The sequence below is a fragment of the Micromonospora sp. ZG13 genome, assembly GCF_059359355.1.
Genome location: NZ_JCADBQ010000011.1, coordinates 114,399 through 170,555 on the forward strand (window position 1 = coordinate 114,399; position 56,157 = coordinate 170,555).

The 56,157-nt window shown below is 71.3% G+C and carries 55 protein-coding genes, 2 tRNA genes, 1 other RNA gene and 1 pseudogene (2 of these 59 running past the window's edge); 23 read left to right on the top strand and 36 right to left on the bottom strand.

From position 1 onward, the window contains the following. The 6 genes from AC5L34_RS21690 to AC5L34_RS21715 all read right to left on the bottom strand — a co-directional run. Window positions 1-332, bottom strand: the 5' portion of a protein-coding gene (locus AC5L34_RS21690; protein WP_494826700.1) for an ABC transporter ATP-binding protein. It extends 841 nt beyond the left edge of the window; 332 of the gene's 1,173 nt are visible here — the first part of the coding sequence; its start codon is at window positions 330-332; its stop codon lies beyond the left edge, outside the window. A 63-nt stretch (window positions 333-395) separates the two neighbouring features. Next, window positions 396-1,352, bottom strand: a complete 957-nt coding sequence (locus AC5L34_RS21695) for an ABC transporter permease (RefSeq protein ID WP_441176859.1) — start codon at window positions 1,350-1,352, stop codon at window positions 396-398. Then, window positions 1,349-2,353, bottom strand: a complete 1,005-nt coding sequence (locus tag AC5L34_RS21700) for an ABC transporter permease (RefSeq protein ID WP_441176858.1) — start codon at window positions 2,351-2,353, stop codon at window positions 1,349-1,351. Before AC5L34_RS21700 ends, AC5L34_RS21695 begins: the two co-directional genes overlap by 4 nt. A gap of 78 nt (window positions 2,354-2,431) precedes the next feature. After that, a complete protein-coding gene (locus tag AC5L34_RS21705; protein WP_441176857.1) occupies window positions 2,432-4,096 on the bottom strand; it encodes an ABC transporter substrate-binding protein in 1,665 nt (554 codons plus the stop codon). 318 nt (window positions 4,097-4,414) lie between these two features. Further along, on the bottom strand, window positions 4,415-5,008 hold the full coding sequence (gene recR / locus AC5L34_RS21710) for a recombination mediator RecR (protein WP_089003014.1): 594 nt from the start codon (window positions 5,006-5,008) through the stop codon (window positions 4,415-4,417). A 7-nt stretch (window positions 5,009-5,015) separates the two neighbouring features. Beyond that, window positions 5,016-5,324 carry a YbaB/EbfC family nucleoid-associated protein gene (locus AC5L34_RS21715; protein WP_441176934.1) on the bottom strand — a complete coding sequence of 103 codons (309 nt, stop codon included), beginning with the start codon at window positions 5,322-5,324 and terminating at the stop codon, window positions 5,016-5,018. A gap of 159 nt (window positions 5,325-5,483) precedes the next feature. On the opposite strand from AC5L34_RS21715, the gene AC5L34_RS21720 reads away from it, so the two are divergent. Further along, window positions 5,484-6,557, top strand: coding sequence for a DUF2332 domain-containing protein (locus AC5L34_RS21720; protein ID WP_494826703.1), 1,074 nt, complete (start codon window positions 5,484-5,486; stop codon window positions 6,555-6,557). A gap of 157 nt (window positions 6,558-6,714) precedes the next feature. On the opposite strand, the gene AC5L34_RS21725 is transcribed toward AC5L34_RS21720, so the two are convergent. Beyond that, window positions 6,715-9,564, bottom strand: a complete 2,850-nt coding sequence (locus AC5L34_RS21725) for a DNA polymerase III subunit gamma and tau (protein WP_494826705.1) — start codon at window positions 9,562-9,564, stop codon at window positions 6,715-6,717. Window positions 9,565-9,671: 107 nt separating this feature from the next. Then, window positions 9,672-9,761: signal recognition particle sRNA small type (gene ffs, locus AC5L34_RS21730), an RNA gene on the bottom strand. A gap of 82 nt (window positions 9,762-9,843) precedes the next feature. Between ffs and AC5L34_RS21735 the strand changes: the two genes are divergently transcribed. After that, window positions 9,844-9,928, top strand: a tRNA-Ser gene (locus AC5L34_RS21735). 1,227 nt (window positions 9,929-11,155) lie between these two features. On the opposite strand, the gene AC5L34_RS21740 is transcribed toward AC5L34_RS21735, so the two are convergent. The 14 genes from AC5L34_RS21740 to AC5L34_RS21805 all read right to left on the bottom strand — a co-directional run bounded on the left by AC5L34_RS21740 (window position 11,156) and on the right by AC5L34_RS21805 (window position 21,959). Next, window positions 11,156-12,367 (bottom strand): tyrosine-type recombinase/integrase, encoded by a 1,212-nt coding sequence (locus tag AC5L34_RS21740; protein WP_494826707.1) that lies wholly within the window; start codon window positions 12,365-12,367, stop codon window positions 11,156-11,158. A 16-nt stretch (window positions 12,368-12,383) separates the two neighbouring features. Continuing rightward, on the bottom strand, window positions 12,384-12,593 hold the full coding sequence (locus AC5L34_RS21745; protein ID WP_494826709.1) for a helix-turn-helix domain-containing protein: 210 nt from the start codon (window positions 12,591-12,593) through the stop codon (window positions 12,384-12,386). 487 nt (window positions 12,594-13,080) lie between these two features. Further along, window positions 13,081-14,640: a hypothetical protein gene (locus AC5L34_RS21750; RefSeq protein ID WP_494826711.1), complete on the bottom strand. Its 1,560-nt coding sequence runs from the start codon at window positions 14,638-14,640 to the stop codon at window positions 13,081-13,083. Next, window positions 14,637-15,596 (bottom strand): bifunctional DNA primase/polymerase, encoded by a 960-nt coding sequence (locus tag AC5L34_RS21755; protein WP_494826712.1) that lies wholly within the window; start codon window positions 15,594-15,596, stop codon window positions 14,637-14,639. The genes AC5L34_RS21750 and AC5L34_RS21755 overlap by 4 nt, the downstream gene beginning before the upstream one ends. A 197-nt stretch (window positions 15,597-15,793) precedes the next feature. Continuing rightward, a complete protein-coding gene (locus AC5L34_RS21760; RefSeq protein WP_494826714.1) occupies window positions 15,794-16,084 on the bottom strand; it encodes a hypothetical protein in 291 nt (96 codons plus the stop codon). After that, complete coding sequence (locus AC5L34_RS21765; protein ID WP_494826715.1) at window positions 16,081-16,320, bottom strand: hypothetical protein; 240 nt, start codon at window positions 16,318-16,320, stop codon at window positions 16,081-16,083. The genes AC5L34_RS21760 and AC5L34_RS21765 overlap by 4 nt, the downstream gene beginning before the upstream one ends. 147 nt (window positions 16,321-16,467) lie before the next feature. After that, window positions 16,468-18,639, bottom strand: coding sequence for a P-loop NTPase family protein (locus AC5L34_RS21770; RefSeq protein ID WP_494826717.1), 2,172 nt, complete (start codon window positions 18,637-18,639; stop codon window positions 16,468-16,470). Window positions 18,640-18,734: 95 nt separating this feature from the next. Next, complete coding sequence (locus tag AC5L34_RS21775) at window positions 18,735-18,932, bottom strand: hypothetical protein (protein WP_494826719.1); 198 nt, start codon at window positions 18,930-18,932, stop codon at window positions 18,735-18,737. A gap of 89 nt (window positions 18,933-19,021) precedes the next feature. Then, entirely contained in the window at window positions 19,022-19,192 is a 171-nt protein-coding gene (locus AC5L34_RS21780) for a hypothetical protein (protein ID WP_357084521.1), read from the bottom strand. Between the two features lie 29 nt (window positions 19,193-19,221). After that, on the bottom strand, window positions 19,222-19,689 hold the full coding sequence (locus AC5L34_RS21785) for a DUF3307 domain-containing protein (protein WP_494826722.1): 468 nt from the start codon (window positions 19,687-19,689) through the stop codon (window positions 19,222-19,224). Between the two features lie 89 nt (window positions 19,690-19,778). Then, window positions 19,779-20,666: an ABC transporter permease gene (locus AC5L34_RS21790; protein ID WP_494826724.1), complete on the bottom strand. Its 888-nt coding sequence runs from the start codon at window positions 20,664-20,666 to the stop codon at window positions 19,779-19,781. Continuing rightward, complete coding sequence (locus AC5L34_RS21795) at window positions 20,663-21,337, bottom strand: NUDIX domain-containing protein (protein ID WP_494826726.1); 675 nt, start codon at window positions 21,335-21,337, stop codon at window positions 20,663-20,665. The genes AC5L34_RS21790 and AC5L34_RS21795 overlap by 4 nt, the downstream gene beginning before the upstream one ends. After that, complete coding sequence (locus AC5L34_RS21800; RefSeq protein ID WP_494826728.1) at window positions 21,334-21,708, bottom strand: RRQRL motif-containing zinc-binding protein; 375 nt, start codon at window positions 21,706-21,708, stop codon at window positions 21,334-21,336. The genes AC5L34_RS21795 and AC5L34_RS21800 overlap by 4 nt, the downstream gene beginning before the upstream one ends. Beyond that, on the bottom strand, window positions 21,708-21,959 hold the full coding sequence (locus AC5L34_RS21805) for a DUF6284 family protein (protein ID WP_494826730.1): 252 nt from the start codon (window positions 21,957-21,959) through the stop codon (window positions 21,708-21,710). Before AC5L34_RS21805 ends, AC5L34_RS21800 begins: the two co-directional genes overlap by 1 nt. Window positions 21,960-22,316: 357 nt before the next feature. Between AC5L34_RS21805 and AC5L34_RS21810 the strand changes: the two genes are divergently transcribed. The 3 genes from AC5L34_RS21810 (at window position 22,317) to AC5L34_RS21820 (ending at window position 24,394) form a co-directional block, all read left to right on the top strand. Next, window positions 22,317-22,541 carry a helix-turn-helix transcriptional regulator gene (locus tag AC5L34_RS21810; protein WP_494826732.1) on the top strand — a complete coding sequence of 75 codons (225 nt, stop codon included), beginning with the start codon at window positions 22,317-22,319 and terminating at the stop codon, window positions 22,539-22,541. Between the two features lie 127 nt (window positions 22,542-22,668). Next, the gene (locus tag AC5L34_RS21815) at window positions 22,669-23,835 is read left to right on the top strand and encodes a hypothetical protein (RefSeq protein WP_494826734.1); all 1,167 of its coding nucleotides are present in this window, start codon (window positions 22,669-22,671) and stop codon (window positions 23,833-23,835) included. Window positions 23,836-23,839: 4 nt separating this feature from the next. Continuing rightward, window positions 23,840-24,394 carry a cysteine hydrolase family protein gene (locus AC5L34_RS21820; protein WP_494826735.1) on the top strand — a complete coding sequence of 185 codons (555 nt, stop codon included), beginning with the start codon at window positions 23,840-23,842 and terminating at the stop codon, window positions 24,392-24,394. Between the two features lie 12 nt (window positions 24,395-24,406). On the opposite strand, the gene AC5L34_RS21825 is transcribed toward AC5L34_RS21820, so the two are convergent. Continuing rightward, a complete protein-coding gene (locus AC5L34_RS21825; RefSeq protein WP_494826737.1) occupies window positions 24,407-25,309 on the bottom strand; it encodes a DNA adenine methylase in 903 nt (300 codons plus the stop codon). A 6-nt stretch (window positions 25,310-25,315) separates the two neighbouring features. Next, window positions 25,316-26,758: a ParB N-terminal domain-containing protein gene (locus AC5L34_RS21830; protein ID WP_494826739.1), complete on the bottom strand. Its 1,443-nt coding sequence runs from the start codon at window positions 26,756-26,758 to the stop codon at window positions 25,316-25,318. 491 nt (window positions 26,759-27,249) lie between these two features. Between AC5L34_RS21830 and AC5L34_RS21835 the strand changes: the two genes are divergently transcribed. From AC5L34_RS21835 to AC5L34_RS21845, 3 genes are all read left to right on the top strand, one after another. Beyond that, window positions 27,250-27,441 carry a hypothetical protein gene (locus tag AC5L34_RS21835; protein ID WP_441176854.1) on the top strand — a complete coding sequence of 64 codons (192 nt, stop codon included), beginning with the start codon at window positions 27,250-27,252 and terminating at the stop codon, window positions 27,439-27,441. A gap of 10 nt (window positions 27,442-27,451) precedes the next feature. Continuing rightward, window positions 27,452-27,883, top strand: a complete 432-nt coding sequence (locus AC5L34_RS21840) for a hypothetical protein (RefSeq protein ID WP_441176853.1) — start codon at window positions 27,452-27,454, stop codon at window positions 27,881-27,883. A gap of 156 nt (window positions 27,884-28,039) precedes the next feature. Further along, window positions 28,040-28,840, top strand: coding sequence for a sulfite exporter TauE/SafE family protein (locus AC5L34_RS21845; protein ID WP_494826742.1), 801 nt, complete (start codon window positions 28,040-28,042; stop codon window positions 28,838-28,840). 11 nt (window positions 28,841-28,851) lie between these two features. Here AC5L34_RS21845 and AC5L34_RS21850 read toward each other — a convergent pair whose 3' ends face one another. Further along, a complete protein-coding gene (locus AC5L34_RS21850) occupies window positions 28,852-29,100 on the bottom strand; it encodes a flavin reductase (protein WP_363625561.1) in 249 nt (82 codons plus the stop codon). A gap of 745 nt (window positions 29,101-29,845) precedes the next feature. Here AC5L34_RS21850 and AC5L34_RS21855 point away from each other — a divergent pair. The 7 genes from AC5L34_RS21855 to AC5L34_RS21885 all read left to right on the top strand — a co-directional run bounded on the left by AC5L34_RS21855 (window position 29,846) and on the right by AC5L34_RS21885 (window position 34,021). After that, entirely contained in the window at window positions 29,846-30,613 is a 768-nt protein-coding gene (locus tag AC5L34_RS21855) for a Scr1 family TA system antitoxin-like transcriptional regulator (protein ID WP_441176850.1), read from the top strand. Further along, entirely contained in the window at window positions 30,604-30,795 is a 192-nt protein-coding gene (locus AC5L34_RS21860; RefSeq protein ID WP_089003008.1) for a DUF397 domain-containing protein, read from the top strand. The genes AC5L34_RS21855 and AC5L34_RS21860 overlap by 10 nt, the downstream gene beginning before the upstream one ends. A 248-nt stretch (window positions 30,796-31,043) precedes the next feature. Continuing rightward, a complete protein-coding gene (locus AC5L34_RS21865) occupies window positions 31,044-31,658 on the top strand; it encodes a hypothetical protein (RefSeq protein WP_441176849.1) in 615 nt (204 codons plus the stop codon). A gap of 32 nt (window positions 31,659-31,690) precedes the next feature. After that, window positions 31,691-32,185, top strand: a complete 495-nt coding sequence (locus tag AC5L34_RS21870) for a polysaccharide deacetylase family protein (RefSeq protein ID WP_441176848.1) — start codon at window positions 31,691-31,693, stop codon at window positions 32,183-32,185. Between the two features lie 53 nt (window positions 32,186-32,238). Further along, complete coding sequence (locus AC5L34_RS21875; RefSeq protein ID WP_494826743.1) at window positions 32,239-32,790, top strand: DUF5872 domain-containing protein; 552 nt, start codon at window positions 32,239-32,241, stop codon at window positions 32,788-32,790. A gap of 183 nt (window positions 32,791-32,973) precedes the next feature. Beyond that, window positions 32,974-33,486 (top strand): SigE family RNA polymerase sigma factor, encoded by a 513-nt coding sequence (locus AC5L34_RS21880; RefSeq protein WP_357722348.1) that lies wholly within the window; start codon window positions 32,974-32,976, stop codon window positions 33,484-33,486. Further along, window positions 33,467-34,021: a DUF4362 domain-containing protein gene (locus AC5L34_RS21885; RefSeq protein WP_494826744.1), complete on the top strand. Its 555-nt coding sequence runs from the start codon at window positions 33,467-33,469 to the stop codon at window positions 34,019-34,021. Before AC5L34_RS21880 ends, AC5L34_RS21885 begins: the two co-directional genes overlap by 20 nt. Window positions 34,022-34,195: 174 nt before the next feature. Here AC5L34_RS21885 and AC5L34_RS21890 read toward each other — a convergent pair. Next, window positions 34,196-34,282, bottom strand: a tRNA-Ser gene (locus tag AC5L34_RS21890). A 75-nt stretch (window positions 34,283-34,357) separates the two neighbouring features. Here AC5L34_RS21890 and deoD point away from each other — a divergent pair. From deoD to AC5L34_RS21905, 3 genes are all read left to right on the top strand, one after another. Continuing rightward, window positions 34,358-35,065, top strand: coding sequence for a purine-nucleoside phosphorylase (gene deoD, locus AC5L34_RS21895; RefSeq protein ID WP_089003001.1), 708 nt, complete (start codon window positions 34,358-34,360; stop codon window positions 35,063-35,065). Window positions 35,066-35,176: 111 nt separating this feature from the next. Continuing rightward, window positions 35,177-35,845 carry a TetR/AcrR family transcriptional regulator gene (locus tag AC5L34_RS21900; protein ID WP_101413132.1) on the top strand — a complete coding sequence of 223 codons (669 nt, stop codon included), beginning with the start codon at window positions 35,177-35,179 and terminating at the stop codon, window positions 35,843-35,845. Next, window positions 35,842-36,309, top strand: a complete 468-nt coding sequence (locus AC5L34_RS21905) for an acyl-CoA thioesterase (RefSeq protein WP_357722326.1) — start codon at window positions 35,842-35,844, stop codon at window positions 36,307-36,309. Before AC5L34_RS21900 ends, AC5L34_RS21905 begins: the two co-directional genes overlap by 4 nt. Window positions 36,310-36,312: 3 nt before the next feature. On the opposite strand, the gene AC5L34_RS21910 is transcribed toward AC5L34_RS21905, so the two are convergent. The 4 genes from AC5L34_RS21910 to AC5L34_RS21925 form a co-directional block, all read right to left on the bottom strand. Further along, window positions 36,313-36,792 carry a nucleoside deaminase gene (locus AC5L34_RS21910; RefSeq protein ID WP_441176933.1) on the bottom strand — a complete coding sequence of 160 codons (480 nt, stop codon included), beginning with the start codon at window positions 36,790-36,792 and terminating at the stop codon, window positions 36,313-36,315. 136 nt (window positions 36,793-36,928) lie between these two features. Beyond that, window positions 36,929-37,453: a tRNA adenosine deaminase-associated protein gene (locus AC5L34_RS21915; protein WP_363625583.1), complete on the bottom strand. Its 525-nt coding sequence runs from the start codon at window positions 37,451-37,453 to the stop codon at window positions 36,929-36,931. Window positions 37,454-37,575: 122 nt separating this feature from the next. Beyond that, complete coding sequence (locus AC5L34_RS21920) at window positions 37,576-37,743, bottom strand: hypothetical protein (RefSeq protein ID WP_172896616.1); 168 nt, start codon at window positions 37,741-37,743, stop codon at window positions 37,576-37,578. Between the two features lie 141 nt (window positions 37,744-37,884). Further along, the gene (locus AC5L34_RS21925) at window positions 37,885-38,277 is read right to left on the bottom strand and encodes a hypothetical protein (protein ID WP_374208892.1); all 393 of its coding nucleotides are present in this window, start codon (window positions 38,275-38,277) and stop codon (window positions 37,885-37,887) included. Window positions 38,278-38,337: 60 nt separating this feature from the next. Between AC5L34_RS21925 and AC5L34_RS21930 the strand changes: the two genes are divergently transcribed. From AC5L34_RS21930 to AC5L34_RS21940, 3 genes are all read left to right on the top strand, one after another. Next, the gene (locus tag AC5L34_RS21930) at window positions 38,338-39,099 is read left to right on the top strand and encodes a M23 family metallopeptidase (RefSeq protein ID WP_494826746.1); all 762 of its coding nucleotides are present in this window, start codon (window positions 38,338-38,340) and stop codon (window positions 39,097-39,099) included. Between the two features lie 171 nt (window positions 39,100-39,270). Next, window positions 39,271-42,207, top strand: a complete 2,937-nt coding sequence (locus tag AC5L34_RS21935) for a glycosyl hydrolase (protein WP_494826747.1) — start codon at window positions 39,271-39,273, stop codon at window positions 42,205-42,207. 64 nt (window positions 42,208-42,271) lie between these two features. Then, on the top strand, window positions 42,272-43,348 hold the full coding sequence (locus tag AC5L34_RS21940; RefSeq protein ID WP_494826749.1) for a PHP domain-containing protein: 1,077 nt from the start codon (window positions 42,272-42,274) through the stop codon (window positions 43,346-43,348). Here AC5L34_RS21940 and AC5L34_RS21945 read toward each other — a convergent pair. Then, window positions 43,333-44,337: a DMT family transporter gene (locus AC5L34_RS21945; RefSeq protein ID WP_494826751.1), complete on the bottom strand. Its 1,005-nt coding sequence runs from the start codon at window positions 44,335-44,337 to the stop codon at window positions 43,333-43,335. The two genes, AC5L34_RS21940 and AC5L34_RS21945, sit on opposite strands and share 16 nt — an antisense overlap. On the opposite strand from AC5L34_RS21945, the gene AC5L34_RS21950 reads away from it, so the two are divergent. Next, window positions 44,321-44,968, top strand: a complete 648-nt coding sequence (locus tag AC5L34_RS21950) for a Uma2 family endonuclease (protein ID WP_494826753.1) — start codon at window positions 44,321-44,323, stop codon at window positions 44,966-44,968. The two genes, AC5L34_RS21945 and AC5L34_RS21950, sit on opposite strands and share 17 nt — an antisense overlap. Window positions 44,969-44,977: 9 nt before the next feature. Next, window positions 44,978-46,648 carry a DUF885 domain-containing protein gene (locus tag AC5L34_RS21955; protein ID WP_363905347.1) on the top strand — a complete coding sequence of 557 codons (1,671 nt, stop codon included), beginning with the start codon at window positions 44,978-44,980 and terminating at the stop codon, window positions 46,646-46,648. A gap of 58 nt (window positions 46,649-46,706) precedes the next feature. On the opposite strand, the pseudogene AC5L34_RS21960 reads toward AC5L34_RS21955, so the two are convergent. From AC5L34_RS21960 to AC5L34_RS21980, 5 genes and pseudogenes are all read right to left on the bottom strand, one after another. Beyond that, window positions 46,707-47,540: pseudogene (locus AC5L34_RS21960) on the bottom strand (DUF6114 domain-containing protein); the annotation flags it as partial. A gap of 769 nt (window positions 47,541-48,309) precedes the next feature. Beyond that, window positions 48,310-49,329: a cell envelope lipid trafficking protein PgfA gene (gene pgfA, locus AC5L34_RS21965; RefSeq protein ID WP_494826755.1), complete on the bottom strand. Its 1,020-nt coding sequence runs from the start codon at window positions 49,327-49,329 to the stop codon at window positions 48,310-48,312. A gap of 67 nt (window positions 49,330-49,396) precedes the next feature. Beyond that, window positions 49,397-50,218 carry a class I SAM-dependent methyltransferase gene (locus AC5L34_RS21970; protein WP_494826756.1) on the bottom strand — a complete coding sequence of 274 codons (822 nt, stop codon included), beginning with the start codon at window positions 50,216-50,218 and terminating at the stop codon, window positions 49,397-49,399. Further along, entirely contained in the window at window positions 50,218-54,561 is a 4,344-nt protein-coding gene (locus tag AC5L34_RS21975) for an alpha-(1->3)-arabinofuranosyltransferase domain-containing protein (protein WP_494826758.1), read from the bottom strand. The genes AC5L34_RS21970 and AC5L34_RS21975 overlap by 1 nt, the downstream gene beginning before the upstream one ends. Then, on the bottom strand, window positions 54,558-56,157 hold the 3' portion of the coding sequence (locus tag AC5L34_RS21980; protein ID WP_250102479.1) for a substrate-binding and VWA domain-containing protein. The gene runs 68 nt beyond the window's last position; the window shows 1,600 of its 1,668 coding nt (coding positions 69-1,668); its start codon lies off the right edge, out of view; the stop codon is at window positions 54,558-54,560. Before AC5L34_RS21980 ends, AC5L34_RS21975 begins: the two co-directional genes overlap by 4 nt.

Below are 56,157 nucleotides of genomic sequence, written 5' to 3' on the forward strand. Positions count from 1 at the left end.
CCGATGGGGATCACCGGGTTCAGGGACGAGAGCGGGTCCTGGAAGATCATCGCGACGTCCCGGCCACGGATGTCCCGCCGGGACCGGTCGTCGAGCTGGAGCAGGTCCGTGCCGTCGAAGACCGCCTTGCCGCCGACGCGCAGGCCCGGCTGCTTGGGCAGCAGACCCATGATCGCCAGCGAGGTGACGCTCTTGCCGCAGCCGGACTCGCCGACCAGGCCGACCACCTCGCCGGCGTCGACGGAGAAGGAGACCCCGTCGACGGCGTGCACGGTGCGCTGACCGCGCCGGGCGAAGGTGACGGAGAGATCTTCGACATCAAGCAGAGCCATGTCGGGCCCGCCTTTCGTTCGCGACTGCGGGGCTCGTCAGCGCACTCCTCGCGCTCACCGGCCCTACTTCCGCAGCTTCGGGTCGAGTGCCTCGCGCATCGCCTCGCCGAGCAGGGTGAAGCCCAGCGCGGTGACGATGATGGCGAGGGCGGGCAGGATCGCCAGCCGGGGCGCGGAGTCGAGGTACTGCTGCGCGTCGGCGAGCATCACACCCCACTCGGGGATGGAGGCGTCGTTGTTGCCGAGGCCGAGGAAGGAGAGCGCCGCAGCTTCGATGATCGCGGTGGCCAGGGTGAGGGTGGCCTGCACGATGACCGGGGCGAGCGAGTTCGGCACCACGTGGGTCAGCGCGATCTTCGGCTTCTTGACGCCCAGCGAGACGGCGGCCAGGACGTAGTCGCTGTTCGCCTGGGAGATCATCGAGCCGCGCAGCAGCCGGGCGAAGACCGGCACCGACACCACGCCGACCGCGATCATGACCGTGGTCAGCCCGGCGCCGAGCAGGGCCGCGATGCTGATCGCCAGCAGCAGGCTCGGCATGGCCAGCAGCATGTCGACGAACCGCATCAGCACGTTGTCGACCGCCCGGCCCCACCGGCCGCCGAGGCCGGCGGCGGCACCGGCGATCCCGCCGATCAGCGAGCCGACCGCGAGGCCGATCAGGGTGGAGACCACGCCGACCAGCAGGGTCTGCCGGGCGCCGACGATCATGCGGCTGAACTCGTCGCGACCGATGTGGTCGACGCCGAACCAGTTCTCGCCCCGGAATCCGGGGAATTCGCCGAGGCGGATCTCGCTCTTCCAGAGCTGGGCGTCGGGCGCGTACGGGACGAAGAACGGCCCGAGGATGGCGACCAGCAGGAACAGGCTGAGGATCACCGCGCCGACGATCGCCGCCGGGTTGCGCCGCAGCCGGCGGAACGCCTCCTTCCAGAGGCTGACGCCGCGCTCGTCCTCCCGGGCCGCCAGCTCGGCGAGCCGGTCGATCTTTTCCTTCTTCTTGCCGCTGGTGATCGTCATCGGACCCTCACCCTCGGGTCGATCAGGCTGTAGGAGAGGTCGACCAGGAGGTTCACCAGCACGTACACCACCGCGATGATCAGGATGAAGCCCATCAGGACCGGATAGTCACGCTGGCTGATCGCCTCGTAGATGAAGGCTCCGATGCCGCTGAAGGCGAAGACGGTCTCGGTCAGCACCGCGCCGGAGAGCAGGCCGCCGGTGAGCAGGCCGATCGAGGTGACCACCGGCAGCATGGAGTTGCGCAGCACGTGCCGGCGCCGGACCGTGCTCTCGGTGAGTCCCTTCGCCTCGGCGGTGCGTACGAAGTCCTCGTTGAGGACCTCCAGCACGCTGGCCCGGGTGATCCGGACGATGATCGCCAGGGGGATGCTGGCCAGCGCGACGCCCGGCAGCACCAGGTGCCAGAGCGCGTCGGCGGCGGCGTCCCACTCCCGGGTCATCAGACCGTCGAGGACGAAGAAGTTGGTGACCCGCGTCGCCCCGAGCGTCGGGTCCTGCCGGCCGCTCGCCGGGAACCAGCCGAGGTTCTCCGCGAAGATCGCCTTGAGCACGTACGCGAGGAAGAAGACCGGGATGCAGATGCCGATCAGGGAGCCGCCCACGGAGAGGTGGTCCAGCATCCGGCCGCGGCGGCGGGCCGCCAGGTAGCCCAGCGGGATGCCGACGCCGACCGCGATCAGCATCGCCGTGATGGAGAGCTCGACCGTGCCGGGGAACCGCTCGACGAACTCGGTGACGACGGTGCGCTTGGTGGAGGTCGAGGTGCCCAGATCCAGGCGGATCAGCCGCCGCACGAACCGGCCGTACTGCACCAGGATCGGCTCGTCGAGGCCCATGTTGCGCCGGATCTGGGCGCGCATCTCGGGCGTCCCACGCTCACCGAGGATGGCGGTCTCGGGACCGCCGGGCAGTCGGCGGAGCCAGATGAACAGCAGGAGGGAGAGCCCGAACAGCGTGGGTATCAGCTGGAGCAGGCGTCTGACGATGAACCGGAACACGGCGGCCTCGAAAGGGGTACGGAGGGTCGTGGGCGGGCGCTGCCGAAACAGCGCCCGCCCACGACTCGGAGCGTCAGATCAGGACTTGAACTCGGCGGTGGAGAACCGCTCGTCGGTGAGCGGGCTCGCCTTGACCCCGGTCACGTCCTTGCCGAACACGATCGCCGGCGGCGAGTGCGACACCGGAACACCGGGCAGGAAGTCCATGATGGCCTTGTTCAGGGCCTTGTACTTCTCGGTCCGGGCCGCCGCGTCGACGGTGGTGTCAGCGTCCTTGAACTGGGCGAAGAGGGCGGGGTTGGTGAAGCCCCACTCGGCCTTCGGCCGGTCGAAGAAGGTGCCGATGAAGTTGTAGGCGTCGCCGTAGTCACCGCTCCAACCCAGGAAGTGCAGGTCGTGCTTGTTACCCGAGGTGGTGGCGTTCAGGTAGTCCGGGCTCCACTTCAGCGGGATGGCCTGGACGGTGATGCCGACCGCCTTGAGGTCCGCCGAGAGCAGCTCGAAGATGTCCTTCGGGTTCGGCATGTACGGCCGAGTGACCTCGGTCGGGTAGTGGAACCGCAGGGTCAGGTTCGTCGCACCGGCCTCGGCCAGGAGCTGCTTGGCCTTCTCCGGGTTGTAGTCGTACTTGGTGACCTCGCCGTTCCAGCCGTCGACGGTGTCCGGCATGAAGTTCTCGGCGACCTTGGCGCCCGGGGGCAGCTTCGAGTCGACGAGAGCCTGCCGGTTCAGCGCGTGCGCGATGGCCTGGCGGACCTTCACGTCGGCGAGCTTCGGGTTCCCCTTCTGGTTGATGCCCAGGTAGAGGACGTTGAACGCCGGGCGGGTCAGGACGTTGAAGCCCTCACCCTTCAGCGGCTCGACGTCGGCCGGGCCGACCAGGTCGTAGCCCTGGATGTCGCCGGAGCGCAGCGCCTGCTTGCGCGCGTTCTCGTCCGAGATCGTCTTGTAGATCAGGGTCTTCAGCTTGGCCTTGGTGCCGGCGTAGTCCTCGTTGCGCTCCATGGTCAGCGTCTTGTTCGCGACGTCCCACGACTTGAACTTGAACGGACCGGTGCCGGTCGGGTGCGCGGTCGCGTAGGCCGGGTACTTGATGTCCTCGGCGGTGCCGCCCACGTTGCTGGCGTCGTACTTCTCCAGCGCGGTCGGGCTGTGCATCGAGAACGACGGCAGCATCAGTGCGGCCGGGATCTTGCTGGAGACCCGGGTGAAGGCCAGGTCGACCGTGGTGGCGTCCTTGGCGGTGCAGGACTTGAAGAGGCTCGGCGGCAGCTCCGGGCTCTCGTTCTTGGCGAAGCCGCCCATGACGTCCTGCCAGTAGGCGGTCACGTCCGGGCTCTGCATGAGGCCCTTGGCGTTGTACCAGCGGTCGAAGTTCTTGCAGACCGCCTCGGCGTTGAATTCGGTGCCGTCGTGGAACTTCACGCCGGAGCGCAGCTTGAAGGTCCAGGTGGTGCCCGCGGCGTCCGGGGTCCAGGACTCGGCCAGGCCGGGGGTGACCTTGGTGCCACCCTCCTCCGGACGGACCAGCGTCTCGAAGACCTGACGCGCCACGCGCAGCGACTCACCGTCGCTGGCGAAGCTCGGGTCGAGCACCTTCGGGTCTCCGGCTACGCCGAAGACGAGGGTGTCCTTCTTGCTACCGCCGGAACTGTCATCGCGGTCGCTCTCGGCGCAGCCTGCTACCGCGAGGGCCGCGACCGCGACGGCCGCGAGCGCGACCTTCGGCCTGGATGCACGCATGGGTGCTTCACCTCGTCCTTGGGGTTACGGACAATCGTGGTGACAGGGGTCACCGATCGCCGTGACCTTAGCCGTCGTTCGGACCGACGGGAAACCTACGCGGAACCGGTTGGTACCGGATCGTGTCTTAACCGATGCGGCCCGCCGCAGGGGCCGTTCCGGACCGCCATCATAGGGGCGCAATGCCCGGTTTGACCGATGCAGATTTGTTACATCGATCGTCGCCTGCATCGCCCTCATGTCAGAACCCACAGTGGACGCGCGGGCACCGTACGACGATGGCCGGCACCGCGATCCGGTGCCGGCCATGACAGGAACTCAGACGGCGCGACGGCCCTCGAAGGCCCGACCGAGCGTGATCTCGTCGGCGTACTCCAGGTCGCCGCCGACCGGCAGGCCGCTCGCCAACCGGGTCACCGAGATGCCCATCGGCTTGACCATCAACGCCAGGTACGTCGCGGTCGCCTCGCCCTCGGTGTTCGGGTCCGTGGCCAGGATCAGCTCCCGCACCGTGCCGTCACTGAGCCGGGCCATAAGCTCGCGGATGCGCAGATTGTCCGGCCCGATCCCCTCCAGCGGATTGATCGCTCCGCCGAGCACGTGGTAACGGCCCCGGAACTCGCCGGTGCGCTCGATCGCCACCACGTCCTTGGGCTCCTCGACCACGCAGAGCACCTCGTCGGTGCGGCGCGGGTCCCGGCAGATCCGGCACCGGTCGGACTCGGCCACGTTGTAGCAGCTGGTGCAGAACCGCACCAGCTCCTTGACCTTGCGCAACGCCCCGGCCAGCCGGTTGACGTCGGCCGGGTCGGCGGACAGGACGTGGAACGCGATCCGCTGTGCGCTCTTCGGGCCCACGCCCGGCAGCCGCCCCAACTCGTCGATCAGGTCCTGGATGGCGCCCTCGTACATCTGCCGCTCAGAAACCGGGCAGGCCGAGGCCGCCCATGCCGCCGGTGACCGGACCCATCTTCTGCTCGGTCAGCTGCCGCGCCGCCTCGGCCGCGTTGTGCATGGCCGCGACCACCAGGTCCTCCAGGGTCTCCACGTCCTCCGGGTCGACCGCCTTCGGGTCGATCTTGATCGACTTCAGCTCGCCGGTGCCGGCGACGGTCGCGGTCACCAGGCCACCGCCGGCGGTGCCGGTCAGCTCCGCCTCGGCCAGCTCGGCCTGCGCCTTGGCGATCTGCTGCTGCATCTTCTGCGCCTGCTTCAGCATCTGCTGCATGTTCGGCTGTCCACCTGGGCGCACGGATGGCTCCTTCTCGCACTCGTCTGCTCGGCCGCCGCTCAGCCTATCGGCTGTGAGCAGCCTCGCCCCGCCCGGTGCTTCCCCCGCGGCGGGTCCGGGCGCACGATCACGGGACCGACCGGACGGAGGTGGTGGATGTCCCGGGAACAGGCCGCGGCGGCCATCGAACGGCAGGCGCGGGCCTGCGCGGCCATGGACGCCGGGCTCTACGCCGACCTGCTGACGCGCGCCGCCGCAGACGTCCGGGCCGGCGGTCCGTGCGCCACCGCCATCACGGGGTACGAGGACGCGCCCGCCGACGACGTCGTGTCGCTGCGCCTGCTCGGCGGCGTGCACGCGCTGGTGCTCTCCGGCCGGGCGCCGGAGCTGGCCCGGTTCTATCCCAGCGCCGGCGGGGCGTACCGGCCGGCGGACGCCCCCGCCTGCTGGACCGCGTTCCGGACGGTCGTCGAGGCCGAGCACGACACGCTGCGCGGCTGGCTGCGCCGCCCGCCCCAGACCAACGAGGTGGGCCGGGCCAACCTGCTGCTCGCCGGGCTGCTGCACGCCGTGCACGAGGCGGGCGGGCTGCCGGTACGCCTGGTCGAGCTGGGCGCCAGCGGTGGGCTGAACCTGCGCGCCGACGAGTTCCGCGTCGAGGCCGCCGGCTTCGCCTGGGGCCCGGCCGACTCCCCGGTGCGCCTGCCGGACGCCTGGCGGGGCGGAGCGCCCGACTGGCTGCGGGAGGCGGCCGGCACGTACCCCGAGCTGACCGTCGTGGAGCGCATCGGCTGCGACCTCACCCCGCTCGACCCGGGCGACCCCGACGACGCGCTCGCGCTGCGGGCGTACGTCTGGCCGCAGCACACCGCCCGCGCGGCCCGGCTGACCGGCGCGCTGGAGCTGGCCCGGCGGCTGCCGGCGCGGGTCGTCGCGGCGGGGGCGGCCGACTTCCTCGCCGGCATCACCCCGCGTCCCGGCACGCTGACCGTCGTGTGGCACTCGGTGATGCGGCAGTACGTGCCGGCCGAGGAGTGGGCGCGGGTCACCACCGAACTGGACCGGCTGGCCGCCGCCGGCAGCGCCGACGCGCCGGTGGCCCACCTGTCCTTCGAGCCCCACCCCCGGGAGGCCCGCAACGACTTCCAGCTGCGCGCCCGGCTCGGCAGTGGGCCGGAACGACTGCTGGCGGAGGCACACCCCCACGGCCTCCCGGCCTGGCCCACCTGACGACCCACCGAGCCGTGCCCACCGCGCCCGGTACGCCATCGCTGGAGATCTTGGTACCTGAGCGCCCCTGGAGGGGCCGTTCCGTACCAAGATCTGCCGCGATTCGCTTTTACGGGGCCGGGGAGGCGTGCCCCCGGCTGCGGCAGCGGCGGGTCGGCTAGCGGGCGTCGACCTCGTCGATCTTTTCGGCGCCGAACGCCTCGCGGAGCAGCCGTACCGCCTGTTCCTCGCTGGACTCGCGCGCGGTCTTCTCGTCGATGACCTCGTCCAGCGGCTCGTCGCCCGGGTCGAAGCCCTCGAAGTTCGGGGCCGCCGGCGCGGCGCCGCCGGGGCGTCCCGTGCCGCCGCGCAGCGGGCCGTCGAAGTCCGGGTCGTACGGCGGCTCACCGGCCCAGTCGGCGTCCGCGGTCTTCCGGGCAGCCTGCCCGGTACGCGGACCACGTCCCGCCGCAGCCGCCCGTGCCGCCGCGATCGCGCTGCTCACCGGGGGGCCGGCGGGCGCGGCCTGCTGCGGAGCCGCAGAGGGGGCGGCCGGCTTCGGTACGGCCGACACCGCACCAGCCGTCGGTGCGGAAGCCGATGCGCTGCCCGTCGCCGCGCCGGCCGTCGAGGTGGCGGTGGGCGTGCCGCCCGGCCGAGCCGGTTCCGGCCAGTCGTCCGCGCCTCCGGCCGCGCCACCCGGGCGGGCCGGCTCGGGCCAGTCCTCGGCCTCGTCGGCGGCGGGAGCACCGCCAGGCCCCGACGCACCAGCGCCGGAGGCGGGCCGGGTCACCTGCCCCTGGCCGCCCGCATCTGCACGCGGACCGCTGGCGCCACCGGACCCGCCGGCCGCACCACCGGGGCCACCCGTGCCGGCCGAACCGTTCAGACCACCTGGACCGCTCGGACCGTTCGTGCCCGCCCGTCCGCTCGGACCGCCCTGATCTCCTGGGCCGCTCGAACCGGCCGAACCGTTCAGACCACCTGGACCGCTCGGACCGCCCTGATCTCCTGGGCCGCTCGAACCGGCTGAGCCGCTCGGACCGCCTGGACCGCTCGGACCGTTCGTGCCGGCCGGACCGCCCGAGCCGACATGGCCGCCCGTGCCGGCTGGGCTGTCCGCGCCGACTGGGCCGTCCGCGCCGGCTGGGCCGCCCGGCATGCCGCTGCCGGACGGGCCGGCAGCGGCTCGGTCCTGGTGAACAGGGGCCGCCGACGGCGGGGACGCCGGGCGGGCCGGGGCGGCGGAACGGGACGAGCCACCGGGCGACGCGCCGCCCCGCTCGCCGGCCACCTCGCAGCGGATCTGCCAGCGGCCGCCGAACTCCTCGTACAGCACCTCGGCCAGCACCGACGTGTGGTTGCCCATCATCTGCGCGAGCACCGGCGACTTGACGGTCAGCACCAGGGTGTCGCCGTCCACGTCGCGGACCACCGCGTCGCGCATCAGCGCAGCCGCCGGCTTCTTGATCCGGTTGACCTTCGCGACGATGTCCGGCCAGACCCGGCGCACCGCGACGGCGTCCAGGGGGCCGGCCGGAGCCGCGCCGGGGCGGGGCGGGGCGGGGGTTGCCGGGTCGGGCATCACCGCCGAGGCCGGCACCGGGCGGCGGGCGGGAGCATCGGCGGGCGCGCCCACCGGCTCCGTGGCGCCCGGGGCTGCCTGCGCCGTACGGGAACCGGTGGCGGCCAGAGCCGCGGCGCGGGCGGCCGCGGCCCCGGACGGGGCACCGGCAGCCGCCGGCGGGCCGGCGGGCGACGGGTCGGGCGCGGCGGCAGCCGCGGTCGGGGCGGGAGTGTCGGGGCGTACGGGAGGAGGAGCGGCGACCGGCGCGGGACCGGCGGCGGCCGGCGGCGCGTCGGTGCCGGCGAGGGTGAGCCGGCGCTCCATGCGTTCGAGGCGCTGGAGCAGGCCGCCGGTGCTGTCGTCGGCGCCGGGCAGCAGCATCCGGGCGCAGATCAGCTCCAGCAGCAGCCGGGGCGCGGTGGTGCCGCGCATCTCCACCAGACCGTTGTGCACGATGTCGGCGCAGCGGGACAGCGTCGCCGGACCGAGCCGCTGGGCCTGGGCGGCCATCCGCTCGATCTGGTCGGCCGGGCCGTCGATCAGGCCCTTGGCGGCGGCGTCGGGCACCTGCTGGAGCACGATCAGGTCACGCAGCCGCTCCAGCAGGTCGGAGGCGAACCGGCGCGCGTCGTGCCCGGCCTCGGCGACCCGGTCGACGGTCGCGTACGCCGTCGCGCCGTCGCCGGCGGCCAGCGCGTCGCACATCTCGTCGATGAGGGCGGCGTCGGTGACGCCGAGCAGGGCGGCGGCCCGGGAGTAGGTGACCCCCTCCGCCCCGGCCCCGGCGATGAGCTGGTCGAGCACGGAGAGGCTGTCCCGGGCGCTGCCGCCGCCGGCGCGCACCACCAGCGGGAAGACCGCCGGCTCGACGGCGACGCCCTCGGCCTCGCAGAGCTGCTCCAGGTAGGGCCGGAGCACCTTCGGCGGGATCAGCCGGAACGGGTAGTGGTGGGTCCGCGACTTGATCGTGCCGAGGACCTTCTCCGGCTCGGTGGTCGCGAAGATGAACTTGACGTACTCCGGCGGCTCCTCGACCAGCTTGAGCAGGGCGTTGAAGCCGGCCGACGAGACCATGTGCGCCTCGTCGATGACGTAGATCTTGAAGCGGCTCTTGGCCGGCGCGAAGATCGCCTTCTCGCGCAGCTCGCGGGCGTCGTCGACGCCGCCGTGGCTGGCCGCGTCGATCTCCAGTACGTCGATCGAGCCGCCGTCGGTGGCCAGCTCGCGGCACGACTCGCACTGCCCGCACGGCTCCGGGGTGGGCCCCTGCTCACAGTTGAGCGAGCGGGCCAGGATCCGGGCGCTGGAGGTCTTGCCGCAGCCGCGTGGGCCGGAGAAGAGGTAGGCATGGTTGAGCCGCCCGCTGCGCAGCGCCTGCGACAGCGGCTCGGTGACGTGCTCCTGCCCGATGACCTCGGCGAAGGTGCGCGGCCGGTACTTGCGGTAGAGCGCCAGTGCCACTCGTCCCGCCTCCTCTCGACCGAGCCATTCTGCGCCGGTCGGGCGCGGGTGACCACCCACCACCCCGTGACCTGACCCGCAGGGACGTTACCGGGACCCGGAGACAAAAAGGCCTCCCGTGCACCCGGCAGAGCCCGCTTATCCTTGCTGCCTTCCGGCCCTGGGGAGGTTCACGAGATACCGCCGCACGGGAGGTACCGCCAACCCTACCCGACGCCGCGTCGATCTTCAGGGGGTGGTGGGGTGGCCCACCCGCCGGGGACCTGTATCCTCGTCTGCGGAGGATTCGCCTAGAGGCCTAGGGCGCACGCTTGGAAAGCGTGTTGGGTTAACACCCTCACGAGTTCGAATCTCGTATCCTCCGCTCGCTGAGCAGCACGAACGCGAGGGCCGGCCCCATCGGGGACCGGCCCTCTGTCGCCTCGACGGCCGTCCCGTCTCAGTTGTCGTCTCAGTAGCCTCGCGACGCCTCCCGCCACCCCTCCCGTCTGGCTGCTGCCTCGGCCAAGCCCTCAGCAGGTCCGGTCGCGCGGCAGGCCAGATCATCCTCCGGGGGTCGATGCCAGCGTTCTGGCACCGGGGCGAACTTCCCCCTTGTCAGCGACAAGCCGATTACTTGTCCTTGACAAGAGCGGCATCCGAGGATGCTGCACTATTTCCCTTAGCTCCAGACCCTGTCGCACTCTGTGTCCGACTTAAGGGTGACGATATGTGCTTAAGATGGCAACGGCGCCCGAGTTGCACCTCGGGCGCCGTTATGCTCCCCCACCCGCACTCAAACAGAAGAAGGAGCCTCCGTGAGGATACTCCCCCCCAACCGGCCGATGGAACCCCTCACCGGCAAGACACCTTCCGGGCGACGAACCCTCTCCGTTCGATTCTTCGCCATTAGCGTTGTATGTCTTGCAGGGGCCGCAGCGGTTCAGCACCGAACCGGGGACATGTTCCTTACCACCGTCGCCGCACCCGTTCTACATGGCTTCCTAAGTCATTGGATAGCTGAGTAGAGCACGAGCAAGACAGAGGCACTCGTGACTAATCACTGGATCATCAAGGCTGAGTTCGAGAGCACACCGTCCATCCTCGCGAGGCTAAAGGCCGAGGGGTCCGGACTGGGACTGAGCCTTGTGGAGGTAGATCGCAGGTCAGGACCAACGCTACTCATAAGGAAGCAGGTCAAGTGCACAGACCACTTGGCCGCCCTGAGGGCAGCTCTGGAACTACTCAGGAAGATTGCGACGGGTAGCGGGTCGAAAGACCGAGTAACCTCCGTGACCACACATCCTGCAGAACTGCCTCAAGCCATCCCGCCAGTGATGACGCTTGCCGAAGTTGGAACTATGCTCGGAGTTTCGCGCCAACGGGCTCGACAACTCGCGGCGCGCCCAGACTTCCCTCGTCCACTTACCCGCACCCCGAATGGACCAATATATGCCGTTTCAGACGTGACTAGCTACTACGAGCTACGTGAACGCAGGAAAGGTGGCGACAATTTCGGCGATGTTCCGCCACCGGAGCTATCGACCGAACAATTCAAACATATATAGCAATACAATCAGTTGGGGCCGGCAACTGCCGGCCCCAACTCGCATCACTCCTTCTCTTTACCCCAGAGCAGTCCTCCGATCTGCTGGGCTATATCCCGACGTACCTGGTCGGTCATGTGCTGGTACCGGACGGCCATCGCCGAGTTGGACCAGCCCATGATGCCCATCACCGCGCGACCAGAGACGCCCAGGACCAGGAGCACGGTGGCGGCAGTGTGCCGAGCGTCGTGCAGCCGGCCGTCCCGCACTCCGGCAAGCTTGAGCAGCCGTTTCCACTCGTCGTAGTCGGTCGCCTGGTGGATGGCCTCGCCGGTCGGTGAGGCGAACACCCAGCCCTCGTCGCGCCAGAGCTGGGCGGCAGTTTCGCGCTCGGTGTCCTGTTCCTTCCGGTGCTGTCGGAGCAGCTCGACCAGGGCATCTGGCAGGCCGATGGAGCGACGACCGGCGCGCGATTTGGTGTCCGCCGCTACCGGACGTTCGTTCACCCGGTCGGGGCACTGGCCGGGCAACTTCTGCTCACACTTTCCGTCGCACCCGTGCCGCCATCTCGGCCGCAGAAGCGCACGGCGCACGGTAAGCGCACCGTTGTCCAGATCCACGTCCGGCCATTTCAGGCCGAGCGCTTCGCCCTGGCGCAGTCCAAGGGCGAGCGCTACGGCCCACCGGGCGCTGTTCCGCCGTGATGCCGCCGCGCGAAGGATCGCCTGCACCTCGGGGACGGAGTACGGCTGTACCTCGGAATCCGGGAGGCGGGGCGGCTTGGCCAGCGCGGCAGGATTCCGCGAAAGGTGCCCGCGCCGCACCGCCTCGCCGAGCGCCGTGCGGATCGTCCGGTGTGCTTGATGAGCGGTGCCGGCCGCGCTGCCGTTGGCCATCATCCGCACATAGAGCTTCTCCAGGTGCTCCGGCTCTAGGCGGTCGAGGCGGTGGGCGCCGACACCAGGAATAAGGTGCTTGCGGACCGCCACCCGGTAGCCGTCGAGGGTGTTCGTACGAACGACCGGACCGGCGATGTTCTCTACCCAGTGCGTTAGCCACTTTTCGACCGTCCAGCGCTGCCCCGGCTTTCGAACCGTGCCGTTGTCTCGCTCCCGTTCGAGCGCGCGAACCTTACGGATCACCTCGGCCTCGGTCTTCGCTTGGACGTGCCGCCGGTCCGGCTTGCCGTTGTCCTGCACGCCAACCGTGACGCGACCGTGCCAGTAGCCGTCACCGCCCTTGTAGATGCTGGATGCGCCGTTTGGCTTGCGTCCCATTGGTCAGTTCCTTTCGTCAGGCGGCGCGGTCGAGGGGCGTCGGTTCGGCAAGCAGGTTGCGCACGTACTCGTCCAAGCAGAAGGTGGGCACCCGGCGGAGTCGGCCGATGGTGACGGTGCGAATCTGTCCGGCCTTGATAAGGGCGTACATGGTGGTGCGGCCGATGCCGAGTCGTTGGGCGGCTTCCTCGATGGTCAGGACGACGCGGTTTTCTGACGTGGACACGACTTCTCCCCGTAGTTCCGTTGTGCTGAGAGCGCCGGTGGCGGGCGTTCTCGGCGTGCGAAGGTTCAGTTGGTGGGTGGAGCGAGCAAATCGGTGGAGGCCGGCAGGACGGCCCGTTGAGAACGCCGGAGACCCAAGATCTGTGCAGTGCCGGTGTTAAGGGATGCGCCGGAGTGTCTGTGTGGCTCTCAGCCGGCCGCCCTACGTGTGTCGGGCGGCGGGTGGTTGGTGTGTTGCTGTGTGGGAGGGCTGAACCATCTCCGCATCTCCGCATCTCCGCAAACATGGCTGTGAGCTGGGCGAATGCTTGCGGAGATGCGGAGTGCTGTTGAGGGGTCATCTCCGCAAAGGGGGTGTCATCTCCGCAGCGAGGTTGCGGAGATGCGGAGATCGATGATCCTCTAGGTTCTGATCTCCGCAGAGTGTTTCCCCTGGTAGAGCGCCGTTGCTGCGGCGTTGCGGAGATGCGGAGATGGTTCAGCGGGTTTCACCCCTGGTGGCGTTCGACCCAGAACACGGACCGGTCGCCCCGGTCGTTCTTGCCGGCCCGGATGACGTGATCGCCGCGCCAGCGTCCGGCCTGCCCGGTGAGCAGCCGGCCGAGTTGCAGTGGGTTGGGTAGGCGGCCGTTGTGGGTGGTGATGAACTGCCCGTCCCACGGGTCGTTGACGTCGCTGCCCAGGTGCATGGGCTCGGCGTCCTGGCGGAGTTCGGCGGCGGTCATGGCGCGGCCGCTGTGGCGGTCGTGCCAGCAGGTGAGGAACGCGCGCCAGCGCGTTTCGTCTTCATCGATCTCACGGATGTCGGCGGCGTTGGTGAGGAATCCGTCGATGCCGTGGTGGGCGAGGAACCCGCCGAGGGCTTGCGCCCACGGGGTGAACTGCCGCATCGACAACCCGGTGACTCGTGGTGCTCCCCGGCGGGTCCAGTCGAGGACGAGGACCAGGAGGTGCCACAGGACGGTGAGTTGGTTGGCGGGGTCGGTGATCCATTGGTCGAGGTGGGGGATGCCGAACCCGCGTTGGTCGCGCAGTTCGGGGCGGGGCATGTTCGGGTCGAGGTGCACCCGCACCGTGCGACTCGCCATGTCTCCGCCGACCTGGAGGTTGTTGCCGGTGGCCATCCATAGCCGGTCGTTGACGGTGGCGACGTTGCGCGACGCGCCTAGCTGCCGGTCGGACCACACGCCGGAGGTGACGAGCTGGGCGAGCACGGCGGAGTCGATGACGGTGCCCTCGGCGAGGTTGTCCCAGATGACCACCCCGACCTGCTCGGCCAGAACCGCGGTGATGCTCTTGCGGAGTTCTTCATCCGAGTAGGCCCAGGTCATGACGCGCTGCCCGTAGAGCATTCCCGGGCCGGCGGTCAGAATCGTCTTACCCGATGACGGCATGGTCGCGTCGATGAGCGCGAACGGCGTCAGGCTGCGGGTGAAGTGCCGCAGGATCGGCGTTGCCAGCAGCGCCACGTAGTTGGCCCGGTCGGCGGCGGACGCCCACGGGAAGTCGCGCAGGAACCTGCCGAGCAGGAACGTCCGTGCCTCGTCTACCTGCTCGGCGGTGGGTTCGTCCGGCACGGGCGGCAGCGCCACTTTGGACGCCAGGTAGAGGCCGGTGGCGGGGTCGTAGCCGGGCCGCTGCAACAGGGTGCCGTCGCGGCGCAGCACGGGGGCACCGATGATCCCGCGCAGCGGCGGCACGCCAGGCCACGTCTTGCCGGCCAGCACAGACGAGAGGATGTCGCGGGGAGGGGTCACCTCGTCTTCGAACATTTCCGGGTCGCCGGTGTCGCTCTTGCGGGTCTTGAGCCGGTAGACGTAGGCGTGTTCGGCGAGCAGTCCGGCCAGGCCGGCGGGGTTGACCATGCTCGCCGACACCGGCAGGGGCGAGTCTTCGTCGGCGGCGGTGGCGAGGCCGCCGGAGACGGCTTCCATGTGGACCAGCGACCCGGCCGACACGTACGTGTCGGGTAGCAACCCGTTGACGAGTGCGGCCTTGAGTACGCGGATGGTTTCCGGGCCGGAGCCGATCTGTAGGCGGGTGGTCATGCTGCCGCCTTCCCGAGGTTGGTGAGCGTGCGGGGGTTGCGTGCTCCGGTGCGTAGACCGGAGGCGATCGTGCGGGCGATCTCGGCGGGGCGTAGGCCGATCGACAGCGCGGCCGGTTCTAGGACGGCGGTCACGTCGTCGTCGGTGAGCGTCCCGCCGGCGGCGAGTTGGCCGAGCGCGACCGCCGAGGCGAACAGAGCGTGGTTGCGCTGCCCGTCCGGGGCGGCGGTGAGGTGGGCGACCTGCCGGCGGATAGCCGCCGCCACGTACGGGCCGCGCCGGTCGGCCGGTAGCGCCACCGGGGCGGGTCGGTAGGCCGGTCGCGGGGCAACGGTGAGCAGTCCGGCCAGCCATCCGGGCAGCGGCGCCGGGTCGCAGTTGAGCGCCACGGTGTAGGGGCGGCCGGCGACGGTGCTGCCGGCGGCGACGACGTAGCCGCCGTGGGCGCGGGTGTCGACCTTCCACCCCAACCCGCCCCGGTCGCCGGTCGTGTTGCGCATCTGCGGGCCGGTGGTCGGGTGGCGGTAGTACAGGTGGCTTCCGCCTCGGCCGGTGGTCACGGTGTACGTGGTGTCGATGGTGCCGCCGTGGCGGTCGGCCAGTGTGGTGAGCACGTCCAGGCCGTCACGCGCCCCGGCCCACGGGGCGGGCGGGGTGTCGTCGGTGGTCTTCGGCACGTCGAGGTCGACCACCAGTAGCCCGGACGGACCGCAGGCGATGCCGACGCCGTAGGGGCGCGTCGACCACGCGCGCCGGATGCGGGCCGGGTCGGTCGTGGCGCGGGGTTCCCAGCCGAGGTGGCGGCCGGCGGCGCGGCAGCGCGGGTCGAGCTGGGTGCAGTTCTCGGCGGTGTGGTCGGGGAACGCGGGCCGCTTGTCGTCGGGGCGCAGCGGGAAGACGTGCCATCCGCGCGCGGCGTGGGCAAGGGCAGCGGCCAACAGGCCAGGGTCGGGCATGAGGTCCCTTCCTTCGGTCGATGGCGGACACAGGGGCGTAGAGGGCGGCTCCGGCCGCCCGGCAAGCGCTGAGGGCGTGTGCGCGGGGCAGCGGGGGCCTTGCAGGTAGGGCCGGAGGTTGTCCGGGGTGTGGCAGTAGCGGGCGGCGGTGCCGATCCAGTGACCGCACCGGGCCGTCGGCCCCGTGCGGCCGGCGGTCACCGCGCGGCCCGCCCCGGTCGAGGTCGGGCCGCGACGGCGGCGCGGGTCACGGCCTGGCGTACGTCGCCGAGCAGCCCCACCAACTGGCGGCGGGCCGCGATCTCGCCGGGGGCGAGGGCGACCCTGACGCGTACCTCGGCGTACTCCCGGCCGGCGGCGGTGCGCACCCGCACCAGCACGGCGCGGGCGTGGCCGGCATCAACCACGATTTCGTCGGAGCGGTGCTCGCCGAGGTTGCAGCGGTGGTCCCGCCCACACCACGGGGTGTGGCCGGTGGTGCGGTTCATTGGTGGCCGTCGCGGTACTCGGCGCGGATGTAGTCGAGCAGCCGGCGGCCGGCGCGCACGCGGATGCCGGTGCCGTCGCAGCGGGTGCAGTCGCGGCGGGTGCCGATGGTGGTGCGGTGTGAGCGTGCTCCCCGGCAGCGGCGGCAACGTCCCCACGGCGAGGCAGCGCAGATGGCCAGGTAGCACAGTGCGTAACCGAGGGCGGCGAGGCTAGCGAGCGGCAGGATGGTGGTCACGGAATGCCTCCACAGGCCGTTTCGAGGGCGTAGAGGGCTGGCGCCGCTAGGAACTAGGGCGCTGGCCAGGGTTGGGATTGGTTGCTAGCGGGGGTGCTAGGTCTAGCGGGGGGTGCCGCTAGACCTAGCAACCACACACTGTCCGGGTTAGGCGGCTTTGTCGCCTCGCCGCTTGTTACGCTCCGCGACCGCATCGGCGATGTGCTGTCGCTCGATGCCGCGCCGGTTGGCGCCCTTGCCGGTCGTGGGGTCGGTGCCCCACACCTGCCCCGTGGTGATGCCGTACGGCTTGAGCGCCGCCGTGAGCTGATCGCGGGTCAGGTCGCCGTACGCGTCGGCGTTGAGGTCGGCAAGCCGCTCGGTCAGCGTCTCCGCCCACACCTTGCCCTCGGTCGCCGGGACGACGGTGAGGATGTCGTCGAGCAGGGTGTCCCGGCGGGCCACCGGGGTGGCCGGGGTCTGCCCGATGGCGTGGCCGGTGAGGGTGCCGGCAGCCTCGCGCAGTGCTCGTGCCCGGTCGGTGATCTTCTCGGCGGTGGGGCCGTCGACGTAGAAGGTCCGCACGATCTGCGCGTCGTCGGCCGCGCCGACCAGGTAGCCGACGCCCTTGTCCTTCTTGGCGAACATGGTCGCCCGGATGCCGTTCTTGTACGCCGAGGTGCCGAGGATCATGTCGTTCTCGATCTGGCCCATGACCCGCAGGCAGAACCGCGTACCGGCGTTCGCCGACACGCCGGTGGGCAGGCTTTTCGCGTCGGGCCGTTGGGTGGCGACGACGAGGATGACGCCCAGGGCGCGGCCGAGCTTGATGACCTTCTCGGCCAGTTCCCCGGCTTCCTTGCCGAACTCCGGGTGCGAGAAGAGTTCCTGCACCTCATCGAGGGCGACAACCAACCAGTGCAAGCCCAGCTTCTTGCGGCGGGCCAGTTCGGGGGTGACCTTGTTGTCCGGGCATACCGCCTTGGGTAGGCCCTTGATGACGGCGGCGCGGCGCTGGCATTCCTTGCGCAGTTCCCGCAACGCCATCAGGCCCTCTTCGGCGGTGTCGTCGTCCTGCCCCGACGCGTAGCGGGCGGAGACCTTCTCCAGGGGGTCGAGGCCGCCGGTGCCCTTGAAGTCGAAGCACCACAGTTCCGCGTACGGGTCGAGCGCTGCGGCGAGCATCGGCACCTGCGTGGCGGCCGTCTTGCCATAGCCAGGGATCGAGCCGATGAGCAGGTTCGTGTAGGGCAGTTCGAAGGAGATGATCCGGCCGCGTGGGTCGGTGCCGAACGGCACCGGCTTGCCGAGGTCGAACCCGCCGGACGCCTTGAGTAGCGGCCACGGCTTCGGTGGTGTGGCGGCCATGTCCTGATCGCCGACCCACAGCAGCAGCCGACCGGGGTGCACCTCCGGCTGTCCCTCGGGCCAGACGCAGCCGAGGGGGCGGGTGAGGCCGGCGGCGAGCCGGTCGCGTCGCTCGATCACGTCCCCGGCGGTCACGCCGGGCGGTAGGTCGATGTCGGCTCGCCAGCCGGGGCCGTCGCGGACGATGGGCGCGGTGAACGCGATGGCGCGTTGGCCCTGTTTGGCGATGGCTTGGGTGATGCCGGAGATGCCGAGCACGGCCAGGGCGCGCACCACCACATCGGAGGTGAGTCGGGCGACGCGGGGGATGACCACGGCGGTGTCGAGTAGCGGCTTGTCGGCCGGCTGACCGAACATCCCGCACAACGTCACCAGCATCGCGAGGACCGCCCAGCGCGACCACGGCGGCGCGAGCGCCACCGCGACGCCACCGGCGAGGGTGATGGCGAGGGTGAAGGTGGCGACGATGCCGCGCCACCGCACCCGCCGGTCACGCTGGCGCGACAGCTTGAGGTACAGCTCTCCGTCGCGGGTCTGGGAGGTCGACTGCCGCAGCTGCTCGCCTTCCCAGTCGAACAGCCACCGGGTCGCACCCGTGGCGATCCGGGCGGCACCGGCGGGGGCGCGTAGCAGGAGTTTGCCGCCGTACTTCGGTAGGCGGGTGGCGTGGTAGGCGGTGGTGTGCAGCAGGTGTCCCACCGCCCAGCGCATCACGTCGCGCAACTCGGCGCGCGAGCGCAGCCACGCGGGCAGGATCGGGCGCCGCTGCCCGGCGCGCACGCCGTCGAGGGTGAACCGCGGGGACTTCTGCGCGTCCGGCGAGTCCACCAGCACCGGCCCGCCGTCGTCGTCGGGGTCGGTGGTGCGGGCGGCGCGGGCGGCGTCCAGGTCGACCACCTCCGCATCCGGGCCGGTGATGTCGGCTTCTGCGGCCCGCCAGTCGAATCGGTCGTCATCGTGGGGGGACGTCATGATGGGGGTTCCTCCAACTGATCCGTCAGGGTCGGGGGTTGAGGGCCGGCGGCGCGGCGCAGGTTGGTCGCCAGGGGCCGCGCCGCCGGGCCGGGTCAGAAGCGGATGCGGATGGGGCCGGTCACGGTGTCGGCCTGAATGCCGACGCGGGCGTTACCGGTGACGGTGTTCTCGGTCCGGCCCGGCTTGGTGTCGGTGTCCTTGGGGGTCTTGCTGGTGTCGCGGCGGCCGGTGACCTCACCGGCCTGCACGGCGACGCGGTCGGTACCGGAAGCGACGTTGCGCTTGCCCATAGCGGTGGTGCTCCTTTTGGTTGGGCCGTCCAGGGGGTCTGGCGGCTTCCGCGCGTCACCGGGTGATGAGCCGGTGACGACGGGAGCGGTCAGCTCTTGACGGAGATGCGGTTGCCGCAGTCGCCGCAGGTCGCGTGCGTGCGCTGGCTGTCGGCGGTTATGTCGCGCCAGTTGCTTTCGTTGCCGCAGGCCGGGCACCACAACTGCGAGGTGCCGGTGGTGATGCGCCCGCCGCTGGAGCCGATCGAGATGCTTGCCATCGGGGCTTTCTCCTTGGTGTGGGGGTGGGTTAGGCGGCGCAGAACAGGGCGGCGATGAACAGCCACCCGACGTGCCAGGACTGGTCCAGGGCGTAGGCGCCGGTGCCCAAGCTCGGGTTGTCGTCGCGGCCGGGCCGAGGTGCGCCGAGGGCGTAGAAGCGGGCCGAGCCGAGAGCGGCGGCGATGCGCTGGAGCGGGGTGCGTCGGTCGGCGACGTAGTGCGAGACGGCCGAGATGGCCAGTCCGACCGCCACGCCGGACGGGTCGAGCCGCAGGCCGGTACCGGCCACAAGGAAGACGAGGGCCAGTACGGCGGTGAGGGTGTAGGTGGCGACGTGGGCGGCGCAGGCGATACGGCCGGGCCAGCCAGGCTGGCCCTTGCAGTCGGCCTGGTGCTGGGTCTGTACCCAGCGATCGGCGACCTGGTGGGCGACGTAGAGAGCGACGAACACGGCCGCGAACGCGGCAGTATTGCGGCCCGTGGGGTCTGCGAACATAGATGCCTCTCCTAAGGTCATTGGCTAAGGGGTGAGGGCCGGCGGCACGGCACGGTTTTCCAGGCCAGGGGCCGTGCCGCCGGGCATAGCTAGTCGTGGGTACGCACGAGGTGCGCGAGGGCGGCACCCATGCCGAGCACCGCGACCGGGAGACACGCGACGGCGGTGGTGATCCACCACGGGGCCGAGGTGACCCCGGCCGCTTCCAAGAGGTGGTAGGCGATCTGGCCGAGCGCGCCGACGGCGAGGGAGCCGAGGGCGGACCACTTGGCGAACCGGCGGGCCGGGGCAGGCACCCGGCCGGACAGCCACACGTAGAGGGCGTACGCGCCGTACGTCTCCACGCCGATCGGCAGGGTGATCGCGGAGTTGATGGAAAAGCTGTCCCAGATGCCCGGCAGCGGGTGCACCACCCCGAACCCGGTGAGTCCGCCGAGCCCGACCCACCCGGACCAGATCGCCACGAACGCGGGCAGCGCCAGCAGCACCACCGGCCACACCACCGCCGGCCGGATCGGCGCGGGCGGGGTGGGCGTGTCCGGGTGACCGACCGCCGTGACCTGCTCGATCTGCTCGGCGCGCGTGATCTTCGCCGGGGTGGTCGGCACGGGGTTGGACGGCGGGGTGTGCTCGGGTGCGGCCGGGGCGAGGGCCGGGTGCGGGCCGGTCGGCTCGGCGTAGTCCAGCGGCACCGTGGTCGGCTCGGTGAGGTCGGTCAGGGCGTTATCGAGGGGCAGCAGGGCACCCCGGGCGATCATCGCCGCACGGATCTGTTCGGTGCGGGTGCGCTTCTCGTGTTCGGCCTTGAGTCGAGCGAGCAGGTCGTCTGCCTTCGGCGCACCGATGCGGAACTCCCGCATCAGCCGGTTACGCGACGGCAGCGCCTGCCCGTCGGGCAGGTCCAGGGCGCGGGCGGCCGGCAGGAGGGCGTCTACCGGCTGCGGGTAGCGGGTGCCGTTGAGGGTGGGGGCGGTCATCGGGTCACCTCGTCCAGGTTGTCGGCGAGCAGGTCACGGTGGGCGGGGAACACTTGGCCGTCGTAGGCGTCGGCCAGGTAGTCGGCGAGCACGTCGTAGTCGTCGGCGGGCAGCCACAACGCCCGGCGGGCGTCATCGGCGCCGGTCACCGGCGGGAAGTCGTCGCGGCGGTGGTGGCCGATCCAGGTGCGGGCAAGGACGGTGACCATCCAGGCCTCATCGCTGGCGCGGGGGTCGGGCACGTAGCGCGGCGGCGACAGGTGCCACTCCTGGTTGCGCAGGATCAGGCCGGTTTCCTCGGCCAGCTCCCGCACGGCGGCGTCGGCCGGCGTCTCGCCGGGGTCGACGTAGCCGCCGGGCAGCGCCCAGCCGTGGCCGTCACCGCGCTCCACCATCACGATCCAGCGGTGCCGGTTGTCGTCCCAGAGCGACACCAGAGCGTCGGCGCAGACCTGCTCGCCCCAGTGGCCGAGCTGGTTGCGGCCGTAGCGGATGCCAGTCGGGGCGTACGGGTTGACCGGGCGCCCGTCGACCAGCGGGAACGGCAGAGCGGCCGTGGCTCGGCGGGCGGTCCAGTCAATGGCGGTGGGGTCCATGGTCGGGTCGGCCCACGCGGCGCCGGCGGCGATGCCGTCCAGAACGCTCGGGTGGGTGTAGGTACGGCAGGTCATGCGGCGGCCTCCATCGGGTTAGCGCATTCAAGGCACTCGCCGAGCGAGCGCGGGATGTAGTAGCTGCGGACCTGCCGGCAGATGCGGCAGGTGCGGCGGGCGGTCAGCGCGGCGCGGACCGCCCGGAGCTGGGCGGGGGATGCGGTGCGCTTGGGTCGGGCCAGGTCGACCCGGTACAGGTAGGCGGCGCGGGTACCGCCGACCCCTTGCCAGAGCACCTGAGCGGCGATCGGCTGACCGGCGGGGCGTAGGCCGGCGGCGGTCAATTGGCGGCGGGTGGCGTAGCCGGGCGGGGCACCGCGCCACCAGTAGGTGGGGATGCCGTACCGCGTGCCGTCTGGGTCGTGGTAGGCGGCGCGGATGCGCGACATCAGGCCGCGCGGTGCGGGCCGGCAAGGGTGCCGGCGGCCAGCTCGACGGCAGCACGGGTGACGCGGGCCTCGGCCCGGCGCAGCCGCCGCCAGTCCAGCGCAGTCGGCCCGCCGTGGTCCTCGGCGTAGAGCAGGGTGATTTCGGCGTCGAGCACGTCCAGTTCGGCCGCGATCAGCGGCCACTCCGACTCGATCGCAGCCAGGTCTTCCGCGGCCGGCACGGCGATGACGGGGGCAAGGTGGTTCTTCACGGAAACCTCCGGGACAGGTCGATGAAGCGGGGCGCCTCGGGCGAAGGCCGAAGCCAAGACCGGGGCCAGGTGTTGCAGTGCGCGTGACCCGCTCCGCTCGCCCCGCTCGCCCGGGACCTACCGGGGTCGACCACCAGGTGGCTCAATGCAGAGATGCCGCTCGGCGGCCCACGCGCACTCGTTCCTGTCGCTATGGAGTTCTCAATGACCGTGTGGCTTTCGGCGGTCCCTGGGCATACGGCAACGACGTGCCGCAGTTCCCCGGACCATCCGGCCGGTACAACTTGGCGTTGTATTCGCAAGCTACAGCGCGACGTTGTATTCGCGCAAGCACCTCTACCGCGTAGGCTTGTAGTGATGACTGCTGAGGAGCTGCCCGCCGACTGGTGGACTACCGAGCACGTACGCGTCTACCTGGCGTCGGTGGGCGTGCCGATCAGTCGTGCCACCTGGGCGTCGTATGTATCCCGAGGCCAGGCGCCCGCGCCCGATCGCATGTTCGGACGGTCGCCAGCCTGGCGGCCGAAGACCATCCAGCAGTGGCAGGCCGGGAGGCCGCGCCGGGGCACTCCCGCCGACTGACTCGGATCATCTGTGCTTTCCCTTCCCGGCTTCAATCTGCGGCGGCACTTCGCTCGCCTGCCAAAGAGACTGCCGGGGAATCGGCCGAACGGGCAGGTCCTAGGCACGGACACGAAGGACACGCGGCATGTCCACTGAGGCCCCTCGGCAGTTCAAGCCCAATCTTGTGCTGGTCAACCGACGCAAGGGGGCAGGCTGGGAGTCGCGGAAGCGCGCCGCTCGGGAGCTGCATCGCCTCGGCCTACAGCAGGGTCTCCGGGAGACGCCGACCATCGAGGCCATCGAGAAGGCGATGTACCGGCACGAGACTGGGCGAGTGGCGGTCACTGATCCGATTTACCGACAGCTCTACTGCCTGGCGTACGGAGCGAAGCCGCACGATCTGTTCGGCGAGCTAACCGGCGGTGGGGAGGAACGGCCGCATTTCTCCGTCCGGTCGCACAAGTTCGTGCCGGCGTTCGTAGGTTCCGAGGCTGCAGCGTTGGTGCGAGATGACGCGGGCTGTGTGCCGGCCGAGGGCCAGTGGCACGCCTGCGACTCAGCAGCGGTTGAGCACCCCGAGGGCGATTGCACCCTCTACGTCTGGCCCTGCGGCTCGGTGGTCTTCCACTTGGTGGAGTCGTTGCAGCTGTCGTCCATTGCCGCGTTGGCGGCCTGGCGCAAGGTCTCGTACGGCGACAACATCAAGTGGGCATCGGACTACCTGGCCCGCGTCGCGCCGGGCGTTGATGACGCCGGGCTCTACGTCCTTGGAACGCATTGGCTGATCGAGCCCGCGTGGCCCGCCGAGTTGGTCGAGCCAGCGCTACGCATCATGTCGACGCCATCCGTGCTGCTCCACCGCGACCGTCCGATGGACGACGAGCACCTGGCCCACGCCGAGCTAGTCGAGCAGTCGTTGCTAGCCGAGGCATACGACCACGGGGGGATCGAGTCGTTCGGTGTACGCGGCATCTCGTCCGGCTACGCCTCATGGTCCGGTGTTGTCTACCATCCGGTTGCACCTGAGCGAGCCCTGACGGAAACCGAGCTGGTTGCCTGCGAGCTTGCGGTCCAGTCGATCTGGGCCTTCACCGATGCCATTAGCCGGCGGATCGAGCAAGGCCGAGACCCGGACGTGCCGCCAGAGCACGGGTGGCGATACCTTCGTGGAGTCCGGTCCCGGTTGACGACTTCTCGGCCACGCGAGACGGGGCAACATCAAGCAATGCGCAGGGCGATTCTGCGGACAAGTGACCTTTTACCAGCCCTTGAGCAAGCCATCGAAACCCTCCGCGATACGGATCGAGGTTAAGGCAGTGACAACGGCCAGGCGGGTTCTTGTAGTGACCGACATGCAGAACGGGTTCGTTCGAGAGCAGTCGGCACATGTAGTACCGATCGTCGCTGAACTGGTGCGACGTTGGCAGGACGCTGGGGGCGACACACTCTTTACCCGCTACTTAAACTATCCGGGCAGCCCTTTTGAACGCTTCTTTGGCTGGCGCAAGCTCCAGGCTGCGCCAGAAACCGATATAGTGCCGGCGCTACAGCCATACCTAGATCGGGGAACGGTGTTAGATAAGATTATCTACAGTCCCTTTAGCCGCGAAGCGGAGGAATTATTCGCACAGCGAGGGTGGAGCGACTTCTACTTCTGCGGCATCGCCACTGAGAGTTGCGTCCTGAAGGGGGCGGTAGATGCTTTCGAGCGCAACCTAACCCCATGGCTCATCGCAGACGCTTCGGCCAGCCATGCGGGCTTGGGGGCACATGAAGCCGGCTTGCTAGTGGCTCGGCGTTTCATTGGACCGGGACAAGTTATTTCCCAGTCCGAAATACCAACAACGTTCCTCAGTGAGGCCGAGTCGTGACGGGACTCTGCCTCAGAACAGCGTCGGCATTGCCGTTTCAGGAGCCCTACCGGGAAGCCACTCGCCAGTCCGGCTGCCGATCCCACTCAAATCACTCAGGCGCATGTTCTTTGAGATGACCAGGTATTCCCGGCCAACTCGTTGGCTGTACGCGGTATGGGAGATACCAAAGATGGCGCACGGATACGTAGGATAAAGCACATCAGGCACCCTCTGGTCGATGCCATATGTCATCACCCAGTAGGGTGGCCCTTCCTCCAGGACCTTCGCTAGTCGCACATGGTCTTCCCATTGCAGGGTGTTCATGTACAATTCGTCGCCTTGCTTAAGATATGGTGGATCAACATTCAGAAATACTGTGCGGTCCGAGGCGGAAAAGGTCTCGCAAAGACCAATACCGTCCTGCTCACGAATCTCCACACGGTGCCTGTAGCCACCGAGATCCAGGACGCGCTTTGCTAAATCTTTAGCGCCGTATCGAGCGTCAATTTTCCAGTTGCCATTCTGCTCCATGCCACCGATAGGCCTAGCCCCGAGAATACCCGACCTATTTGTTCGATTGAGAAAGAAGGTAGCAAACCCAAGCTCAATTCCAGAAGATGCGGGATCCAGGTAAATCGAGCGCTGCCGGTGCCACTCCTCCATCGTCGGCTTGGTCAGTTCAACAAGCTGCGCAAATTCCTTCGACTCGTTGAAAACCGAGCGCCAGAATTGAGCGATCCCCCTGTTCAAGTCGTTGAGCACCACACGGTCCACCACTTCACCGCGCAGGAGCGACAGCGCAGCACCCGCCCCTCCCGCAAATGGCTCTACATATACCTTGGGCCGGGGACGTTGTTCAGCAATCGCCCGCTTGAGGAAGGGTGTCATCTTACCCTTCCCGCCTGGATATCTTAGAGGACTAATCGGTTTCACTGCTGATCAGACCTTACCCATTTCAGCATCCAAGTCTTCCAGGAGTCCAACATATTTGTCGGAGATGGACCTAAGCTCCGTCGCCGACGGGAAATAGTTGGCGTTATGCAGGAAGGCGTTCATTGTGTTTGCCGAAATCAAGCTGTCGCGAGCGGCGATTTGGTTTCGAACGTCCTTGTACCTTGGGTTGTTCTCCTCTGGGTCCAGCTTACTGAGGCAAGTACGCACGCGCTCCTTGAGTTCCTGGCGCTCAGGATTCCTCCAACCCTTCTTCTGGATCGCTTCAACCACGACAAGCTCTACCAGCATGCGCGTGAGAGCCGCCGCGCTGTTTCGGAACTTGTCGATGTCGATCTGCTGAATCTCGCGCAAAACGTCCTTAGTTCGCTTCGAGCAGTTTTGCAGCTTCAGGCCGCCAAAAAGCTTTGTGGGTCGGGCCGGTTGACCTCGCCTACCCTTAGCTGCGCCGTTCCCGGCAGCTGAGCCTCCAGGTTTAGACGGTCCGGCAGTTTTCGACTCAGGCCCTTGCCCGCCTGACCCCGGCTTCTGTTTCGCGCCAGCCGGTGGCCTAGTGCCGGTCGGCGAAGGCGTCTGATCATCCTCGGGATCGTTTGAGTCCTCACCCTCGGAGTCGCCACCATCAATGTCGACCCTAAAAATTCTGATCAGACCATCGATGTAACTGTTTCGCTGATCCTTGCTCTTTAGGTCGCTGACAGAAAGGCCGCGCTCTTGAAAGTCGCGCAATACGTGACTCAGCCGTTGGACCACAACCTCAGGCCGCTCCGAGAGGGTGATGTCTCGATCGCTGAGGCTGAAACCACAGAAGCTGCGGAACCGGGGGCCACCCACGAGACGCCCGAAGGTTGTCAGCTTCTCGTCGAATACGAATTCGATAGCCGAGCCCAACTCCTGGTTCGCACCCGCCTCGGCCTTTTCTGTCAGCCAATCAAGAACCGCTACTGCTTTGTAGTCCTGACTACCCGGCTTGGCCTCGAAACGGACGCGCATTCCCGCACTCCAGCGCACGATTCCGGCGCCGTCCAACTCTCCGCCGTGGCGCACCAGCAGCCACGGCGCTGCCTCCTCACGGCTCTGCACCTGTGCGCAGAGGACTGTCTCCGGCGCGCGTCCATCGGCGGCAATTTGAGCAAACGCCTTCCGCGTCTTAGCATCGGGGCAGAGGTCCGGGTTGTGCATCAGTTTAAGGGCAGCTGTCCTGCGGTTGCCCTCCAGGACGATAAAGCCGCCGCCAGCGTTCCCAAGGACGAGCATGCGGTCCATCGGGTTCATCCCATGGCTAGCGATGTGTTCCGCAAGAGCCAGCAGCTTGGACGGATGGCGCGCAAGGATGGCGGCAATGGCCTCGTCCTGACTGTGCACTTCCCTGTGCCTAGGGTTGAATGTGTCCAGCAGTAGGCTGGCAACGGGAAGCTCAATGTCAGGCATCCCGGCATTTTTTCACCTTACAGCAGCGGTGCGCCACACCGAGCAGCGCCCAATATGAGGCAAATGTGTCGTAGATCCGCCACTTCTAACAGTTGACGCCGCGTCGGTGAAGTGGTAATCGGCCACGTGTTCGATCGGCGCCCACTGGTCTCAGTTGTCGTCTCGTTCGGCCACGTCCACGAACGTCCATCGGCGGTGGAATCCTGACCGCTGCGCTGCGTCGGGACGGCAACGGCAGTGGTTGAACCCGCGACAGCAGACTTGGAAAGCGTGTTGGGTTAACACCCTCACGAGTTCGAATCTCGTATCCTCCGCTCGCTGAGCAGCACGAACGCGAGGGCCGACCCCATCGGGGCGGCCCTCGTACCGTTTCTGCCGGGCGCCACGACGGCCCACTGGTTACGCTCCTCCGACATGTGTCGATGCCTCGTCGACGATCGGTCGGTGGCGGTTGCGCCTCTCGACGGGTGACGCCGGAAGGGGCGATCCGCTTGGGCAGGAATCCGCGCTGGCTGCTCTGGACGCAACTGGTCGCGATGTCCTGCGTCCTTCTCTCCCAGGTGGGGTCCGGGTTCGACCGACCGCTGGAGATCATCGTGGGCTGCGGGGCGGCCGGAATGGCGCTGTACTGTGTCGCCGCGCTGATCATCGGCCGCGACAGCGGCAACGCCGAAGAAAGGTAGAAGATCCCGGGTGAGCGAGCAGGCGACCGCCCCGGAGTACGCCGCGTGCGACTGCCCGGAGAAGGTCGACGCGGCCCTGGAGCGTACGGAGGCCGGGGCCGGACCGGCACTTCTCTGGCTGGTGCTGGACGAGTTCCACCCGCCTGCCGTCGTCCTTCCCCGGATCAAGCGCGGGCTCCGGTCGCGGGACGCGCAGACCAGGGCGAACGCATTGCAGTCGCTGGGTCACTTCGGGCGCCTGCACCGCTACGTCGACGTCGAGTCGCTGGCGCTGCTCCGGGGCGCGCTGCGCGATCGCACCACGCTCGGCGGCTGCCAACTGCGCGGCTACGCCGACGACGCGGCGGACGACATCGGCGTGTTCGTGCCCCGGCACCGCCTGCCCCGCTGGCTGCGCCGCCGCCACGCCGGGCCCTGGCGACCGCGCCGGCTGCGGAGGTGAACGCCGCCGACGAAACTACCGGTCACGGCGTGATCCCTGCCGCACGTCGATCAAAGGGCACGACTCCCGTTCTACGCTGACAGCCGCATTCGACAGCGACAACCGGGCGGTGGCGACCTGCGGGCGACGACTGGCCCGGGGAGAGCGCGGACACAGGTGGACGCAACACTGAACGTCGCCGAAGGGCTGGCGGTGCTGGCCGCCGGGGTCGCGGCGGGCGCCATCAACGCGGTGGTGGGCTCGGGCACGCTGGTGACCTTCCCGGTCCTGCTCTCCCTCGGCTTTCCGCCCGTGGTGGCGAACGTGTCCAACACCGTCGGGCTGGTGCCGGGGTCGTTCACCGCGGCGTACGCCTATCGCCGGGAGTTGGCCGGGCACGGCGGCCTGCTGGCCCGCCTGGGGGTCGCCGCCGTGCTCGGCGGGGTCACCGGCGGCATACTGCTGCTGCTCCTGCCGCCCGGTGCCTTCCGGGCCATCGTGCCGGTGCTGATCGTCCTGGCGTTGGTGCTCGTGGTGGTGCAGCCGCGACTGGCGCGGGCGTTGGACCGCCGGCGGCCGGTCGCGGACGACGCGGGCGCGTCGTCGGCGGGCGGTCGGACGGTACGGCGAGCGGGGCCGCTGCTGCTGCTCGGCGTCTTCGCCACCGGGGTGTACGGCGGCTACTTCGGTGCCGCCCAGGGAGTGCTGCTGCTGGGGCTGCTCGGGGTGCTGCTCTCCACCGACCTGCGCTGGGTCAACGGGGTGAAGAACGTGCTCGCCGGCCTGGTCAACGCGGTCGCGGCGGTCCTGTTCGTGGTCGTGGGAAACGTGGCGTGGCAGCCGGCGCTGCTGATCGCGGTCGGCTCTGTGGCGGGCGGCCTGATCGGCGGCCGGTGGGGACGCCGGCTCCCGCCGGTGGCGCTGCGCGCCATCATCGTGCTGGTCGGGCTCGCCGCCCTGGCCAACCTGCTGCTCTGACCAATATGCGCTCAGCCGCGCGGGCGGGCCCAGGAGAGAAAGCGGTCGGCGAGCCGGGCCGGGCTCACGTCGGCGTCGAGCGTGGCGAGTTGCGTGGCGGCCTCGGCCTGGAGGGTCGCCAGGTAGACGGTGAGCGCGGCGCGGTCGTGGCGGTACTCGCCGAGCAGCCGCAGCTTCGCCGCCGAGCAGGGCCAGGCGATGCCGCACGCCCGGCACCGCCACGTGGGCCGGGTCGGAACGTGCTCCCGGCGGCGCCTCACCGCGCCGCCGACCCGGCCGAGCCGACCCGGCCCGCCCCGGCCCGCGAAGCCCCGGACGCATCAGCCCGGGAAGCCCCGGACGCATCGGCGCGGGAAGCCCCGGGTGCCCCGGCCCGCGAACCTCCGGGCGCATCGGCGGGGGAAGCACCAGCACCGGGAGCGTCGGTGGCGAGCACCCGGGCGCGGTCGACACGGATCGAGGCGAACCGCTCCCGGGGGCGGACGGTGCCGTCGGAGTCCACCTGGTGGCCGCGTACCTCGGCCCAGAGCCGGTCCTCGAACGGGCCGACGCTCAGCACCTCGGTGATCCGCAGCGTCAGCGGACCCTCTCCGAAGCGGTAGGCGTCGTCGGGGACGCGGATGGTCGTACCGGCGGGCCAGGGCGTCGGCCGGCCCCGGGCGGGAGCGGCGGGCGGGGGCGGATCGTGGCGATCGACCGGGAAGCGGGGATTGCCCCGACGCTCAGAGGTGGGGGCGCGGCGGGCTGGCACGGGCAGGACCTCCTTGGTGGAGTCAAGCGGGACTCGCCCCAGGCGTTCCAGGAAAGGGGCGGGCCGTAGGGCTGGAGCGGGGCCGCCCCGCCCTCCCCGCCGGGGCGGCCCCACGACTGACGCCGACCGCCGGGCTCGCTCGCCTCCACCGGCCGCGCCGTCTTCGTCACCCCAACTTGCCGCGCGTGTGCAGACAGATACACCCCGTAGCGCTATGGTCGCCGGATATTTGGGACATCCGATGGGAGGAGCCCGTGAACGATGCGCTCCGGGTGGCGCTCAGCGACACCGGGCACACGATCGAATCCCTCGCCGAGACCGTCGGCGTCGATCCGAAGACGGTCGGGCGATGGCTGACCGAGGATCGCATCCCGCATGCCAGGCACCGGTTGACGGCGGCGGAGGCCCTCCGCAGGGACGTGTCGGACATCTGGCCGGACACTTCGAGACGTCGCGACCCGATCTGGTTTCGTCCGTGGCAGGAGATCGAGCGCGAGGCGGTGTCGCTGCGGTCGTACCAATCGATGGTGTTGCCGGGCCTGCTCCAGACCGAGGCGTACGCGCGGGCCGTGCTGACCGGCGGCGGCCTGTTCCCCCGGGGCGACGTCGAGCGGCACCTGGCCGCCCGGCTCGCCCGCCAGGGCATCCTGCGGCAGGACGAACCGCCGCAGTTCACGGCCGTGATCGACGAGGCGGTGCTGCGCCGCCCGGTCGGCGGGCGGGCCACCATGCGTGAGCAGCTCCGGGCCGTCGTCACCGCCTGCGCCGAGCCGCACGTGCGGGTGCACGTCGTGCCGTCGTCGGTCGGCGCCTACGCGGGCCTGAACGGGCCGTTCGTGATCGCCAGCAGCCACGACCACCGGGTCGCCGGCTACCTCGACAACCAACTCCAGGGCCAACTGGTTAGCGATCCCGCGGACATCGCGGCCATGATGGCTGCGTGGGAGAACGTGCGCGGCGAGGCGCTGTCCCACTGGCAGTCGGTCGATCTCATCACGGAAGTGGCGGAGACATGGAGCTGAACGGCGCGCGGTGGCGCAAGAGCAGCCGCAGCAGCGGCAACGGCGGCGACTGCGTCGAGGTCGCCGACAACCTGCCCGGCGTCGTCGCGGTGCGGGACTCGAAGGACCCGGCCGGCCCGGCGCTCGTCTTCGCACCGGCGGCGTGGCGCGCGTTCGTCGCCACCATGGCCGAGCGCCCCTGACCCGAGCCCGTCCACGGCAGACGCCCCCCGGCACGGGTCCGCTGCACGACCCGGTCGCGGCCCGTTACCTCTCCGCCCTGCCCGACTGACCCTCGCCGAAGGCCGCGTCGCGCCCCGACGGAGGACCGGAAGCGCGAGATCACGGGGCGGTGCCGGCAGGGGGCGATTGGGTACGGTGCGAAAGCGGCGGAGGAGGAATTCGTCGTACACATGTTCCATCCACAGGCTGTGGACGGCGGAGGGCTCCGATGGCTTACCAGCTCAGCGCGGTCGTCGCGGACGCCGAGCTGCTCCGCGAGCACACCGCCGACCTCGACCACGCGGTCCTCGGCGAGTTGCGGCAGGACTTCGCGCTGCTGCCGGTCACCCCGCAACTGGTCGAGGAGCTGACCGGCGCGCTGCCCGACTTCTCCGTGGCGGCACGCTCGCCCGAGGAGCCCTTCCACCTGACGCTCTCCGCTCCCCTCGCCGAGGTTCTCGCGCGGTGGTCACGGTCGGGACCGATGGCGTACGCGGAGGCGGAGTTCGCCGGCGGCGCCGGCTACCAGTCGACGGTGGTGTGGCTCGGCGGCCGGGTGAGCTGGGGCCCGGCGTTCGACCACGTCTTCGACAGGCCCCGCGCCGAGTGGCCGCTGAACGCGGCGCTCACCAGGATCGGGGTGGAGCCCGGCGCGTGGATCGACCCGTTCGCCGAGCTGGGCCTGCACGTCGAGCGGAGCACCGCCGGCTGGCTGGCGCACGGACGCCGACGACTGAGCGCCGACTACTGGGACGAGCTGGCCGAGGAGTGGGAAAACCGGCAATCTGCGGGCGGGCAGCAACCTGAACGCCCCGGTCCCGTTGGGGACTGGGGGATTCCATGAAATTGCGACAATTTGGCTTTATCGCCGCACTGATGACGGCTGCCTGGGTTTCGGGCAGTGGCGCGCACCCGCCGTTGCGCGAGTTGGACGGCCGGCCCGTCGGGGCCGTCGAGGTGGTCGACCTCAACGGCCTGCGCGACATCGAGTTCGGCGACACCGAGGACGAGCTGACCCGGCGGGGCATCCTGCGCTCCGACGTCGACGCCTGCGGCCCGGCGCTGGCCGGGTACGACACGACCAGCCCCATCTTCGTCGACGACCGGCTGGTGCTGCTCTGGCTCGGTGAGGCGACCCGCACCCCGCAGGGAGTCACCGCCGGCATGCCGGTCGAGGAGGTCCGCACCCGCTACCCGTCCGCCCGGGAGCTGGACGCTCCACAGGGGACGTATCGGCTCGACGGGCTGCTCGCCCGGCAGGGCGACCGGGCGTACCTCTTCCTGCACGACGGGCGGGCGGTGAAGAAGATCATCGCCGGGTACGCCGACTGGGCCCAGCGCCTCTTCGACGAGGGCCACAGCCCCTGCTGAGCCCTCCGCGCAGGCCTGACGCATGGGGGCCGTGAGGTGGGGTAACCGCCGGCATGGCGCGGTACACGAAGCCCGAACTCCGGGAGCAGGTCAAGGAAGAGATCAAGGCCTCCGACAAGGGCGGCCGGCCGGGGCAGTGGTCGGCGCGCAAGTCGCAGCTGGTCACCCAGGAGTACAAGAGGCGCGGCGGGGGCTTCGTCGGCCCGAAGGACGAGCGGCAGAAGTCCCTACAGCGCTGGGGCGGCGAGCACTGGCAGACCAAGGAAGGCGACACCCGGGCGCGGCACGGCGACGAGACCAGTCGCTACCTGCCCGAACAGGCCTGGAAGGAGCTCTCCGAGAAGGAGGGGCGGGCGGCCGACGCCAAGAAGCGGAAGGAGTCGAAGTCCGGCAGGCAGTACGTCGCCAACACCGGACCGGCCAAACGCGCGCGACGCAACGCCACGTCGGCCGAGCAGTTGTCGGAGCTGCCGGTCGCCGAGGCGGCCAAGCTCGTCCGGGACCTCGACAAGGGCCAACTGAAGTCGGCACTGCGCCGCGAACGCGACGGCAAGTCCCGCAAGACCCTCATCACCCGCCTGGAAAAGGAACTGACCCGCCGCTGACCGCCCCCCCACCCTGGTAAGACCTGCCTGGCGCACGGCCACAGCTCGCGACGCAGCGTCAGGCCAAGGGACTGGCTTCGATCAACCGGCCAGGCGTACGCGCCACCGAACCGTCGGCGACTGTAACCCGCGCGCCCTCAGCGGTGTGTGTACCTGTGACGGCCACGGAGAGGGACGGCGCGGATGGATACGACCGACAACTTCGACGCCTTCTACACGGCGACTTCAGCGCGCGTCGTGCACCAGGTGTATGCCGTCTGCGGGGATCTCGGCGAAGCTCAGGACGCCGTGCAGGAGGCGTACGCCCGCGCCTGGATCCGGTGGTCGCGGCTGTCGGGCTACGACGACCCTGAGGCGTGGGTACGGACCGTCGCGTGGCGGTTGGCGGCCAACCGATGGCGCAGCGCCCGGCGCTGGCTGGCCGCGCGGGCCAGGCTCGGCCCGCCCCTGACGGCCGCCGGACCGACGCCGGACCGGGTCGCGGTGATGACGGCGCTACACCGTCTGCCGGAAGCGCAACGGCGGGTCGTGGTTCTGCACTACCTCTGTGACCTTCCGGTCGCCGAGATCGCCGAGGCCACCCGCATGCCCGCCGGCACAGTCAAGGTCTACCTCGCCCGCGCGCGGACGGCGCTCGCCTGTCTGCTCGGCACCGACGACGAACGGAAGGAATCCGATGTCAGCGCGCATCCGTGAGGCCATCGCGGCCCTCGATCACGACACCGCCGCCCTGAGGCTGGCGCCACCAGCGCAGGTGCGTGCCCGCGGAGAGACTCTGCGCCGGCGGCGTGCGGCCGGCGGCGTGGCGGCGGCCACCGTCCTGGCCGTCGCCGGGGTGTTCGCTGCCGTCTCGCCCACAGCCGAGCGCGGGACGAACCCGCCCCCGCCAGCCATCGGTGCGAGCGCGGCGGTGACGGCGGCAGTCGAGGTGGACTGCGGCAGCCACGTGCTGCGCCAGTCCGAACGCCTGCCGGACACGGCGATCGCCTGCTTTCTCGACGCGGTGGGGGCACGCCGGCCCGCCCGCCTCGCCGAGACCTGGCCGACGATTGAGGGCGACCCGATCCACACCGTCTACGTTGCCGAGGCCGACGGTGCCGTACAGGTCACGATCGATAGCCGACAGGACAGGTTCGGCGTCCCGCACATCACCCGGCAGACGTGCACCGGACCGGTCGTCGAACACCGGCGCATCGGCTTCACGCAATGTTCTTCGCCGGAAGCCGCCTGACCCGACCTGCCGTGCCGCCGTATCACTTCCTGCTGGGCCCGGTACCTCAGCATCAAGTACAGAGAGCGGTCCCGACGGGGCAAGTGCCACCGACCTTCGGAGCCAACCGAGAGCACAAGCGAAAACGCCCGGCCGATCCTTGCGGACCTGCCGGGCGTTTTCGCTGTTCACGAGCGGTGGCGGCGGGATTTGAACCCGCGGAGGGCGTAAACCCTCACACGCTTTCGAGGCGTGCTCCTTAGGCCACTCGGACACGCCACCGCCGAGAAGGGTACATGACCCCAGGTTCGGACGCCGAACCGGTATGCCACGGGGCGGCCTGGCAGGATCCTTGCCATGAGTACGCACATCGGCGCGAAGCCGGGAGAGATCGCCGAGCGGGTCCTGATGCCGGGCGACCCGCTGCGGGCCAAGTGGATCGCGGAGACCTACCTCGAGGGCGCGCAGTGCTACTCGACGGTCCGGGGCATGCTGGGCTTCACCGGCCGCTGGAACGGCGTCGAGGTCTCCGTCCAGGGCTCCGGCATGGGCATGCCCTCCGCCTCGATCTACGCCCACGAGTTGGTCAACGAGTACGGCGTGAAGAGCCTGATCCGGGTCGGCTCCTGTGGGGCCCTGACCGAGGACCTGCGGCTGCGCGACGTGATCGCAGCCATCGGCTCGTCCACCGACTCGAACATGAACCGGATGCGCTTCGACGGGCTGATCGACTACGCCCCGGTGGCCGACTTCGGGCTGCTGCGTACGTCGGTGGAGGTGGCCGAGCGGCGCGGCATCGCGATGCGGGTCGGGCCGATCCTGGCGGCGGACGCCTTCTACACCGACCGCCCGGACCTCTACGACAGCCTCGCCGACTACGGCGTGCTGGCGGTGGAGATGGAGTCGGCGGCGCTCTACACGATCGCCGCGCGGTTCAAGGCCCGCGCGCTGACCCTGCTGACGGTCAGCGACCACATCAAGACCGGCGAGAAGACCACCTCCGAGGAGCGTGAGCAGACCTTCAGCCAGATGGTCGAGATCGCCCTGGACACGATCGTCGCCTGAGTTTCGTCCGGCCGCCGCCCCGTCGTCCTCCCGGACGGCGGGGCGGTTTCGTGACCACGCTCACTTCCGGAAACTATACGAACGGTCGTGCTTATTCATTAGCCTCTGCCCATGACAGCTCACCGGCCGGGCCGACCGACGCCCGCACCCGACGGACGCGTCGCGCGGGGCGACCGGACCCGCACCGCCGCGCTGGACGCCGCCGTGGTCCTCGCCACCGAGGTCGGCCTGCACGGGCTCTCCCTCGCCCAGCTCGCCGACGCGCTCGGCGTCAGCAAGTCCGGCCTCTTCGCGCACTGGGGCTCCAAGGAGGCGCTCCAGCTCGCCACGATCGACCGGGCCGTCGAGCAGCAGCGGGAACGGGTCATCGAGCCGGCTCTGCGCGCGCCCCGGGGCGTACGGCGGCTCTGGGCGCTGCACCAGGCCCGGATCGACTTCTTCGCCGCCCGGGTGCTCCCCGGCGGCTGCTTCTTCGCCAGCGCCGACTTCGAGTACAACGCGCGTCCCGGGCCCGTCCGGGACCGGCTCGCCGAGGCCTTCGGCCGCTGGACCGCGTTCCTCGAACAGCTCGTCCGCGAGGCGGTCGCCGCCGGCGAGCTTGGCGCCGACGTGGACGTCGCGCAGCTGGCGTACGAGATCGACGCGCTCGGGATCACCGCCGCGATGCGCTCCCGCCTGCTGGACCCCGACACCGCCTACCGGCACGCCCGCCAGGGCCTGCTGAACCGACTACGGGCGCTGTGCCCCGATCCGACCCTGCTACCGGAAGGCATCTCATGAGCCACGCCATCGTCGACCAGCCCGCCGTCGAGTTCGGCCACGTCGCGCACGTCGCGGTGCACTTCGACGACCTCGACGCGTTCGGCCTGCTGCACAACGCCCGGTACGCGGTGCTGCTCGAACGGGCCCTGACCGGCTACTGGGCGGAGCACGGCGTCTCGTTCCAGGGCGGGCGGCACAGCGCGCCGGACGTGTTCCACGCCGTACGCGAGTTCACCATCAGCTACCGGACGCCGGTCACCGGGACCGGCCCCGTGGCGGTGCACTTCTGGCTCGACCACTTCGGCACCAGCAGCGCCCGGTACGCGTACCGGTTCCAGGCGCTGGACGGCGGCACGGTGCACGCGGAGGGCGCGCGGGCGATCGTCCGGCTCGACCCGGCGACCCTGCGCCCCACCCCGTGGACCGACACCGCCCGCGCGGTGGCCGCGACCCTGCTCCGGCCCGCCCCCACCAGCGCCTGAAGGTCAGCGGAAGAAGGCGCGCAGGACGGCGGCGCTCTCCGCCTCCAGGACGCCGCCGTACACCTCCGGCCGGTGGTTGAGCCGGCGGTCGCGCAGCACGTCCCACAGCGATCCGGCCGCCCCGGTCTTCGGCTCCCAGGCGCCGAAGACCACCGTGGACACCCGGGCCAGCACCAGCGCGCCCGCGCACATCGTGCAGGGCTCCAGGGTGACGACCAGGGTGCAGCCGTCGAGCCGCCAGCGGCCCAGCCGCTCGGCGGCCCGACGCAACGCCAGCACCTCGGCGTGTGCGGTCGGGTCGCCGGTCAGTTCCCGCTCGTTGCGTCCGATCGCCAGCTCGGTGCCGTCCGGCCCGTAGAGCACGGCGCCGACCGGGATGTCGTCGGCGGCGTCGCCGTCCGGGCCGGTCACCGCCACTTCCAGGGCGCGGCGCATCCACAGCTCGTGCCGCTGCCGGCGGCCGGCGCCGTCGGGATCGGCCAGCCCCTCGTGGGCACCGGGTCCGACCCGGCCCGCCGCGCCCGGGGTCGGCTGCCCGGGGCGTACGGTGCCCAGCGCCGGGTCGGTGGCGTCGGCCGGCTCGGCGCCGCCCGCCCCGGCCCGGCCCGGACCGGCCGGCTCAGACCTCACGCAGTTCCTCGACCTCGTCGGCGCAGCCGAGCACCTGGCACACCTCGGCGGTGACGTCGGCGGGCATCGTGCCCTCCTGCGCGCAGAGGTTGAGCAGCTTCTGCGCGGAGACGCCCAGGTCGGCCAGGAGATCGGCCTCGCCGACCGGGTCGGCCTCGGGGTCGACGGCGGGCTGCTCGGTGTCCTCGTCGCCGCCGGACGGGCGCGGTTCCTCGGTGTCGTCGAGCCCGGTCACCGAGGTCTTCAGGTCCCCGACCAGCAGGGCGCCCAGCCGGGACTCCTCCGCGTAGGCCGAGTCGGAGCCGAAGACCCGCAGGTCCTCGCCCTCGTCCAGGCGCATGATCACCAGGTACGCGTCGTCGGCCTCGACGAAGAGCAGCGACAGGTCGGCGTCCTGGTCGACGTCGCGCAGCCGGTCGGCGACGTCCTCGATGTCGGTGGCCCCCCGCAGGTTCACCTCGGCGGCCGTCCAACCGCTGTCGTCACGCACGACGGCCGCAGCGAAGTACGACACGGTTCCCCCAAAAGAGCCTCGACAGGCCGACCCGTTACGCGTGCACGTTAGCCGGTCGGGTCGGCAGGCGACCGGTCAACGCCCCGAAGGGCCGGTCGATCCTGGGGAAAGTCTGCCGGTCGTCAGCCGGCGACCCGGCGGCGGGTGGCGATCAGCTCCCGCAGGCGATCGGTGCGCACCCGTTGCGGCCGTACGCGCTGGCGTACCGCCCGGGCGCCCGCCAACTCGGCGAGGAGCTGCTGGCGACGGCGGCTGCGCTCGGGATCGAGCCGCGGAGTGGTCCAGGCCATACCGCCGAGGGTGCCGAGTTCCGGCGGCCACGTCAAGACGGGATTCGCTGCGCAGCCGGCCCGCGACGCAGCGCAGCCGCGGGCCTGCCGGAGCGGGCCCGGGGAGGGGCGGGAGCCGGTCGCGGAGGGGCCGGCCCCGGTTCACCAGAGCGGCCAGTCCCCGCTCGACGCCCACCGCGCCACCACGATGGCGGCGGCGATGCTCCATCCGCCGGCGGTGACGATCGCGACCCCGGTGGCCACCCCACGGTCACCCGCGCGGACCAGCAGCAGCGCGACGAGCCAGGCCAGCCCGCCGGCCAGCAGCGTCCACCAGGCGTAGCCGGAGACGCCGCGACCGAGCAGGCCGAACAGGAGCAGCCACACGGTCGTCACGGCGGCACCGGACGCGACGCCGGCGCCGGTGACCGGGTGCGGTTCGCGGTAGGTGGGCTGCGTCGGCGGCCCGGACGGGAAGAGCCCCGAGGGCACCCGTGGCGCCGGCCGGAACCCGGCGCCCGGCTCGGGCGGGAAGGCGTACCCTCCGGTCGTCACCGACCCCTCCCCTCTGCCGTGGACCTCGTCCCACCGTACCGACTCTGCCAGGATGACCGGATGCCCTCGCCGACGATCGGACGCCGCGTGCGCCCGGCGTACCCGGTCCTGCTGGTGCTCGTGCCGGTCCTGGCCGCCGGCTGCGCGACGACCCGGCCCGGGACGACGCCCGGCGCACCGCGCCCGAACCTGCCGGCGACGGCCGGGCAGCCGCCGGCCCCGGCCGCGACCCCGACTCCGGCCGGCACCCCGACGGCCGCCGCCCCGACCGGCCCGTCGGCCGCGCCGAGTCGCGCCGGGCTGCCGCACGTCTTTCCGGTACGCGCGGCGAACGTCGCCTACCACCCGACCCACTCGGCCTACCCGGGGACGGACATCTTCGCCGACTGCGGCGAGCCGGTCGTGGCGGTGACCGACGGCGTGCTGCTGGAGGTCAGCCGGGTCGACCGGTTCGACCGGCGCGGGCCACGGGGGCCGCACAACGGTGGGCTGTCGGTGTCGCTGCTCGGCGACGACGGGGTGCGCTACTACGGCTCGCACCTGCGCCGCATCGCCGACGGGATCGACGCCGGGGTGCGGGTGCGCGCCGGGCAGCGGCTCGGCGAGGTGGGCCGGACTGGGAACGCGAACAACGTCTGCCACCTGCACTTCGGCATCTCCCCGCCGTGCACCGGGCGGGACGGCTGGTGGATCCGACGGGGCGTGGTCTGGCCGGCGCCCTACCTGAACTCGTGGCGGCGCAAGGGCAACAAGGAACCGGCCGCCGAGGTGGCCGCCTGGCACCGCCGCAACGGCTGCCCGAAGGCGCCGCCCGCCGGCTGACGGAGCACTCCGTTTGTCGTCATCAGCGCTTCATCGGGCGGAAACATTGACGGGAGTCTCGGCGCTGAGCTAGCGTCCCGCTTCAAGAGAGCGCTCTCTCAAGTAGCTTTCCGCACAATTCGCCCGCAGAACGCGCCCGTCCCCGACCGGCGCCACCCGACCGGAGGCACTGTGACACCTCCTGCGACACGCCGTACCTGGGCCGTGGCGGCCACCTCCGCCCTCGCCCTCGTCCTCGGCGGCCTCGCCGTCGTGACCACCACCCCCGCCCAGGCCGCCACCGTCGGCGCCGGCAGCTACACCACCGACCGGGTGGGCCCCCTGCCCACCGGCTGCGGAGACATGACCACCAACCCCCGGCAGTTCGCCACCGCCGACGCGCCCGGCGGGCCGATCCCCACCAACGACTGGTGGTCGTCGCTGCTGTGGAAGCGGACGAACTGCTCCTACAGCGAGCCGCTGCACGCGCACCCCGTCTCCTACCAGCCCTTCGGCGACGGCCTCGGCCTCTCGGCCACCTCCACCCCCACGATCACCGGCACCGCCACCGGGGTCGGCGAGTTCAAGTACACGTACTCCGAGGACATCCGCGTCGGCCTCGCCGCGCTCGGCGCCCCCGTCGTCAAGGTCGACGGCTGGACCGACTGGACGGTCACCCCGTACTGGAACGACGGCGCCCGGACCATGCGCGCCACCATCGGCCACGGCCTGCCGTTCGCGTACTTCCGCGCCAGCGGCGGCGACGCGCTGATCAACGCCACCGGGGGCGCCGCCACGGTCTGGTCGAACAGCGGCGCCACCATCGGCTTCACCGTCCGGGGGCACGACTACGTCGCGTACGCGCCCACCGGCGCCACCTGGTCCGTCAACGGCGGCCGGATCACCTCCAACCTGGCCGGGAAGGGCTACTTCTCGGTCGCCCTGCTGCCCACCACGCCGAGCACCGACGCCGCGTCCCGCGCCGAACTGGCCACCACCTACGGCCGGTACGCCCACGCCCACGTCACCGGCACCCGCGTCTCGTACGCGTACGACCAGGCGACCAGCACCGTCAACACCACGTACGCGTTCACCACGACCGCCCGCGAGGGCACCGCCAACCGGACGGTCGTCAGCCTCTACCCGCACCAGTGGCGGTCGCTGACCGGTGCCACCCCGCTGGCGCTCACCTACCCGTCGGCGCGCGGCCGGATGAAGGTGCTCACCGGCGTGGACGCGTTCCGCACCTCGATGAAGTTCAACGGGGTGCTGCCGGAGGTGCCGGCCGTCGCGACCGGCAACGGCGCGGACCTGAGCACGCTGCGCAGCCACCTGGCGGCGGTCCGGGGCAACCCGATGGACCAGCGCGGCGGCGACACCTACTGGACGGGCAAGGGCCTGGGCCGGGCCGCCCGCATCGCCGAGATCGCCGACCAGGTCGGCGACGCCGAGACCCGTACCGCCGCGCTGAACGCCATCCGGAGCACGCTCACCGACTGGCTCACCGCGACGCCCGGGGAGACCGCGAAGCTCTTCCACTACGACCGCAACTGGGGAACCCTGATCGGCTACCCGGCGTCGTACGGCTCCGACCAGGAACTCAACGACCACCACTTCCACTACGGCTACTACATCGCCGCCGCCGCCACGCTGGCCAAGTTCGACCCGGCCTGGGCCCGGCAGGACCAGTATGGCGGCATGATCGACCTGCTGATCCGGGACGCGAACAACTACGACCGCAGCGACAACCGCTTCCCGTACCTGCGCGACTTCGACATCTACGCCGGGCACGACTGGGCGGCCGGGCACGGCTCGTTCCACGCCGGCAACAACCAGGAGTCCTCGTCCGAGGGGATGAACTTCGCCAACGCCCTCATCCAGTGGGGACAGGCCACCGGCAACACCGCCGTACGCGACGCCGGCATCTTCATCCACACCACGCAGGCCGCGGCGATCCACGAGTACTGGTTCGACGTGACGAACGAGAACTACCCGGCGGCGTTCGGGCACTCCACGGTCGGCATGGTCTGGGGTGACGGCGGCGCGTACGCCACCTGGTTCAGCGCCGACCCGGAGATGATCCAGGGCATCAACATGCTCCCGGTCACCGGCGGGCACCTCTACCTCGGCCAGTACCCGGCGTCCAACCGGACGAACTACCAGGAGCTGGTGCGCAACAACGGTGGCGAACCGACGGTGTGGCAGGACATCCTCTGGCAGTTCCTGGCGCTCGGCGACCCGGACGCGGCGCTGGCGAAGCTCCGCGCGAACCCCGGCTACACGCCGGAGGAGGGCGAGAGCCGGGCGCACACCTTCCACTGGATCCGCAACCTCGCCGCCCTCGGGACGGTGCACACCCCGGTCACGGCCAACCACCCGCTGGCGGCGGTGTTCCAGCGCAACGGCGCGCGCACCTACGTGGCGAGCAACATCACCGCCGCACCGCTGACGGTCACGTTCTCCGACGGCACCCGGCTCGACGTGCCCGCCGGAAAGACGGCGACCAGCGGGGCGTACACCTGGAGCGGTGGCACCGCGACCGGCGGGGTCAGCGGCACGACGCCGCCCACGACCACCCCGCCCACCACGGCCCCGCCGACGACGGCCCCGCCCACCACGGCTCCGCCGACGACCCCGCCGCCCACCACCCCGCCGCCGGCGGACTTCCCCACCCGGTACCTGCTGCCGAACGGCGGACTGGCCGCGGCCGGCGGCCCGGCGACCGCCACGGTGGCCGGCGCGGGCGGCGCGAACCGCGACGGCACGCCCACCAACCCGCAGGTCTTCACCGCGACGGGCCTGGACCTGGCGTACGCCGGCGGCCAGACCACGTTCGACCTCTTCCTCGACGCCGGCACCGCCGTCGGCAACGGGGTGCAGGTACGCGTCTCCTACGACCTGACCGGCAACGGCAGCTGGGAGCGGGTGGAGACCTACCGGTACTTCGCCACCGACCCGGTACCCGGCTACGAGCGCTACACCCAGCAGAGCGGCCTGCACTCCGCCACCGGCACCCTCGGCAACCTGTCGAACGGCACCGTACGGGTGGAGGTCTGGTCGGCGATCGGCAACAACCCGACCACCGTCGGCATCGGCGACAGGTCGCTGGTGAAGCTCCCGCACTCCTGATCCCGAGACCCTCCGCGCCGCCGGTCGTCCGACGACCGGCGGCGCGGAGGCGTATTTTCCATGCATGAGCGCCCGGGACCCCATCGCCGACCTGCGCCGCATCGCCTTCCTCCTCGAACGCGCCAACGAGGCGACCTACCGGGTCCGGGCGTTCCGGTCGGCGGCCACGGCCCTCGCCGCGCTGCCGGGCAGCGAGGTGGCCGAGCGGGCCCGCACCGGCAAGCTCACGGAGCTGTCCGGCGTCGGCGACGTCACCGCCCGCTGCGTGGCCGAGTCGCTCGCCGGCGAGGAGCCGGTCTACCTGCGCCGGCTGCTCGCCACGGAGGGCACCGACCTGGACGCGGCGGCCACCGCGCTGCGCGGCGCGCTGCGCGGCGACTGCCACACCCACTCGGACTGGTCCGACGGAGGCTCACCCATCGAGGAGATGGCGCTCGCGGCGGTCGAACTCGGCCACGAGTACGTGGTGCTGACCGACCACTCCCCCCGGCTGAAGGTGGCGCGGGGCCTGACCGCCGACCGGCTGCGCCGGCAGCTCGACCACGTGGCGAAGGTCAACGAGGCGCTGCCGGAAGGCTTCCGCATCCTGACCGGCATCGAGGTGGACATCCTCGCGGACGGGTCGCTCGACCAGGACGAGGAGCTGCTGGCCCGCCTCGACGTGGTGGTCGGCTCGGTGCACAGCGGCCTGAACGACGAGCGGGCGAAGATGACGCGGCGGATGCTGACCGCCATCGCCAACCCGCACCTGGACATCCTCGGCCACTGCACCGGGCGGATGGTGTCGTCCCGGCCCGCCGGGGTGAAGGGGCCCGGCGACCGGGCGCACCGGCCGCGTACCCGGGCGGAGAGCGACTTCGACGCCGACGCCGTCTTCGCCGCCTGCGCCGAGCACGGTGTGGCCGTCGAGATCAACTCTCGGCCGGAGCGGCAGGACCCGCCGAAGCGGCTGATCCGCCGGGCGCTGGAGGCGGGCTGCGACTTCGCCATCGACACCGACGCGCACGCCCCCGGGCAGCTCGACTGGCAGCGGTTCGGCTGCGAGCGCGCCGCCCTGTGCGGGGTGCCCGCCGACCGGGTCGTCAACACGTGGGACGCCGACCGGCTGGTGGACTGGGCCCGCGCTCACGCCACCGGCTGACCCGCCTGCCGCCGCACCTTCTGGACGGTGCTCTCGCGGCGGCCCGCCGGCCCGGCGACGTCGGCGGGTGCGGGCCGGCGGCCGATCAGGCCCTGGGAGACGGCGACGCCGAACAGCACGACGAGCGCGCCCACCGGCTGGTGCCAGGTCAGCCGCTCGTCGAGGGCCAGGGCGCCGATCAGCACCGCGAACACCGGCACCAGGTAGGTCACGGTGGAGGCGGTGCTCGCCCCGGCGAGCCGGATGTTGCGCAGGTTGATGACGAAGGCCAGGCCGGTGCCGAGCGCCCCGAGCGCGAGCACGCTGGCGAGCACCTCGGCCGAGAGGCCGGTCGGCGCCGGGGGCGCCCCCGCCACCAGCGGCGCGACGACCGCGAGCTGGGCGGTCGCGACCAGCAGTTGCGCCGCCGAGAGCGAGAGCCCGGAGTGCGCGCTGCCCGCGACGTACTTCTTCTGGTACGGGATGGCGACCCCGTAGCAGGCGGCCGCGCCCAGGCACATGAGCTGCCCGGTGAAGTGCGCCCCGCCCACCCCCTGCCAGACCCCGAGCACCACCAGCACCCCCGCGAAGCCCAGCGTCATCCCGACCGCCCGGCGTGCGGTCAGCCGCTCGGTGCGGAACACCAGCACGGCGAGCGGCAGCACGATGAGCGGGGTGGTGGCGTTCCAGATGCCCGCGAGCAACGACTCGACGCGCTGCTCGCCGTAGCCGAAGAGGGTGAACGGCACGGCGACGCCGAACGCGGCGACCACGGTCAGGTGCGCCCAGACGCGGGGCTCGGCGGGCAGCCGGTCGCGGAGCACGACGAGCACCACCAGCAGGGTCACCGCGCCGGCGCCGACCCGGTAGAGGGTGAGGTGCAGCGGGTGCAGCTCGCCGATGCCGATCTTGATGAACAGGAAGCTGGAGCCCCAGATGGCGGCCAGTGCGAGAAACCCGGGCAGCCAGCTCCGCAGCGCCGCCCGGTCAGGAGTGGAATCCACTGTCACCCCTGACACTCTGCCGCAGCCGTACGACGAAGTCCTGCGACTTTCGGACGCCGTGTCGACCACCACAGAAACCGCCTACGCTGGTGACGCGTTGACCACCCCGAGGAGGGTGCACGCCGGGGCGATGCCGATGCGTTTCGACCCGCTCGTCGACCTCGACGGCAGGTGGACGACCCAGTTCGCCGACCGGTACCTCCCGTTGCCGGAGCTGCCCGATGCGCGCTACGAGTGCGTCGACGGGAGGTTGGTCATGACGCCCGCCGAGGTCGGCACGAACAGCTACGGCGAGATAAAGCTCGCCCGTCTGCTGTCACCCGCCGCGGAGACCCACGGGTTCTACGTGTTCGGGCAGGTGAACCTGACCTTCTCGCCGCGGCGCTGGATCCAGCCCGACGTCACCGTCCTGCACGCGCTGCCGAAGACCGACGAGGAGGACCGGTGGATCCCGGCCCACCTCTGCACGATGGCGGCGGAGTTCTTCACCCTCGGCAAGTTCGGCGGTTACGACACCGTCGCCAGGGCGGTCGGCGGCTCTCGGCCGACCTGCCGTTCCCGATCGACTTCGACCCCGCCGACCTGCTGCCCTGAACACGCAGAACGCGTTCGACAACCCGGCGGTGCCCTCACGTAGGGTCGCAGCGTGGGACGAATCGATGACCTCGCGAACCGCTACGTGGCCGACTGGGCGCCGCTGAGCCCGATCGGCGCCACCTACGTCGGCATCGCCGGCTACGACGACCAGCTCGACGACCTGTCACCCGACGGCTACACGGCCCGGGCGGAGCTGATCCGGCAGACGCTGGCCGACCTGGACGTGACCGAGCCGGAGTCGGAGGCGGAGCGCACCGCCAAGGAGGCCATGCAGGAACGCCTCGGCCTCGACCTCGCCCGCTACGACGCCGGAGAGGCGAGCAGCGAGGTCAACGTGATCTCCAGTGGTCTGCACGAGGTCCGCATGGTCTTCGACCTGATGCCGACCGAGGGCGACGACGCGAAGGCCAACGTGGCGGCCCGACTCAACCGCTTCGCCAGCACCCTGGAGGGCTACAAGACGACGCTGCGCGAGGCGGCCGCCGCCGGCCACGTCAGCGCCCGGGTGCAGCTCGTCGAGGTCGCCAAGCAGTGCGACGTGTGGGTCGACCCGGACGGCGACAACTTCTTCCACGGTCTGGTCGAGCGGCTGGGCGCGGACGGCACCCTCGGCGCCGAGCTGCGTCGGGGCGCGGCGGCGGCGACCGCGGCGACGGCCGAGTTCGGCCAGTTCCTCCGCACCGAGCTGGCCCCGCTCGGCCGGGAGAAGCAGGCCGCGGGCCGCGAGCGCTACGAGCTGGCCTCGCAGTACTTCCTCGGCGCCAGGGTCGACCTCGACGAGACGTACGCCTGGGGCTTCGAGGAGCTGGCCCGGCTCGAGGCCGACATGCGGACGGTGTCCGGCCGGATCGTCGGCCCCGGTGCCACCATCGACGAGGCGGTCGCGGCGCTGGACGCCGACCCGGCCCGGACGATCCGGGGCAAGGAGGCCTTCCGGGACTGGATGCAGGCCCTCGCCGACAAGGCCATCGACGAGCTGAACGGCACCCACTTCGACATCCCCGAGCAGGTCCGCCGCATCGAGTGCTGCCTGGCCCCGACGAGCGACGGCGCGATCTACTACACCGGCCCGAGCGAGGACTTCTCCCGCCCCGGCCGGATGTGGTGGGCGGTGCCGCAGGGCATCACCGACTTCTCCACCTGGCGCGAGGTGACCACCGTCTTCCACGAGGGCGTACCGGGTCACCACCTCCAGGTCGCCCAGACCGCCGTACGGGCCGAGCTGCTCAACCGCTGGCAGCGGCTGCTCTGCTGGGTCTCCGGGCACGGCGAGGGCTGGGCGCTCTACGCGGAGCGGCTGATGGACGAGCTGGGCTACCTGGAGGACCCGGGCGACAAGCTCGGCATGCTCGACGGCCAGGCGTTCCGGGCCGCCCGGGTCATCGTCGACATCGGCATGCACCTGGAGCTGGAGATCCCGAAGGACAACCCGTTCGACTTCCACCCGGGCGAGCGCTGGACGCCGGAGCTGGGCTGGGAGTTCATGCGGGCGCACTGCCGGGTGCCGGACGAGAACCTGCGCTTCGAGCTGAACCGCTACCTCGGCTGGCCGGGGCAGGCTCCCTCCTACAAGGTGGGCGAGCGGATCTGGCTCCAGGCCCGCGACGAGGCGAAGGCCCGCAAGGGCGCCGACTTCGACCTCAGGGAGTTCCACCGCCAGGCGCTCGACCTCGGCTCGCTGGGGCTCGACCCGTTGCGCAAGGCGCTCGCCCGCCTCTGAGGTGGGCGGTGCGGGGCCGGAGGGACACCGGCCCCGCACCGGGTGGTGGGGAGTGGGGTCAGGGAAGGGTCAGCTTCAACGCCGGCTGGGCGGTCAGCGTGTCGCTGCTGACGTACGCCAGGTCCATGGCCGGGTCGGTGAAGGTGATCGGCACCGGTGACGTGACCGGCAGGCCGTCGGGGAGCGGCAGGTCCGGCGTCAGGGTGATCTCGACGCCGAGCAGCCGCCCGGCGAAGCGGGTGGCGTAGAAGGCGACGTCGCCCCGCACCGTCAGCTCGTCCGTGGCGAAGCGCATCGTCCGGCCGGCCGGCCCGGGCGCGCGGAGCAGGAAGTCGTCGGTGACCGCCCGGTCCATGGTGAACTTCAAGGCCCGCAGGCTGCCGTCGGCCGTGGGCAGGTCGACGATGCCCTCGAACCGCAGCCCGTACATCGTCACCTTCGAGCCGGTGAGCTTCGACGGAACCGCCGCCACCACCGGCTGCCCGGGATCGGGGGCGATCCGCGGCAGGGGCTCGCCCGGCGGCGTCTCCCCGATCGGGCTCGGCTTCGGACCGGCCGGGACGCACCCATGGTCGGGGTCGGTCGGGTGCTCGCCGGGCTGTCCGGTCGGGGTGGGGCGGACGCTCGGGCCGGCGGTCGGGGTGGGGCCGGCGGTCGGCGTGGGGCGGACGCTCGGCGTGGGGCCGAGGCTCGGCGTGGCCCACGGCGTCGCCCCTGCGGCTGCCTTCTCGTCGTCGTCCCGACCGCCGTCGAAGAGCTGCCCGACGCCGTCCAGAAGGTGGACGACGATGCCGCCTCGCGAGGGCGACGGGCTGGGACCGACCGGGGCGGCGGCCGACGCGCTCAACGTGCCGGTCGGGGCCGGCGGCGTCCCGCCCGGACCGGGAGTCGTGGTCGGGCAGGCGGGAGCCAACAGCGCGGCCGCACCCACCGGCGTCGGGCCGGGGGCGGTGAGGGCCACGGCGGCCGCCAGGCCGAGCAACACCGGAAGCACCGCGTACGAGCTGTGGCCGCGCCGCCCGCCGCCCGACCGGGAGGGCCCGTCGACCGGTGCCGGCTCGGCGGGTGGAGCGTCGGACCGGGGAGACGGGACGGGACCGGCGTCCGGCATCCTGGCGGAACCGGCTGGGAGCATCGCCGCGAAGCGCTGCCACCGGGTACGGCCCTGGTTGTCGAACCGATCCTGCACGGGTCTCCTCCTCGGCGATGTCGCGCAGACGGCCGGTCGGCGACGTGGCGGCCCCGCACCTGCCCTCGCCCCTGTTACCAGCGGGTAACGAGTGTGCCGATGATGCTGCTCCTGCGCGCCACGGCCCACAAGACCCCGGCCACCCGCGGGCGGCTCCCGCTCCACACGAGGAGGCGCCCCGGTGACCCAAAGTGGAGGACGTCGACCCGCTGACGCCCAGACGAAGCGACCATGCCAGACATATGCCGCATGGGACGATCACCATGAGTGGTGATCAATCGATGCATCACGATTTAGTAACGAGGCCGTCGCGCACCGCAGACGGCGAAGGGGCGGACCGCCCCGGTCCACCCCTCCGCACGACGCTCAGCGCATGGTCAGCGCTGGTCAACCTCATCCTCACCCGCTGCTGGCGTCAGACCCGGCACCACCGGATCACGCCACTTCGTCGACACCGGGGATCCTCAGTCGCTCAGGGACTCGGGATGGCGGGCTGCTCGGCGGTCACGTCCGCCCGGTGACGCGGCTCCGCGGCCGGCTGGGCCGCGCCCCGCCGGACCACCAGCACACCGGCGACCGCCAGGATCAGGCCCAGCAGCACCAGGCCGATCGGCGCCCACACGCCGAGAAGGGTGAGCTTCTGCCGGCTGTCCTCCGCCCGCTTGACCGAGGCGGCGACGGTCTCCTCGTTGTACGAGAAGTCGGCGTCCAGCAGCGTGGCCGGCGCGCCGATGTCCGGTACCAGGGTCTTGCGCTGCACCTCGCGCACCTTGAGGAACGAGCCGGTCACCGGGTCGATCCAGACGCTACGGGTGTTGCTGTAGACGACCTTGCCGCTGGTCGCACCCGGCGCGAGCGTGCCGAGCAGCAGCTTGACCCGCTCGGCCGCCAGGTTCAGCTGCTCGTCGGTGATCACCTGCTCGTAGCGGTAGGACTCGATACCCTTGATGTCCTCGGTGCCCTTGAACTCCGCCGGCCGCACGTCCCGCAGGTCACGGTCGTAGATCTGGTAGGTCTTCTTCTCCGCGCCAAACGGGAACTTGTACATCTGGCCGGAGAACTGCACCTTCTCCCGCGTACCGGTGTCGTCCAGGTACTGGTTGTTCCAGTCGAGCGCGGAACCGGAGACCCGGTCCAGGGCCAGCGCCAGGCCGTACGCGCTGACCAGCTCCTTAGAATCCGTCCGCTCCACGGTCTGCCCGACCTGCCAGACGACGGCCTTGCCGTCGAGGTCACCGGAGAGTTCGCCGGTCGTCTTCGCGTCGGGCGAGACGCGGACGGTGGACTTGAGGTCGGCGCGGTTGATCGCGATCTTGCCGTTGGTGATCTGGAGGAAGGTGGCACTCCTCGCCTCGGCGACCGAAGTCGACGCCTCCAGATCGTAGGGCAGCTTGGACATCGCCGGCTTGACCACGAACACAAGCCCGGCGGCAAGCGCCAGGAGCAGTATGCCGCTGCCGAACAGCACGGCACCTATGGCGCGGTGCTTCATGTTTCCTCCCCGGAGGACCTAATTTTCGCCGCTGTCGATGAGAGTTGGCCGCGAGGTTACTACCAAGTCACATAGCGACGCGACCCCCGGCCAGCTCAGTTTTTTCCGCCGCGTCGCCCGGTTCCGCACCGGTCCGACGCAGGACGAGCAGGAGGTTCCACGCGGCGACCTCCCGGACGCCGGGAATCCGGATGACCCACCGCCCCCACCACGGGTGGTAGCGCGGCAGTGCGTCGAGCAGCTCCACCTCGGCGTTGCCCCGTGCCCAGCGCAGCGTCTGGGCGATCGAGGTCGGGTGGAGCGTCTCCCGGAACCGGTTCTTCGGAGGGCGGCCGTTGCGGCGCTCGTAGCGCCGCCGTGCCCGGTCGCCGCCGAGATAGTGCCAGGGCGCCGTCTCGTGCCCGCCCCACGGCGACAACCAGGGGGTGAACGACACGAAGAGCACCCCGCCCGGCCGGGTCACCCGGACCATCTCGTCGAGCATCCGGGTCGGCTCCGCGACGTGCTCCAGCACGTTCGACGAGAACGTCACGTCCACGCCGCCGGAGCGCACCGGCAGGGCCGTACCGCTGCCCCGCAGCATGCCGGCGACCGAGTCCCCGGCCGCCGAGAAGTCGCCCACGTCGGGGTCGAGCCCCACGTAGCGGGCACCGGCGGCCCGGAAGGCCGCCGCGAAGTAGCCGGGGCCGCCGCCGACGTCGAGCACCGTCCGGCCGGCGAGCGGAACGTAGCCGGACACCTGGCGTACGGAGTCCTGAGCGAGCAGGCCGTAGAAGTGGTCCGGGTCGCTCTGCTCGACCAGGAAGGCCCGGAACAGGGCCACCGACCTGCCCAGCGTGGCGAACCGGCGACGCGCCGCCCGCCCCGTTCCGTCATGCGCTGCGCTCATCACGCCACCGTCCCGTCCTCGTCCCGATCCGTGGCTCCGGCCGGCCGTCCGTCCCTGGCGCCCGGCGTCACATCATCCGCATCGGCCGTACCCGTCCTCGCGCGGGGGACCTCCGCCGGCCGAGCCGCGCCCTCCGGCGCGACGCCGGGCACGGGAAGCACCGCGGCGACCACCGCCCCGACGGCGACGAGCATCGCCCCCTGCACCCACGGGCCGTACGCCCACTCCTGCCCGTGGCCCTGCAACCGGCCGGCCACCGTGGTCACCGTGGCGAAGCTCAGCGCGCCGAACACCACCACCGGAAGAGCCCGGCGGGTGAGCTGCCGCAGCAGCATCGCGGCCAGCACGATGGCCACCGGCAGTACGCCGCCCAGCGCGGCGAGCAGCACCACCAGCAGGACGGCGGTCACCCAGGCGGGCCCCTCCGCCGGAACCGTCACCGACGGGGGTGGCAGGGCGTCGGCCACCGCACGTCGCCGCACCGGGAGCAGCGCCAGCAGCAGCACCCCGAACGCCGTCACCGCCCCCGCCACCAGCCCACCCCGGTACGTCCGGTCCGGGGCGAACGTCAGGTGGACCTCCCCGGCTTCACCGGCTGGCAGCACCCACGCCTGCTGCCAGCCGTCGACCCGGGTGGCGGTCAGCGGCCGACCGTCCACGGTGGCCGTCCAGCCTGCGTTCGCGTTCTCCGGCACCACCAGCAGCGCCGTGTCGCCGGCCGCCACCCGCACCCGCCGGTCCGTCGGGTTCCAGTCGAGCACGGTCACCTCGCGGTGCCGGGGCGCGGCCTGCGCCGCCTCCGGACGCAGCGCGGCGTCCTGCACGATGAACCCGTTCGACGGGGAGGTCGCCAGGCGGTGCCCGCCCGCCCGGAGGTCCACCACCGCGCCGGTGGCGCCGCAGACGGTGACCGGCAGCGGCCGGCCGTCGAGCACGTCGGCGAGGGTTCCGGCGACTGACGTGTCGTAGCGGAGTCCGTCCAGCTCGACTGCGGGCCCCGACCCGCACCGCTCGACGACGCGCGTCGCCCCGGCGATCGGGCGGAGCAGGTCTTCCAGTCCGGGGATCTGCACCTCGGCGATCCCCACGGTCGCCGTCCAGCCGTTGCCCCGCCGGTCGGCCACCCGCTCGGCGGAATCCCGCACCACGATCTCGATCCGGTCCGTCCGTACCGCCGGGAAGCGCACCACGCCGTCCGCGCCGGCCCGCAGCACCCGGTTGGCACCCGGGGTGCGCACCTCGACCGATTCCGGCAGTGAGCCGACCGGCAGCTCCGCCGGACGCAGCCGCACCTCGGCGATCCGGCGCGGCTCCGACCAGCTCAGCCGCAGGGTGGGACGCAGGTCGTCGCTGTCGGCCAGCCAGGCCGTGCCCGGGTCGCCGTCGATCGCCGCGTACGCGACCACGGCCGCGTCGCCGGCCAGGTGGGAGGAGGCGGTGGCCCGCACCGGCACCCCGGACAGCGTCCACTGCCCGCCGGGCCGGGGCACGGCGGTCATGTCCAGCCGGAACGTCCCGGGGACCGCGCTCTGGAACACCCGGTCCACCCCGAGCGGCTCCTCGCCGGCCCGGGCCAGGAACCGGTCGCACCGGATCACCGTCCCGGCGGGCCGGAGGCCGGAACCGGTCGACGGCGCGGCGTCCGAGCCTGCGGCGGCGACCGGGAAGCAGGCGGGGCGGTCGGCCGGCCCCCGGCTGAACGACCAGGCGACCGGTCCGACGAAGCCGGTCGGGATGTCGGCCGGGGTGCGCAGCGCCCGTCGCGGGGCGGTGCCGGGGATGACGAGGTCGCGGATGCCGACCCCGCCGTCGAGCCGCCCACCGGCGACCGCCAGCACCGTGACGCGTACGCGGCTCGTGGAGCCGGGAAGCGTGTAGTACGAGTGCGCCCCCAGCGCGCGGGCGACCTCGTGGTCCACCGAGCCCCGGTCCGTGGTGAGCCGGAACCGGGTTACCGGCCACCCCACCCCGAGGTCGTCGACGAAGTTGAGCGTGACGCGGTCGACCTCGCGCGGCGTGTCCAGGTCCACCTCCAGCCACTGGCCGACGGGCCCGGCCAGGGGCGCCGAGTGCCAGGCGGTGCGCTCGTCGCCGTCGACGGCCGCGAAGGGCAGGTGAGACGGGTCGGCGGGGGCGAAGCTGTCCACGAAGCTGATCGCGCTGGAGGCGTTGACCTCGCGTACGCCCTGGTAGGTGGCGACCGTCTGGTGCTGGTCGCCCGGGAACGGCAGCAGGTCCAGGGCGACGCGGCCCTGCCGGCTCGCCTCGGCCGCGGTCAACGTCTGGCTGAGGTTGTCGCGGACCCGGCCGATGTCACGCTCGCGGCGGCGCAGCCCGTCGGTCACGATCCACGACTCGTCACCGCCGTCGCGGAAGCCGGCCCGGTCCCCGGCCAGCACCACCGGTCTGTCCCGCTCCACCAGCCCCTGCTCGAGCAGCGGCAGCAGCGACTCCGGCCCGCCGCTGACCGTCGGCACGTCGGCGGCGAGCACCGCCGAGGCGGCCGGCACCGGGCGTCGCACCTCGTACACCTCGACGGCCGGCAGCGGGCCGGCGGCCTCGTCGACCGGGCTGCCCGGCGTACGGCCGAAGGTGGTGGTACTGCCGAAGGTCGCCACCCGCGTGATCCCCGGCGACCCGGCGAGCGCCTGGCGCAGCGCCGCCACCGGCGGCGCGTCCACCTGCGTGCGGTCGATGTCGTTGCGCAGCAGCAGATGCCGGAACCCCGAGCGGGCCAGGAAGTCGGCCAGGCCGCCCGAACCACGGCCGTGGGCCAGGACGGACTCGACGGTGTCCATCATCCGGGTGTTGCCCGCCGAGCCGAGCGGGATCTGGTGGCGCACCGCCCAGGGTGCCCCGGCCAGGGCCTGGAGTGGCTCGTCGACGGAACGTCCCCACTCGTACTGGCCGAAGCCGGAGCCCGGCACCATCAGGGTGCGGGCCAACGCGTCGCGCTCGGCCAGCCAGGTCGCCGCCGCCCGCCAGTGCGGCGGCAGGTCCGACCAGCCCGGCCCGGGCCGCAACTGCCCAAGCCAGGCCGGCGCGGCGGCCCCCAGCACCAGCAGCAGCACCGGTACGAACAGCAGCGAGCGCAGCCGGGGGGAGAGGCGGCCGGAGGGGCGGCGTCGGCCGGCGGCCCGGTGCAGCCGGGTGACCCACGCGTCGACGCCGTGCGCGAAGCCGAGCATCAGCGGCAGCCGCAGCACCGGGTCCAGCTTGTGCACGTTGCGGAACGGCGCCAGCGGACCGTCCAGCAGATCCCGCACCGGCGCCGAGAGCGGGCTGTCCAGGCTACCGACGTAGCCCATGGTGAGCAGGGTCAGCCCGGTGAGGAAGCCCAGCACCAGGAACCGGCGCTCGGGCAGCAGGTTGCCGGCCAGCCCGGCCAGGCCGACCAGCGCCACCACGGCGGTGAGCGTCATCAGCGTCGGGTTGTCGATCAGTAGCCAGCCCGCCGGCCACCACGGGTCGCCCTGCACGATGTACGCGACCCACTGGTTGGTGCCGCGCACCGCCTGGAACAGCGAGGCGACGGCGGTCGTCGTGGTGGACGACTCGATGTAGTCGAGGAACGGCAGGCTGTACTCGCCGAGCAGCAGCAGCGGCACGATCCACCAGAGGCAGACCCCGACGACGCAGAGGCACCACCAGCCCACCAGCCGCAGGTGCTCGCGGTCCCAGCGGCGGGTGAGCAGCCAGACCCCGGGCAGCAGCAGGGCGAGCAGCACCACCGCCGCGTTGATCCCGCCCATGCCGAGCACGGCCAGCGCGGAGAGCGCGGCGGCCCGTCGCGGAGACCCGATCCGCCGTACCAGGACCAGCGGCAGCAGCACCCAGGGCAGCATCGCGGCGGAGAGTGTCTCGGAGGAGAGCGCGCCGATCTCGGTGAGGATTCGGGGCGCCAGCGCGTAGCCGAGGGCGGCCGCGTACCGGGTCGGTTCGGTGCCGACCCCCAGCGCCCGGGCCAGCCACAGCAGGCCGTAGAACGCGGCGGCGAGGAGCAGCGCCGTCCACAGCCGCTGGGTGATCCACGGCGGTACGCCCAGCAACTGCCCCCCGGCGAAGAACGGCCCCATCGGGAACAGGTAGCCGTACGCCTGGTTCTGCAGCTCCCCCGAGGTGGCCTCCGGGTTCCACATGTGCAGCGCCCGGGCCATGAAGTGCACCGGGTTCGCGGCGAGGTCGAGCTTGGTGTCGAAGGTGACCTGACCGGGTCGCTGCACGAACGCGAGCACGGTGAGCAGCAGCAGCGACAGGGCCGTGCCCGGCGCCCCGCGGACGGATCGGACGACCCGGCGCACCGGGCCGCCGGGGTGCCGGGGCCGGGGAGGGTGCGGGTTCACCGTCGGCACTCCGGGGGAAGGCAGCTCAGGTCCGCGAGCGCGGAGAAGAAGATCTGGCGGATGCCGCTGGGCTCGTCGGTGCTGAAGACCTGCCCGCCGGTGACCTTGACGATCGACTTGAGGTCATCGGCGTCGATGTCCTTACCCAGCCCGATGAAGACGATCGGCAGCGGCTGGCGCGGATCCTGCAACTCGGCAAGCTCGGTGAGGAACCGGGCCCGGCCGATGCTCTCCCCGTCCTCGTCGCGCCCGTCGGTCATGATCAGCACGAGGTTGATCCGCCCGGGTGTCCAGTGCCGCCGTGCGTCCCGGTACGCGGCCAGCGTCGTGTCGTACAGCCCGGTGCCGCCCCGGGGCTTCACGCGGACGGCGCCCAGCCGTTCGACCAGCCGCTCCCGCTGCGTCGGGTCCAACGGCGCGACCGGCAGGATCTCCTGGTGGTCCCGGTCGCCGTCGACCTTCGTGGAGAAGACCCACACGCCGAGTTCGCTGTTGTCGAGCAGCAGGCCGGAGCCCTCCCGGGCCGCCTTGAGCGTGGCCTCGAGCCGGGTCTCGTCCGAGCCGGGCACCTGGGCGGCCATCGAGCCGGAGATGTCCAGCACGGTGAGGATGCGGGCACTGCGCTGCACGCCGCTCCACCCGGTCAGCGCCTCGGTGACGACCTCGTCGGCGGGCAGCGGCACCGGTTGGCGTACCTCCGGCGACAGCCGGCCGTCGCGGGGGATCGCCGGCGGGAAACCGGCTGCGGTGCGGAAGCCGTACCCGCTGAGCAGGTCCCGCGCCTCGACGGTGTGCAGGTTGGTCAGGAAGCGCGCGGCGGCGTCCCGGACCGGACCGAGGGCGGCGGGCAGCACCACGTACGGCAGGTCCAGCGCGGGGACTGCCACCTCCGGGTACGCCGCGACCAGCTTGTCGTCGCCGGCCAGCGCGTTGTGCACGAGCATGGCCTGCTCGCTGGTGGCCACGGCGTCGGCCTTGCCCGGCAGGGCCGACCCGACCGGCAGCGTCCCGCCCGCGGGGGGAGTGAACGTCCGGTCGGCGAGCCGGCGCAGCACCGCAGCGACCGTCCCGGCCGGGTCGTCCTCCCCGGCGGCCAGGCCGCGCACCCCGAGCACGACCCCGACCCCGACCGGGTCGACGGCCGGGTCGGGCAGCCCCACCTTGACGGCGGGGGCCTTCGGACCGACGGTGGAGCGCCAGGTCAGCTGCCTCGCCGGCCACCCCAGCCGGCGCGCGGCCGAATCGGCTACCGCGAGCACGACCGGCGTGCTCGCCACCGACGTGCCCTGCGCCGGCACCTCGAAGGCGCCGGCCGCGCGGGCCCGGAGCAGCCAGAACGTCGACTCCGGCACCCACGCGTCGGCGACGTCCACGCCCTCGGCCACCTGCGCGGCGACGGCGCCGGACTCCTGGGCCTGCACGGAGATCGTGACGCAGGGCTGCGTGCCGACGCTGGCCCGGACGATCCGGTCCAGGGCTGGCGCGATCACCGGGGCCGCGGCGACGCGGAGCTGGACCCGCTCCACGCACTCCGGGACGCTGCGGTCGGACCGCACGTACGCCACCGTCGCCCAGCCGGCCAGCAGCAGCGCGAGC

Bases quoted from the DNA above. Each gene is read 5' to 3' on its own strand.
- pgfA (WP_494826755.1), bottom strand. From the start codon at position 49,329: ATGAAGCACCGCGCCATAGGTGCCGTGCTGTTCGGCAGCGGCATACTG.
- AC5L34_RS21785 (WP_494826722.1), bottom strand. From the start codon at position 19,689: ATGTTCGCAGACCCCACGGGCCGCAATACTGCCGCGTTCGCGGCCGTG.
- AC5L34_RS21815 (WP_494826734.1), top strand. From the start codon at position 22,669: ATGTCCACTGAGGCCCCTCGGCAGTTCAAGCCCAATCTTGTGCTGGTC.
- AC5L34_RS21875 (WP_494826743.1), top strand. From the start codon at position 32,239: ATGGCGCGGTACACGAAGCCCGAACTCCGGGAGCAGGTCAAGGAAGAG.
- AC5L34_RS21715 (WP_441176934.1), bottom strand. From the start codon at position 5,324: ATGCAGCAGATGCTGAAGCAGGCGCAGAAGATGCAGCAGCAGATCGCC.
- AC5L34_RS21905 (WP_357722326.1), top strand. From the start codon at position 35,842: ATGAGCCACGCCATCGTCGACCAGCCCGCCGTCGAGTTCGGCCACGTC.
- AC5L34_RS21880 (WP_357722348.1), top strand. From the start codon at position 32,974: ATGGATACGACCGACAACTTCGACGCCTTCTACACGGCGACTTCAGCG.
- AC5L34_RS21775 (WP_494826719.1), bottom strand. From the start codon at position 18,932: ATGGGCAAGCGCAACGTCGCTTCCGGTACCGACCGCGTCGCCGTGCAG.
- AC5L34_RS21795 (WP_494826726.1), bottom strand. From the start codon at position 21,337: ATGACCTGCCGTACCTACACCCACCCGAGCGTTCTGGACGGCATCGCC.
- AC5L34_RS21780 (WP_357084521.1), bottom strand. From the start codon at position 19,192: ATGGCAAGCATCTCGATCGGCTCCAGCGGCGGGCGCATCACCACCGGC.
- AC5L34_RS21790 (WP_494826724.1), bottom strand. From the start codon at position 20,666: ATGACCGCCCCCACCCTCAACGGCACCCGCTACCCGCAGCCGGTAGAC.
- AC5L34_RS21870 (WP_441176848.1), top strand. From the start codon at position 31,691: ATGACGGCTGCCTGGGTTTCGGGCAGTGGCGCGCACCCGCCGTTGCGC.
- recR (WP_089003014.1), bottom strand. From the start codon at position 5,008: ATGTACGAGGGCGCCATCCAGGACCTGATCGACGAGTTGGGGCGGCTG.
- AC5L34_RS21830 (WP_494826739.1), bottom strand. From the start codon at position 26,758: ATGCCTGACATTGAGCTTCCCGTTGCCAGCCTACTGCTGGACACATTC.
- AC5L34_RS21695 (WP_441176859.1), bottom strand. From the start codon at position 1,352: ATGACGATCACCAGCGGCAAGAAGAAGGAAAAGATCGACCGGCTCGCC.
- AC5L34_RS21970 (WP_494826756.1), bottom strand. From the start codon at position 50,218: ATGAGCGCAGCGCATGACGGAACGGGGCGGGCGGCGCGTCGCCGGTTC.
- AC5L34_RS21770 (WP_494826717.1), bottom strand. From the start codon at position 18,639: ATGACGTCCCCCCACGATGACGACCGATTCGACTGGCGGGCCGCAGAA.
- AC5L34_RS21740 (WP_494826707.1), bottom strand. From the start codon at position 12,367: ATGGGACGCAAGCCAAACGGCGCATCCAGCATCTACAAGGGCGGTGAC.
- AC5L34_RS21860 (WP_089003008.1), top strand. From the start codon at position 30,604: ATGGAGCTGAACGGCGCGCGGTGGCGCAAGAGCAGCCGCAGCAGCGGC.
- AC5L34_RS21940 (WP_494826749.1), top strand. From the start codon at position 42,272: ATGAGCGCCCGGGACCCCATCGCCGACCTGCGCCGCATCGCCTTCCTC.
- AC5L34_RS21755 (WP_494826712.1), bottom strand. From the start codon at position 15,596: ATGCCCGACCCTGGCCTGTTGGCCGCTGCCCTTGCCCACGCCGCGCGC.
- AC5L34_RS21810 (WP_494826732.1), top strand. From the start codon at position 22,317: ATGACTGCTGAGGAGCTGCCCGCCGACTGGTGGACTACCGAGCACGTA.
- AC5L34_RS21750 (WP_494826711.1), bottom strand. From the start codon at position 14,640: ATGACCACCCGCCTACAGATCGGCTCCGGCCCGGAAACCATCCGCGTA.
- AC5L34_RS21885 (WP_494826744.1), top strand. From the start codon at position 33,467: ATGTCAGCGCGCATCCGTGAGGCCATCGCGGCCCTCGATCACGACACC.
- AC5L34_RS21920 (WP_172896616.1), bottom strand. From the start codon at position 37,743: ATGGCCTGGACCACTCCGCGGCTCGATCCCGAGCGCAGCCGCCGTCGC.
- AC5L34_RS21865 (WP_441176849.1), top strand. From the start codon at position 31,044: ATGGCTTACCAGCTCAGCGCGGTCGTCGCGGACGCCGAGCTGCTCCGC.
- AC5L34_RS21900 (WP_101413132.1), top strand. From the start codon at position 35,177: ATGACAGCTCACCGGCCGGGCCGACCGACGCCCGCACCCGACGGACGC.
- AC5L34_RS21720 (WP_494826703.1), top strand. From the start codon at position 5,484: ATGTCCCGGGAACAGGCCGCGGCGGCCATCGAACGGCAGGCGCGGGCC.
- AC5L34_RS21705 (WP_441176857.1), bottom strand. From the start codon at position 4,096: ATGCGTGCATCCAGGCCGAAGGTCGCGCTCGCGGCCGTCGCGGTCGCG.
- AC5L34_RS21800 (WP_494826728.1), bottom strand. From the start codon at position 21,708: ATGTCGCGCATCCGCGCCGCCTACCACGACCCAGACGGCACGCGGTAC.
- deoD (WP_089003001.1), top strand. From the start codon at position 34,358: ATGAGTACGCACATCGGCGCGAAGCCGGGAGAGATCGCCGAGCGGGTC.
- AC5L34_RS21760 (WP_494826714.1), bottom strand. From the start codon at position 16,084: ATGAACCGCACCACCGGCCACACCCCGTGGTGTGGGCGGGACCACCGC.
- AC5L34_RS21930 (WP_494826746.1), top strand. From the start codon at position 38,338: ATGCCCTCGCCGACGATCGGACGCCGCGTGCGCCCGGCGTACCCGGTC.